Below are 57,671 nucleotides of genomic sequence, written 5' to 3' on the forward strand. Positions count from 1 at the left end.
TTTGTCCCATTACTTTAAAGTTTATAACTAATTTCGATAACTTAACCGAAACTGTCAACTTATTTTAGGACAAGACAAAAAACTAGTTCCTAATATTTTTTATGTTGACATTAATGACGGACTGACATTATTTGTTGACTGTTTAGGCTTTACTATAGGTTACAGTGAAATAAAATCCTTCAATCCTTTTTGTGTATTAGAAAAAGATGGTTTACGCATAAATCTCTTTCAAGATGCAGCACTTGCCAAGGAACATAACCCTGAATTTAGGTTAGTCACAAAGAATATTGAGGAAGTTTATGAGAAAGTCTCTAAGTCTCATCCTCAATTCCTTCATCCAAACCTGAAAGTAATTACGCTTCGCCCTTGGGGTGCAAAGGAATTCGCTTTGATGGATAAACAATTGGGGGTTATTATTCAGGAGTGGTAAACAAACTATAGCTAACAGCGGGAATAAGCAACGCACCAATAATCAAAACCAAATTTCTTTATAAAAACGGCACAAAACTTGGTGGACTAGGCGTCGCTAACTAGGTTTGCCCGACTGGTGTCCCCGTAAAACATCACCAAGGGCGAAAAGATAAAACTTCTTCAATGTCCCGTTAGGGATAATATATCGGTAGGAAATACCAAAATACCCTCCTAAACAAGTTCCGTAGGAACGCAATATAACGTTCCTACGGAACTTATTCTTGGTTTATTCACTATATTTCTACCGATATTATACTCGTACAGAGTAGGTTTTACTTTCAATGTCTGCTTTACCGATTCCTTCTTAATAAATTTAACATCAGGGTCAATTTCTATTTCTATAGGCTGTTCATCTAAAAGCATTTTGCCCAATATCTTATTGTTAATAACTGGGCACATCCACTTTTTCTCTTTCCCTTTTTTAGTATGAATGGATATTTCTATACTGTCATTCATAACTTTGGGAGATTGATGCCCCTTGCCATCTTCATAGTATTGCTGTGCATCGACATCGATTCTTAACTCATATTGCTTTCTAATTTTCTTTACTGATGCACTTTTAATCTTAAAATCATACAACGTAATTCTTTTAAATAAATCATCAATTTTATCATGTAATTTTCTATCAGTAACAGCATATAGTTCCTTGATAAAATCTGTTGAAACTGGCTTAAGGTTTGGATAAGCGTGCTTTTTTAGTAGTTGCTTCAAAGCCAAATTAATTTTTTCTTCCCCAATTAGCTCCGAAAGTTGATACATCACTACTAAACCTTTCGAATAACTTAAATGAACATTCTGAGCTTGCATCTTAAATAAAGGTTGTTCATCTGTAAAACCTCTTTCATTCAAATACATTCCTAAATGCATATTAACATTTTCCATCACCCTAGCTTTTCCATGCATTCGTTTCACCAACATCAGTTCTGTGTACATAGCTAAGGTTTCAGTAAGCATTACATCGCCTTCTCTAGTATCGGGTGCTATGGTATTATTACCCCACCACAAGTGGGATAATTCATGACCAGCCAATTCATTAATCACATCTTGTTTTTTTTCTGCTCCGATGTTGGCATTAAAAATCATATCTTCCGTCATATAAATTGTAGCTGGATACGCAGTTGCGGCAAAACCCTTTGTAAAAGCTGATACTTCTGCAAAGCGGATGGTCTTAAAAGGCAACTTGCTAAAATTTGTATTACAATAGTCCATCGTTAACTGAGCGTTCTTTAACAAGTGTTCAACATTTTGGTAATGCGTAGGATGATAGTATACTTCTATCTTTTGTCCCTTGTATAAAGATGTTTTTACTGCATACTCAGCAGAGGAAACTGCAAACCGAAAAGGAACTGGGCGAGAAGTCTGATAACGAAAATAGTTCCTGTCGTTATCTTTCCAATGTTTCACTAAATCTCCCACGCCAATTGCTGTTTGTTGTTTATTGGTAGATATCGTCATATCTAAATTTATAAAATCATCCGTCGAATCTATCGGAGCATCAACTAAGCGCAATTGGGTAACTTCTCCCAAATTAAATCTATCTCTGTCCTTTTTATGCTCTATTTCCTTCTCAGCAATATAACCTAGCGTTGGAAAATATCGACTAATGCGCATAAATGACCCATTAGTTTGGATAGCATTAAACGATTGATGCCCATTCACTGCCGACCAATGATACGAAAATTTCGCTTTCAATTGGGCTTTCTCGTTTGGTAATAATGCGGTATTCAACTCAACAACTGTGTATTGATTAGGAATTTTAAATACTTTATTCCCTTTAATTATATTCGCTTCTTGAATGGTTATACCTTCAGCAAAATTCACCAGAATCCTTTTAATAGGTTGCGAAGTTTTATTCTGTAGGGTGTACAAACAAGCAACTTGATAGCTGTTTTTTTCTGGGAATAAATCAACCGTTGTTTTAACTGCTGTAATTGTTGGCTGTGCTTGTTTCTGAAAGACCCGATACTTTTTTTCATAGTCTACTTGCGCTAATATATTAGCTTCTTCATTTTTAGGTTGATAGTCTTTTATTATTTTATCTGCTAACACATAGGCCGTTCCCATCAATATGAGCAAACAGAGTGATGGCACGACTTTTAGTTTAAACCCTTTCAGTTGTGTTATTAATATTGCAAAAATAAGGACTATGGATAATCCGAATAGGTGTTTCCAACAATACACAGTAAGATAAGTACCAAACCCATTCATATCGCTATACAAACCATTATAAGGCGTCTGAAACTTCAACAATGGATGTTTTAGAAGTTTACTGCTCAATGAGGTTGCTGAAAAAAATACAATGACTGATGATATCACTAAACCAACATGTTTGTATTTAATTAACTTCTGAACAATCAATATTATTCCAGCACTGACGATTAAGGGTAAGCTGTTAAAAATATATACTCCTGCATAAGCCTGCCAGTCGATAGATGGATAGTTATATGATATTTGAAAAACAATGCCCAACATAATCATTAACGTTGTAAAAAAAACGATAACGAGACTGAGTGTAACCCATTTTGAGAAAAACAAAGCAGTGTTGCTGGCTGGTGTAGCATTTTCAATCAATTGAAAGTTACTATTCCTACTGCGCCAAACAATTTCGTTGGCATAGTACAACAGAACGATTAAACACAAACCATGAAAATTATCGATAATGGTTTTTGCCATTAAACCAGATGTAGCATATTTCTGAGGTAATCGGATACCCTTTTCGATAGAACCATATATTTCCATCCCCAAAGCAAATAACAAAGCAACACATGTTAATACAAAGGGAATACCTCTACTGATATATTTTAAATCAAGTTTTGTAAATGACATCAAGGTTAACCAATGCCTCAACCAGCTTTGTGATGGTCGTACGGGTTTAAGAGTAGCATTCAAAAAAGAAGTTCTTTCTTCTTGATTATGTAATAATACTTTTCGCTTAACATTATCATTCATTGAAAATGTAAACGCTTTGAAAGTGACTATAAGTGAAAGTAAAGAGATAACTATTACGCCAAGTCGATTGAACAATAATGTACCAGAAAGTGGAATTAAAGCTGTATTTCGTTGAACAACTGACCATGTACTCGTCTGCATAAAATACGCCGAAAGTCCGAATGGATCTAACCTTGCTGAAAGCAAAATGGTTTCTGGCGACTGTGGCATCCCTTTAGCCATCAAGGGCGAACCCGAAAATATCAGCATCACCATATATAAGATATACAGCAACAGACCTGATACATATACCATTAATTTATTTTTACTCAACCAAGCGATACTACAAAGCATGGCTGAACAAAAAAAGCTATTTACCAAACCAAATACGAACAGAGGATTCAAATAAAACATTAACCTAAGATCAGTGTATTGTCCTCTATCACTAGGCATGGTTTGCCCAACAGCAAAGCCTAATACAAACAACGCAAAACAGAAAAAATTCATTGAAAAAACAGCAATAAACCTACTTAATAAGAAATCACGCTTTCGTATAGGAGTGGCATAGAGTATCAGCGTAAAATTGGCATCGGTTTCTTTAAATAGTACTTGGGTAGTAAGTATCGTCGAAAAAAATATGCACAGTAGACTCATCATTCCTGTCATATAAGCTACTGTATAGGATGAATTTTTGAATATCTCTGGACTAACCGATATTGAAAAATTGGCTCCAGAAAATACTCCAAACAAAACAGTAAGCAACAAGACACCGTAGAACCATGCTTTTCTGAAAAAATGGTTCCATTCAAATTGTAATAAAACTTTCATGGGATTATTGGTGGCGGTTTAAAATCGAAAAGTAGGCATCTTCCAAACTTGGCACTATTGCTTCAAAATCATTCATGGGATTGGTTTCTGATTGAATATGGATATTCAATTTGCCCATATTGAATTGTGTTGATATCAACTGATAGTTCTTTTCATATTCGGGAGTATCATTTTTACTAATGGCTTTTCGCCATAATTTGCCCTTCAATTCATTCATAAAATCAATGGGTTTGCCATAAGCTAAAACAGAGCCCTTGTCTATTACAGCCATTTCTGTACATAATGTTTTTACATCTTCGACCAAATGTGTAGAAAGAATTACGATAATATTTTCGCCTATTTCACTTAGTAAACTATTAAAACGATTGCGTTCTTCAGGGTCAAGACCCGCAGTGGGTTCATCAACAATTACAATTTGTGGATTCCCCAATAAAGCTTGGGCTATGCCAAATCGCTGTCGCATACCTCCCGAAAAAGTATGGACATCTTTCTTTCTAAATGAATATAGATTTACTTTATTTAATAAGGTTAATACCTGTTCTTCACGTTGTTTAGTATCAGTAAGTCCCTTTAAAACAGCCAAATGAGTCAGTAAATCATAGGCTGAAATTTTAGGGTATACGCCAAAATCTTGCGGTAAAAAGCCCAACTGCTTTTTTATAAATGTGGGGTCATTAAGTATATCTACCTCATTAAACAATATAGTGCCACTATCAGGATTTTGTAAACCTGCAATGGTTTTCATCAATGACGATTTACCTGCACCGTTTGGCCCAAGTAAACCAAACATTCCATTTTTTAATTCAAGACTGATATTATTGATGGCTTTAGTACCATTGCCATATGTTTTATTAAGATTTGTAATTTTTAGATGGTTCATGTTCGTATACTTAAAGTTTAGACAATATATTTCCAGGCTCTCTTTCGAGTGCTTTTTTTTGATTTTGTATATTGGGGATTTATCTTAGCTTATTCGGCTACATATTCTAATACATCACCTGGTTGGCAGTTTAATATTCTGCAAATGGCCTCAAGCGTATCAAAACGGATACCTTTGGCCTTTCCAGTTTTTAGAATAGATAAATTGGCTGGTGTTATCTCTAATTTTTCAGCCAATTCTTTGCTTTGCATCTTGCGTTTAGCAAGCATCACATCCACATTTACAATAATTGGCATGTTTATATAATTAAATCTTGTTCGTTCTGTAGGTTCAACCCTTGTTTAAAAATAGCAGCTAAAAAATAAGCAAACACCCCTATTATGGCATGTAATACTGTTACTACGATAGCATCATTTTCAGGGTCATCAATCATACTTACAACTAATACCATGATTCCCGGTACGAAAAGGTTGCCTAAATAAAATCTTTTTAAATGCATAATACCATTTTCGGTAAATAATTTAGGTTGAAAAAACACTTTAAAGACGTTGCTCAACCATAAAAAGAAAAGGCCATATAGACTCAAGGGCATTAAGAATTCAAAAATGATATAAGGTAAATTGTTAACGCCATTTAAAAATGGGGTTTGACTAAAGGGGAAGGTTACCTGAAAATATTTACCTCCCTCCCTTATTTTTAATGACCATCCACTTAGTAAAGCTATGGCAGCATGGCTGGTCATAGCAAAATAGCCAATGGCAATAAGTCTGGTAAACCAGAATAATATTTTAGAAACAATTTTTACATTATTCATTGTTAGAAGTTTAATTTATAGTGCAAACGTAATAATTAATTATTGTAAAACAATAATTAATTAAATTTATTTTGATTTAAATATATGATTGTCCAATACCATAAGTCTGTTCTTATTAGTTTAATCATCTATTGAAAGACTTACTTGACTATATTTTAGATATTATATACAATCTAATCTAGCAAGCTGAATTTTAAACTCTACCTTGCTTCTTAGCAACTACATAAAAGTTGAGTTTTTTATTGAAAAATAAAATAGTATTTTAGGAGCTGAGAGGAAGCTTGTATTTAAAAATATGATAAACTTTTTCTCATTTGAAAGTTATACATCACATATTTACCAACGCCAAAAGTATATGATAGCATTAATTCTAATAATCTCCTTAATTTCATTCGTTACATTTTTTCTTTGTTTTTATCTACTTTACCATCACATGGAAAATAGGACTATAAATCAAACAAAATCAAATCAAGATAATAAAAAGCCCCAACTTGGCTGGAAGGCTAATTTTTTACTAATCCTTGCTATTATTTCTATCGTTATAGCTTTTTTTATAGTGCCATTTATTTTTTCTATACTTTATGCAACTGAATTTTTTATCTTTAATAATAAAGGAGAAATTGGAGATACAATTGGAGGATTTATGAACCCTTTTATCGCCCTTAGCGGTGTTATTGTGACTGGTCTTGCATTTTATATGCAATATAAAGCTAACCTTCAACAAAGAGAGCTTTTTGAGAATGAACAAAAAGCTACTAAAGAGCAGTTTCAAAAACAAATAGGTTTTCAACAATTTGAATCTCAATTCTATGAAATGTTAAAACTTCATAGAGACAATGTTACTGAAATGAAAATAATTGGATATGATTTTGAAGAAAGTGGCGATACATTAAAAAGATTTGAAAAGATAACAGAAGGCAGAAAAGTGTTTATTGTAATGCAAACAGAATTTGAATGTATTTTACAATTATATAAAGATTTGAATAATACTCTTGATAAATCGGGTTTTGAGAGATGTTATAAACTATTTTTTGGAGGTATAAATGAGTATAAGAAAAAATATCCAAATGAAAAAGAATTCATTGAAACATTAAGCAAAGCAAGGGAAAAGCATCTATCTCTAACAGACCAATTTATAACTACGAATAAAGAAAGAAAGAAGTTTTCCTCTTCAGTAGAGCTCAAGTTTAATTATAAACCATTTTCTGGGCACTCGCAAAGACTGGGACATTATTTTAGGCATTTATATCTAACTGTAAAATCTATTGTGAACAGTGATACTATTGATAGTTATGAAGAGAAAATGAGATACTTAAATATACTAAGAGCACAATTATCCAACCACGAGCAAATTATATTATTTTACAATTGGCTTGGAGGTTATGGTAATGCGTGGGAAAATGGCTCCCAAACTTTTTTTACGGAATATTGTATGATTCGTAATTTAATACATGGCCATTTATTCGATGATAAACTTATCTCTGAGGCAGTAAATAATTTGCGTACCAAAGAAGCACCACTTAGAAAAGGAAGAATGATGTTTGAAATTGATGAGAACTCCTATTAGCATTTTCCAGCATTAATCATTTTAGAGAATAAAAGATTCTAACATACAGATAAAAAGCTTTGCAAATGAGGATGAATATAAGAGAATAATTCATCACCATTTACAAAGTAAATTTTCAACCTCTTTACTCCATCACCACCAAATCACCTTCCCTATTCTCAGGTGTCACTATCAGCTTCTCAAGCTTGCCATTTTTTACAATCCCTTCAACCGTTGTATTATAAGGAGCATGTAGTTTAAATTGCGCATTCCAATCCTTTGGCCAAGCAGGTAATAGGTATATTTTTTTACCATCTACTTGCATTAACATTTCTTGTAACCCAATCATTGCCGAACCGCCCCAATTATGGTCGGGTGTCCAGTCGAACCCTGGTCCCCAGAAAGTCGGGAAACGATGATTTGAGTCTTTGAATTTTTCTCTAGTAAGTTCCTGAGCTTCTTCTTTTAGCCCGAGGCGTGCGGCAAAAATGCTATACTGACGCCAACCTATATGGCTTCTATATTTTTGTACATGTGGGTCTAACTGATAGGTATTGACAGCAACATCTAAATCAGGTTTGCCAACACCATAAATTCCCCAAGGGAACACAGGATATAGTTGTGGGGCTTCTGAATTCTGTACCCTAGCCCAAGTTTGTGCAGGAGCAAGGGTTTTATGTCCTGCAATTTCCTGCAATGGAATACGTGGAATGCGTTTTAACATTACTGTCCACTTTTCTTTTCTGGTACTATCTAAATATTTTTCAGGTAACTCAACGACTCTTGTTAAAATCACTTTCAATGCCGAAATCACTGTTGTTGAATTGTATGTCATCTTAAAGGTTTCGGCAGCAGAACTTGGATAAAAAATATACTGACCTTGTTCATCGAATGCTTTTACACCTCGTTTTTTTGCCAAAAGTTGATAATGTTCATCATAAAATTTGAGGCAACTTTCTATAAAAGGCACATATTCCGAAATATCCCTTCCTTCATATCGCTCTGTTTCTAGCATCATCAAACAAAATTCCAACACCGTTTCCCATTCATATTCAAGCCAAGCATTGTATTCCATGCCTGCATCATATCCTTCGGGACGCTTTAGTCCATATTCAAAAATATTAGGTAACCCAAAGTTCTCAACTTGTTCCGTAAAACAAGCTCCCGCATGATTCCAATAGACTTTACTGCGCAATTCTGCATTTTTCAATGTATGTAAGTAAAAATCAAATTGGGGTTTCATCATATCAAAATCTCCACTTTTTATCATCGGAAAATAAACCAACCGTTGGTTTTGTGCCGTCATCGTTCCGCCACCCCAAAGCCTAAAGTCAGCAGAAAAAGGATAGGTTTTATCGACATGAGTAGGGTCAAAAGTAAATAGCCCACCATTGAATTTAGTAGGCCATTTCCCATATGCATTACAAGCTAATTGATATCGGAAAAGTTGATAATTGCGAGAAACTGTGCTGTCGTTACCTTCGATATAAATGTAGCTCCTGTTCCAAAAATCCTTCCACCAAGCATTCGTTTTTGGTAAAGCTGTTTTGCTATTAATTGTGGCATCTTTCAAAATATCATCTAAACCTTTTTGCCATTCCTCTAAGGTATTGGTCTGGGCAACATGCAAGGCAATATCTATTTGTTGTGAACGAGTAGCTTTGATACTTTCGAGCAACCAAGACTTGAAATCTGTATCTGCATATTTTCCTATGGAAGTATTTGAAGCTTTCAGGTTTTTTCCTGTTATTATTCCCCCAAAAGTATTATTTTTAATAGGGTCAAACAGTTGGTCTTTTACCATGTTCATTCCTTCCATCTTCACAGTATAATCGAAGACGTTTTCTATATCACTTCTATTTCTGTGGTAGAAAAGTATATTATTACCTTGAAAATCAATATTATCTTTAAAGGTGGTGACATCAAATTTTTGCTTGCTTTTATAAGAGTTGGCTCTTAATTCTTTGGCATCTGTAATAACATGGTCTTCATTTCGCCACGATTCAAAAGAGGCTTTTACTTTAATGGCTTTTTCGCTCTGTAAATCAAAGTGTACTACTGGGCGAAAAACATCTACCCATACTTTCAAAAACGTTTTGCCTGCACTAATACTGACAAAGCCTTCTTCTAAATGTAATTCTTGTTTAAAATCAGAGTCATTAAAAGGATTGGATGATAATTGTAGACGAACTCGACCTAGTTTTAAGAATGCATTATTTTCATCAAAAGTCCCACTTCTGGAAAGATACACCAATACATCTCCATTTTCCACCCACACATTTAGCCCGATGTCTCCACCACCACAAGGCATTGATTCAGAGGAGTTTTTACTCTGGCTATTCCAAACTACATTGTAGGCTTTTAGCTGTTTGTTTTGTGCTTTACTGCCAAAAAACAACCCTATCAAAACCAGAAAAAGGATACTTTTTATGATATAATACATTCCAATTTTTATTTTATACGCGAGTCAATTTTACGGGTGGCGTATGATTGGCATTCCATTGACAGATATAAAGATTCTTATCTTCGTCCACACACACATCATGTCCATGCTGAAAAATAGCGTTGGCTTGTTGAAGCGTAGGTTGCAAGATACTATTTTTATAAGTTGGACTCGTTCCTCCCGGACTAGAAACTACTTTATTATACTTATCCAGAATTGTTACGAAACCAGAATCCCCTCCTAATTTTTGTCCATTAGCGTCTTTCGACCAACATACACCTGCATAAATATTTTCTGCATCAAGTACGGGGCGACAAACATACATACCGGGCAAATCAACTCTTTTAATAAACTTACCATCTAACGTAAAGAATTTAAAAGCATTTTCTTCTCTGGAAGTACAAATCAACACCGGATTATTTTTATCTCGTAAGTCAATGGCAACACCATGCGCATTATACAAATTATGTTCTTTATTAATATTATGCTGTCCGCCAAAATGACGGATGTATTGCCCTTTGCTGTTGTATTGAATGATATAGTCAGAACCATAACCATCGGCTACATAAATATCACCGTTAGGTGCAACAGCCGTTTCAGTAGGCATAAAAGGTTCATTATCTTTATAAATACCTATCGTGCGCGGGTGACCAATCGTAAAAATTAGCCGACCATTTAAATCTGTTTTCAGCACTTGCCCTGCCTGAGGATTCCACTTACCAGTTTTGTCTTGATACCACCCACAGTCTACAATCAACAAAAAATCTTCTCCACCTTCTTTGGTCAACGTCAAACCATGTCCCCCAGGAAAAGCCGTTCCCCAGAAATCAAGGAGCTTACCCGATTTATCAAAAATCAAGATATTATTTCTAATATCATCGCCCAACATAATCAATCGCCCTTTGCTGTCTTGCACCATTTCATGGCAATTGAAAAGCGGATTGGAGTTGGTACTAATTTTCGCCCAACTTTTATCCACTTTATATTGGTAATCTCCATGACCAATGATTAATTCTTCGGCTTTTTTGTCATTATGAAGAATAGAAAAACCAAAACTTGAGTTTGATAGCGCTGTTGCTGAGAATAAAGCTGTATTTTTAAGGAAATGTCTTCTAGTTGTCATCGTATTTTAGGTACTGTATTATTCAAATTAAGCTAATATATCTTTTACAACTTTCCCATGAACATCAGTTAGGCGAAACCTTCTTCCTTGAAACTTATACGTCAGTCGCTCATGGTCAACACCCATCAAGTGCATCAATGTAGCTTGAAAATCATGCACATGCACTGGGTCTTTTATGATATTATAACTAAAATCATCTGTTTCTCCATAGCTCAATCCTGCTTTTACGCCTGCACCTGCCATCCACATGGTAAAACACCTTGGATGATGGTCTCTGCCATAATCATTGGCACTCAATTTCCCCTGAGAATATACTGTTCTACCAAACTCTCCTCCCCAAATAACGAGGGTATCTTCTAACATTCCTCGTCTTTTCAAGTCTTTAATTAAGCCCGCTGTCGCTTGGTCAGTGCTTTTACATTGCTGTGCTATTCCTTGCGGAAGACTACCGTGTTGATCCCATCCTTGGTGATATAATTGTACAAACTTTACATCTTTTTCCAATAGTTTTCTTGCCAAAAGGCAATTGGCGGCATACGTTCCTGCATCTCGGCTATCTGGTCCATACAAATCAAATACTTCATCGGGTTCATCAGCAGTACTCATTACTTCTGGCACAGAGGTTTGCATTCGATATGCCATTTCGTATTGTGCAATTCTCGCTTCAACTTCTGGGTCAGCATAGGTATCATTTTGTAACTTATTGAGTTTGGATAGATAATCCAACATCTGTTTTCTGTCTTTTCCATCATAACCTTCGGGGTCATTTAAAAATAAAACAGGGTCTTTACCCGACCTAAATTGTACTCCCTGATGTTTGGATGGCAAAAAACCATTTCCCCACAGACGAGCATAAAGTGGCTGGTCTTTTTGTCCATTTTTAGACACTAATACAATAAATGTTGGTAAATTCTGATTGTCAGAACCAAGTCCATAACTTACCCAGGATCCTATTGATGGTCTCCCAGGAAGTTGATTGCCTGTCTGAAAAAAAGTAATGGCAGGGTCATGGTTGATGGCTTCTGAATGAATAGATTTTATAATACATAACTCATCCACCACGGCGGCAGTATGTGGTAATAGTTCGCTCACCCAAGTTTGATTTTGTCCATGCTGATTAAATTTGAAGGCAGACGGCACCATTGGTAAAGCACTTTGGTTGGCACTCATACCTGTCAGACGCTGTCCTTTTCTAACGGAGTCGGGCAAATTTTGTCCTGCCAAACTAACCAGTTTGGGTTTATAATCAAAGGTTTCAAATTGCGAAGGCCCACCACTCATGAACAAATACACAACTCTCTTGGCTTTAGGAGCAATATGAGGCAAAGCCTTTAGAATTTCTTCTTCCAAATTGGAGGTAGTATTTTCTTTGACTACTTTCTTAGGAGAATCAAAAAAACCACTTACGCCAGTCAACAAAGAACCTACTGCCAGCGAACCTAAACCCAAAGATGTTTTAGTCAAAAAACTTCTTCTGTCTAATTTATCATGTAAATGATTGAATTCAGGCGTATGAAGCCTAAATTCTTCGTCGTGATGATGTGCCATTTTCTATCTTTTAGTTAAAGTAGCATCTGAATTTAAAATAGTATTTGCCACTACAGTATTAGCGGCTATCAGCGAAGTATCTAATTTCTTATCCACTACATACTGTCCCGCTTTCAATATTCCTTTTGCTTTTTGAGGATACTGTTGGAATTTAGCTCGCGACACTTGTTGCAACTGCGCTAATAAAGCTACCTCTTGGGGTTGTGGGGTTCTTCCTGTCAGTTTTCGATAAATGTAAACGATTCCCTTATTTACATCTCCTATTCTAGCCATTTGCTCACCCATTACTTTGCTTGCTTCCACAAAAGTTGGGTCATTGAGGGTAACTAACGCTTGCAATGGTGTATTGGTTTTTTGCCTTCTTACCACACATGAACTTCGTGAAGTGGCATCAAAAGTAGCCAAAGTTGGATTTGGAACAGCTCTTTTTACGACAACATACAAGCTCCTGCGATAAACAGATTTACCAGAATCCGCTTTATAAGTGGTGTTGTTAATTTCCCAAAGCCCTTCTGGTTGATAAGGTTTCACGCTCTTTCCGCCAATAATTGGATTCAGTAAGCCACTAGCCATCAGGGCATTGTCACGAATCATTTCGGCAGTCATTCTATTAACAGGACCATGTGCTAACAACCGATTCTCTGGGTCTTTTTCTCGTGTTGCTTTGTTAACACGAGAATCCTGTCTATACGTTGCCGACATTACAATTAGCTTATTGAGTTTCTTAACATCCCACCCCGACTCTCTGAAAGTAATGGCTAGCCAATCTAGTAGTTTTGGATGACTTGGCATTTCACCTTGGTTACCAAAATCTTCTGTCGTTTTCACTAAACCTACACCAAAGAAATTTTGCCAAAAACGATTCACCGCTACTCTTGCTGTCAGGGGATGGTCTTCATGCGTAAGCCACTGCGCCAAACCGTAGCGATTTTTAGGTAAATCATCAGGATAAGCCAATACTGATTCGGGAGTATTTGGAAAAACCTCTTCGCCAAAAGCATCATAATTCCCTCGTAGTAAAATATGGGCTTTTTTAGGTTTAGGCATCTCTTGCATTACCATTAATTCTTCAATATTCTCAGTAGAATCCGCCAAAGTAGTTCGCAACTGTTCGAGTACTTTTTTTGAATGCTGTAATGCTGGATAAACAGCCGATAAGTAATATGCTTTTAAAGACGATACTTCTGGAGCTGAAAGCTGATTGTTATTTTTAGTAGCAATATTAGTCCAACTAGCTTTTTGAGCAAGCACACTTATTTCATAAGGACTCAAGACGCGATTATAGACAGAAATATCATCTACCTTTCCATTTTTAAATCCTAATCCACGCCACCAACCCCCAATTTGCAAACCAGGTTGTATGGCAGTGCGAAACAGAATATCTTTTTTCAATTGGTCTGTTTTAGTCTCCATACTCATTTCTTGCCCATTTTGGTATAGCCTAAAACCATTGGCTTTTGATGACCCATCATAGGTAATCGTCAACTGAATCCATTGATTACGAAGCACAGGTTGTTTGCTAACTTTAGTGATAGCATCGGATGGTGCCGTATGAGCCATATTTAGCTCTAATCTGTTGTCTTTCAGATACAAATGATACCCTCTGAAATTATACAAACGTTCTGCTTGACTTTTGTGTAGAATTACTCCTTCTTTCAATTCCTTTGGAATATTGACCCAAATACCTACTGTAAAAGCTTGTGTTTTACGAAAAACACCAACTTCATTTAAGTCCAGAAAAACATCCCCATTCATTAGCATCGTTTTTCCTTTTGGTGTACTTTCAAAAACTGGTATATCTCCCGTCTGCCCCGACTCCCTTTTCATTACAGCTACTTGTTTTGGGTTAACAGTATTTTTCAATGTGCCGTCTTCAAAAGTGTAAAGTGCTTGCAAGCCTATTTTGGGAATATTTTCTTTGGCTAATGTTTGATAGCTCTTATCGGCTATCCATTTTTGAAAACTACCGTCAGCTTGCTTACTTTGCTTGTCAATGGTTTTTTCTTGCTGAGCAATTTTAGTATTGATATAATGCAGTATCTGTTCCTGTCGCTTCGTTGGCAACATCATGGTTGGGGTGGGTAGGGCATCATCCCACGAAATTTGTCCAGCTTCTTTTACATTATTAAAAAAGCTAAACAACTGATAATAGTTTTTCTGCGAAATAGGGTCATACTTATGGTCATGGCATTTGGCACACCCCACCGAAAGTCCTAAAAAAGCATCTCCAAAAGTATTCGTCCTATCAATTACATATTCAGTTTGAAATTCTTCTTCAACAATACCTCCTTCCATATTCTGTTGATGATTACGATTAAAGGCTGTAGCAATCATCATTTCTTTGGTTGGTTTAGGCATCAAATCACCTGCCAATTGCCAATGCACAAATTTGTCGTAAGACAGATTCTTATTAAATGCATTAATCACAAAATCCCGATAAGGTGACATATCTCTCAATCTATCTACCGTATAGCCGTGCGAGTCAGCAAAACGAGCTAAGTCTAACCAGTCAACCGCCATTTTTTCACCATAATGTGGCGAATTCAACAAACGATTCACTTGTTTTTCATAAGCATTCGGAGAATTATCTTTCAAAAAGGCATCCATCTCTTGCACTGATGGTGGCAAGCCCGTTAAGTCGAGAGACAAGCGACGTAGTAAAATTTCTTTGGAAGCTTCCTTTGAAGGGCTTAGTTGCTCTTCTGTCAGCTTTTCTTGGATAAAATTATCAATCGGATTTTTCACCAATTCCTCCTTTTCTACTGCTGGCACATCAGGCATGGCTGGTTTTACAAAAGCCCAATGAGGTTTATATTCAGCTCCCTCTTTAATCCATTTAATCAATACCGCTTTTTCTTTGGCTGTCAAACTTAAATGCGATAAAGGTGTGGGCATTACATAATTGGGGTCATCAGAAATAATTCGATGAAAGAATTCGCTTTTTGCTAAATTCCCTGGATTAATCGCTACTTTATTGGGGTTTTCTGGCAAATCGGCATAGGCAAATTCAGCTAAATCTAACCGTAAGCCTGCTTTTTGTTTGGCTTTGTCTGGTCCATGACAAGCAAAGCATTTATCTGAAAGAATGGGTTTTACATGAATATTATAATCTAATGCTGCTGGGACTTCACGCATAGCTACCTCAACCTCTTCAGGTAATGTTGGCGAACATGAAAACAGCGCTAAACTCGCTAAGAAAATCAACAATATAAATATCCGTGTCATTATCATAAAATTGGGCAAACAATCTTACAAATGTATAATACAATATATTATTAATATTATACAAAACTGACCAATATTTTCACAAAGCCGACTTTTATTAATAGCTTTATGGCTATTATCATTCTCTTAAAATACTAAATATGCTTAGGAAATCATTGAAAAACACATTTTCGCTATTGAATGCAGATTACGTACAATTGAACAAAACTTGGAATTTCAAACATGTAATTAGTCCATTTTACAGAATGTATTTGATAGACGAGGGAGAAGGCATACTTTTTAATGCGCATGAGTCGCAAGTATTGGAGCCTCATTATTTGTATTTAATACCAAGTTTTACAGTTTGTAATTATCAATGTGACCGTTTTCTGAGTCAATATTATATTCAATTTATTGAAGAATCTATCGATGGGAATGCTCTATTTTCAAACCATCAAAAAATCATCAAAGTACCTGCTCAAACGATAGATGTTGAGCATTTCAAAAGAATATTAGCGTTGAATAAAGGCAGAGGATTGACACAATCTAACGATCCGAAAGACTATGAAAAACATCCTATTCTACAATCCTTCAAACAAATGAACGAAGCCTTAGATGCCTCGGCATTGATGGAAACACAGGGAATTATTATGCAGTTACTTTCTCGGTTTATGACCAAAGAATATTTCGATATTGAAGAAAAAAATGTAATTCCCTCTAAAATATTAGAGTCCACCAATTACATACAAACGCATCTTGATAACAACTTAACCGTAGAACATTTGGCAGATAGAGCGAATTTAAGTGCCGATTATTTTTCAAGAATTTTTAATGAAAATATAGGAGAAAGACCTTTGAGTTATATTCAATACAAGCGAATAGAAAGAGCTCAGTTGCTGATGATTACAACTGAGCTCTCGATGAATGATATTGCTGTCAAAACAGGATTTGAAAGTCTTTCTTATTTTTCTAGGATATTCAAACAAGTTATCCAACAAACTCCTAGTGAGTACAAAAAGAACAATCGAATAGTGTAATTCCTTGTTAGACTTTAGTTAAGAATAGACTTTTCTAATACAGTACTGCCCTTTTTAATCTTTTCTACTTTAGCCGATCTCCCATAAATACTTATTGCAAGAAAGAAACTTATTGAGGCAATCAGTAACCAAAAAATATCTACAGCGGCTACATAAAATTGTTGATTAGCGAGTGACTTCCAAAGCCAGTCTCCTGTCGTAACCCCATTAGCAATAGGGACAATCAATGACAAAAATCCATTAATGTATAAATATCGCTTTGTTAAAATCGATTCATTTTTGCTAAATATGCCCAAAATCATCAGTATCAACCATGATACAAAGAAAACGGTATTCACTAATGAACTATGATTATTCAAAGCCATTGGTATTACTCTTTCAGAGATAAATAAAATAGCTGTGGCTGGAAACAATCCAAAGCAAATAGCCAAATACCACATTGTAATGCGGTGATGAAATCTTTTTTGTTTGTCGGTATATTCTTTCTTGTTCCTAGCTTCCTTCCATATTAATACGCCACTAATAATGATAAAACAAGTAATGAGTGCTAGTATAAAAAACATGACTTTTAGAGCAATTCCACCGAATTCTGCAAAGTGTATTGCCCCTATCGCTCCTAAAACAGCTTGTGTATAAGTTTTTTCTCTTGGCAATACTTCCATCACTCTTTTGCCATCTTTTAACGTAACGCCCAATACTCCATAGCCATTAAAAATAGTTTCGTCTTGTACATAAGCTGTTAAAATAGCATCTTCTCGGCCTAAATGCTTTACTGTTACCCTAGTCACTTCAATATCAGGAATAGTTTTATAGAACTCACTCACTACACTATTAACACTCTTTAGGTTTTTATTGATGAGTGATTTCTCATTCACTTCAATCACTCTATCAGGTCTGAATGCTGCAAATGCCGCTTTTTGATCACCATTAAAAAACACAATCGTAGCAGGAGCTAGTAGTAAAATAGACAAACAATAGAAGGCACCTGTAACGGCGTACATCATTTGGAAGGGTAATCCGATGAGTCCGAAAACTGTGTGTGCATTTGTCCAAATTTGTTTCCAAGCGCCTTTGATAGAAAATCCATAAAACTTTGTAATGATATTTCGCCAGTGGATTAATACCCCAGTGATACTGGCAAATAGAAAGAAAAAAGCAACGAAACCAGCTAGGTATATCCCTATGATGGGAATTTGACTGAAATAATGCAAGCGAAATAATGTCTCGCCGATGGTTGTTGGAGAGTTTTCGTGATTTTTCCCTTCATAAACTTGTAAGGTTTTATTCACAGGATGATATCCTAATTCTAAGAATTCGGCTCCTGTCTTTTTAACTTCCTTCTTTGAGTTTTTATTTTTTTCTACCTTCTCTTTCGTCGAAACCCAAACAGTCGTTAAAGGTTCTTTGGCTGTGCCAGGTTTGATAATAATGTCTTTTTCGGTATCTACATCAGGATATTGCTGCTTTACTTTTTGTATTATTTGGTCATATTCAAGACTATTTTCGGTCAATTGAATCCTTGCATTAGGGTTTTCCCACTGATAAAACTCACCTCTGAAAATGGTAAATGCACCAGCAAAGAAAATAATATACAAGGCAAAGCTAATCACGATACCAGCAACAGTATGTGTATGGAAAAATATATTAAATGCTCTATTTGATAATCCTTTTAACTTCATTTGTGCTTTAGCGAATTAGGTAAATGATTGATGAACAAATTAGAATGCCTGCCAGATAGATACCCCATATTTTCCAACCACTTTTAGCTAAAAAAGCAATTGAAAGCAAAGCAGCCCATAATAAAAATGCAGTAAAAGTACCCGTAAGCATTACTGCCACCTTGTTTTGAAGGAGTATTCCTAATAATAAATGGATAGCAACAGATAGTAATAAACCACCTAAGATTCCTGCCGATACCTTCAAAAATCTTTGTCCTGAAGTAGATAAATATTCTTTTTTAGCTGGCATGTGTAAATAGGTTTATAATAAGGGTTACATGTATTAAAATCAGAAAACTATAAAACCATTTTTTCCCCAACACTGCAAATAACTGCACAACACTAGCAGATAAAATAAGGCTTGTGAGGTACATCAAAGAACCCATTACTCCTCCCCATTGATATATAAAAACACCCAAGGAAACAATGAAAAGAAATAAGCCTATTGGCTTTTCATAAGAAAACGGAATTGTTAAGAGATCTTTTGGAAAGTATTTTTCCTTTGAATAGTACAATAAAATTCCGATTAAGTTAAAGTATATAGCAATCATAAAATATTTTTTTGCAAATATTATTTTTATTTAGACTATTTCCAAATTAAAGTCTAATTTTGTTGCACAATAATCCTAATCCAAAAAATGAGACTAATTTTCCTTTTTATGTTAATGAGCTTTCAACTATTTGCTCAACAGAGTGCGGTTGATGGTGTAGTAAAAGATGCTCAAGGGCAGGCATTACCCTTTGTTACAGTATCGTTGAAGAATACGAAAAATGCAATTATCACAAATGTCGATGGGTATTACAAACTAACCAAGATTCCACATGGTGAGCATATCTTAGTTTTTAGTGCTGTGGGTTTTCAGACCTTAGAACATAAGTTCACAGTAAGCACTTCTTCTAAAACGGTTAATATTCAATTAGAAGCATCATCTAAAGAATTAGACGAAGTCACTGTCAAAGCAGCTGCGCAAGCTAAAGTGCAAGAAACAAAACCGCTTAGTATTAAAAGCATTGAAATTAAAGATGTTGTTAATCAAACTGTATTGTTAACAGACGTACTTGACAAAATTTCGGGCGTGCGTATTCGTAGGTCAAGTTCATTAGGCGAAGCTTCTGATATTTCAATTAACGGCTTGAGAGGGAATGCTATTAGGGTATATATCGACGGCATTCCAATGGAGTTTATGTATCCTTCATTTGATATTTCAAACTTACCATTGGGCAATATCAAGCGTGTAGACGTTTATAAGGGTGTTTTACCAGTCGACGTTGGTTCAGATGCCCTTGGTGGTGGTATTAATATTATCACAGAACAAAAAGCTTACAACACCTTCAAAGCCTCCTATAACATTGCCTCTTTCAATACCCACTTGACGGACATCAACCTTGGTCTGGCCAATAAAAAGAATTATTTCTTGAATGCTTCTTTCGGCTATAATTATTCAGATAATAATTACAAAATGAGAGCATTGGTGTATGAAACCAATAAATATGAACAAGTAAAACGTTTTCATGATACTTATCGCTTTTTGTATGGTAGCATTACAGTGGGTACTCATAGCAAACCTTGGGCTGATGAATTCAGACTTTCACTTAATTTATCGGGCGGAGATAAGGAATTACAGAATGGTGCAAGAATTACGAATACTGCTATAGGCGAAGCAAAATATACGGCAAGAAATTTATCTGCTGTATTAAAATATGAAAAGTCGTTCTTGAATGAAAAAATATTGTTGCGTACGCTTGGCAATTATACTGACCAATCTTTAAAATTTGTAGATACAACAACCAACGTATATAGTTGGAGCGGTAGCATCGTTGGTAAAAACCAAGCAGGCGAATATTATCTTGGAAATACTATCAATTATACACAAGGGCTAACTAACAGAACTAGTGTTGAATATCGAATCAATGACAAGCATAAATTGTTATTGTCGAACTTATATGCTAACCAGAAGTTAACGGGTGTTGATTATTTGAAAGAAAGTGGTGAAAGAGACTATTTAACGATACCGCAGTATTTAACCAAAAATATCGCTGGTTTACAGTATGAAGGTCTTTTCGGCGAGAAAACTACGTTATCTGGAGCCATCAAAAAATATGATTATATGTTGGATGGAGCAGAGAACAATACCTTCGCATTGGTTAAAAAGAATGGAAATTTTTGGGGTTGGAACATGGGTGCAAAGTATAACTTTAATGAAAATACTTTCATAAGGGCTTCCTTTGAAAGAGGATATTTAATCCCACTTTTCACCCAATTTGTAGGAAATGGAGGCGATATTCTTAGAAACACTGATTTATTACCTGAAAGTAGTGATAACCTAAATGTGGGGCTTTCTAATAATCATAAAATAGGCGACAATATTCAGTTAAGTACCTCATTAAGTGGTTTCTATCGCCAACAATACAATATCATTTATTTAGGAAGTTCAGTATTTAGAAGATATGAAAATGCTGACCAAGTTAGAACCTTAGGTGGTGAAGGAGACGTATCTGTTTGGTATAAAAGAGCCGTTAATCTGAAAGCAAACCTTACTATACTAAGTAAAACCTTTACGGCTGTTTTAGATACACGCAATAATTATTTAATCGGAACGGCTTTTCCAAATTACCCAACCACCTTTGGTAATGTAGAATTATCGTGGCAAAAAGCTAATTTTCTATCGCAAAAAAACCTGATTCGCTTCTATACTTTTTATAACTATATCGGAGCCTTCAATCACATTCTAGTAGCAGCTAGTAATTCTCCTAAAACAACCCCAGATGCCTATGTACCCGTACAGCATCGTGTTGATTTGGGTTGTTCTTACAAATTAAGCAAACAGAATCTTACCCTATCATTCAATATTCAAAATCTATTGAATGCAGAACTTTATGATAATTTCTTGGTGCCTAAGGCAGGTATCAATTTTAATGGAAAACTAATTTACGAAATCAATAATTTTTAAATCCTTATGAAAACGAATAAACTATTACTTTCTGTTTTACTTTTTGCTTCAGCTATCGCTTGTAAAACTGATGAACCCGTAGTAACAGAGGAATCTAAATATTTGGAAGAAGGCTATGTCCTTAGTACATTATCACAATCTACTGCCAGCAATGCTTTTTATATTGGTCATTACACCACTATCCCTGGTGATAATATGGATATGACAGCAAAGTCTTCTTATGAATATTTTTATCCTAGAGCTACTTGGAAAAACTTTATGTTTGGACAATCACTTAAAAATGAACAAACTCTTTCAAAGCAAGCTGTTTTAAAGTCAACAGGTTTAATGACCGAAGTTGCTTCTATTCCACTTCTAAGCTATGTTTGGGATGTTGAAATCATTAATGAAAACTTGGGTGTTTATACAACTGGTGTAAACCATTCGGTACATTTATTTAACCCAACTACTATGGAAAAATTGGGTGATATAGATATGTCAAAAGCGATGGATATTCCAGCCAACGATCGTAATAACTATAATACCATTATTTACAGAAAACAGGATAATAAGCTATTCCTTCCATTATATACTGACAATTCTAAAACTGGCAATTTTTATGATTCTCAGAATGTTTATGTAGAAGTAATCAACCTGACAACTAAGCAATGGGAAAAAACATTGACAATAGAGCAAGCAATGTATCCGATTTCGAGAGGTTTGGAAAATAGCATGGTTGATGAATCTGGTAATATTTATATTCTTACGCAAGGTTCTTATGGGCTTGATAACCAATTAGGGCCAAATGCAGCAAAGCGTTCTCGTCCCCAAATTTTAAAAATCCCTGCCAATACTACAGAATTTGATGCTACTTACAAATTCAATCCAGTTGATGGTATTGGCTTAAATAACCTATTAGTTCAATTAGCAATGGGTACTATTTATCATGAAAATGGTATTGCGTTTGCTGCTATATCAGGTCAATCTAACTCTGCAAGGGTACTTGAATTGGTTGGAAAATTAGCGAATGGCACTATCACAGCAGTTGAATACCAAGAATTATCTAACAGCGTATTTAATGACCCAGATCAACGTTGGGTAAAACTGGATTTGAATGCTAAAACAGCTGCTATTATTCAGGATATACCGCTTACAGCCGCTTATGCATATCCTTTTTCTTATAAATATGATAGCAAATTTTACTTTAATGTAAACAATGCAAATTTAGGATTAAACGGATATTACGTATATGACCCTGTTACGGGTAAGGCATCAAAAGCTATCAATATTGCTAAAGGTGGCGTTGTAAATCATTTTATTAAACTGACCAAATAAACTAATGAACAACGTACAAAAAATAATTACTCTCTGGATACTATTCGTAGTATGTATGATTCTCCATTTTAACTACCATGTTGGCGAGCTTTTTTATGGAATAGAGATTAAAAGACCTAATGCTACAGGAGTTGTACCGCCTAGTGCTGCCATCATTAGATTTATCTTTGAAATTTTGCCAATGTCTTTGATAACTTTTATTCTATTTATCGAAAAGCCTATCATTCGTAAAATCAATTTTGGTATTGCTGTAATCTTTGCGTTGGCTAATTTGGTCCATTTAGTTGAAGAATTTATGAGTCCTAAGTTAGATTTATCTCAGTTGAACCTACTAAGCTTTGTATTTATTAGTAGTTTATTACTGACTCTAGCAAGCTGGAGATGGTTAAAAGAAGACGATTTGAACGCTTAACAATGACGTAAAAATCATTGGGTTTGTTTTTCAGAAAGCTGTTACTTAAAATAAGTCTAAATAATTTTTGTTGTTTATTTAGATTTAGTCTAATATTGCATAATAATTAAAAGACTTATTTTTATTAACAGTTTTTAAGCTGAATCATTCTTAAACCAACATTTATGAAAAAGTTAACTTTCCTACTTACCTCTATTAAAGACTTGATTTATGCATAAAATGCCCTTTAGATTTTAAAGGGCATTTTATGCATCCTTTTTGCTTTTTAGTCTAAATAAGGTTGTTTTACTACGAACACATATATTCATAATATGCTGATTGTCAATTTATAATTTCTTTAATGGATAGTCTATCAACCTGATTACATTCTTCCCCTATTTTCCAAAAACAAGCAAGCATAGAAAATCAACACGCAAACATTAATATGGCTCTCTCAAATTTAAATACAGTTAAAATCTTCTTTAAAGAATTTTTAGATGCTAAAGGCTATCGTAAAACACATGAAAGGTTTACGATTTTAGAACACATCTATGAAAGGAACGACCATTTTGAAGCCGAAGAACTTTATATTGCCATGAAAGCCTTAAATTATCATGTCAGTAGAGCAACGGTTTATAATACCTTGGAGATTTTGGTTGAGGCTGAGCTAATTATAAAACATCAGTTTGGCAATAAAATTTCATCAAAATATGAAAAAGCTTACGGCCGTCGACAACATGACCACGTAGTATGTACTGATTGCCAGAAAGTTACAGAGTTTTGCGACCCGAGAATACAAAATATTCAAAATATGGTTGGTGAATTTTTTAATTGTGAAATCCTTCATCATTCCCTTACTTTTTATAGCAAATGTAAACAACAAGATTGCAGTGAAAAGCTAAAAATGAACGTTAAAGAAGATAGAAAGAAAGGCTAATAATATAAATAATAGCATCTTTAAATCATTCAGTATTACTACTTTGATTCAAAGATGCTTGGCAAAATTTTAATAATTTAAGGCTGGTTTTAAATCAAGTTCATCTTGCAAAACCCCATAATTACTGTATAATTTTTCTATCTCTTTCGTAATAGTAGATGTAAATGTACCTACTTTTCTACGCGTAAAAGTAGAAATATCTAAACCTCTTTTTTGAAGGAAATATTTTGAAACTATAGGATATACGTTGTGCATTACATCCATGTTATCTATCAAGAATTTTTGCACTCGCGCTACTTCTTTTTGCTGTAATACATCGTCATAATTATCACACAACCATACTATCAATTCAGGAAAATAATTGCCTTGTATACACGAAAGCCCCGCCGAACCCGCCTTTAATGATTCTACTGCATGACCCATATAGGCATCATAAAGTCCGAATTTACGTCCCGCAGTCAGGCTTATTTTTTCATTTACTTGGTCAATATCCAGACAAGTATCTTTATGATAAATTACCCTACCAGTCGCCACAAAATCTTTTAATTGGCTTGGCGAAAGTACTCTTTTATACGGAACAGGACATTCATAAAAACCGACAGGAATTGAATCAGTTTTGGCCAATAAAGAAAATACCCTCTCGTCGAATACTTCATCAGTTTCGTTTTCATCCGCTAATAAGCTGGTTATCAGGATAACAGCTTCTGTACCTGTATCATTTACTTTTTTTACAAAATCTGCTTGCTTTTCAATAGCACCACCAAATGTTCCCGTGGCTACTACAGGTACAGCCCCATTCACAACTTTAATTACGTGTTCGATTGACTGTATTCTTTCTTGATCTGAAAGCTCAAACATTTCACTTGAAAGACAATTGGCAAACAAACCACTTGCACCAGCCTCAAGATAAACCTCTGTTAGTTTTGTTAAAGCATCAAAATCTATATACCCATTGTCATTAAAAGGCGTAAGCATGACTGGGATAAATCCTTTTTTCGATTTTTCCATTTTTATTAAATTAGATAACCTGCTTTACCGATTCTTTTCAACAATAACAATGCATATAAGGCACGAAATCTTTGAAAAAATGGCACAGAGATTCTGGGGGGTAAAACAGTATTGTTTACCCCAAAAGTTTAAAGTGAAAAAAAAATATATTGTTTTTAACCTTGTTTTCTGTACTTAGTAATAAGAACTCCTGTGAGGAAAATGCTCAGAGTACCTATTACAATAATCATATTTTTATGTAGCGAACTTCTTAAAAAAGCATATTCTTCTGGAATACTTGATGAAAAGGTCATCCAAACAATTACTAAAATGCCTACTATTGTAGCAATCAATGCTTCATGATTTTTGCTTTGGCGACTAATGATTCCTAACAAAAACAAGCCTAACATTCCTGCTGCAAAAATGCCTGACAACTGCCACCACACATCCAAAACACTCTTTACGCCAATCATCGCAATGCCCGTTCCCATCCCTAATAAACCAAATACTACTGTTGCGATATGCAATATTTTCATCTGTTGTTTTTCACTAACGTCTTTCTTGATATAACGTTGAAAAATATCAACAGAAAAAACCGTAGCCGATGAATTCATTCCTGAACTGATGGTACTCATCGCCGCAGACAAAATAGCTGAAATAATTAAGCCCATTAAGCCCACTGGTATTTTTGTTACCATAAAATGTGGCATTACTTTATCACCATAATCTGCTGGTTGTAAAGTTGCCATGATTGTTTTAATTTCCGTCACAGAACCATTAGGAAAGCGTTCTACTGCTACTTGATGCTTAACGGCTTCAATCAATTCAGGATGTACTTGATAATAAGCAAACAAACACGCCCCTATTATAAAAAAAATCAAAGACGCGGGTAAGTATAACCATACACAAAGCCAAAGCGATTTGGAAGCCTCTTTCTCTGACGACGTTGTATGATAACGTTGTATATAATTTTGATCCATCCCAAAATTATTGAGATTAATAAAAAACCCATACAACAAAACCACCCAAAACGACGACTGTACAAAATCAGGAGAAAAACTCCCTAAACTAAATTTATGATTTACTTCGCCTATTTCTACAATTTTACTGACACCACCAGGCATTTCATTCACAATCAGATAGAGTATTAATAATGCCCCAAATGTCTTGATAACTGCCTGAACTACTTCTGTCCAGATAACTGCCTCAATACCGCCTAACACGGTGTAAATAATAATACAAACACCCATTACTAGCATGATTAATTCCATAGAATAACCCGTTAGTGCTTGTAAGCTAAGGGCTATCCCAAAAAAGATAGAACCCATTCTAGCCAATTGTGTTAATAAAAAACACACTACCGCATAAGTTCGTGCCCAAGCACCAAAACGATGCTCAAAGTGTGTATATGCTGATACTTCGCCCGTTTTTCGGTAAAATGGCACAAAATATTTTGATGCTACCCACGCTGCTAAAGGCATGGATAAGCTAAACACAAAGGCATTCCAATTACTCCCAAACGCTTTGCCAGGTACGCCTAAAAAAGTATTGCTACTCAAAAAAGTAGCATAGATAGATGCCCCTATTGCCCAACCTGGAATTTTACCAGAGGCTGTTGTAAATTGCTCAGCGTTTTTATTCTTTCTTGAAAAATAAAACCCTACCAAAACCATTCCTATCAAGTAAATAATAATAATGGCTAAATCAAAAACTGGAAGGTTTTTCATGTATTCTTAATACGGGATTGTATGATTATAAAACTGTATTTGGTTCTATATTCAACAGGACAAATATACAGTAGTATTTCTCTGATTATTTATAGGATTTTTCTTTAGTATTATACGATATTATCTTGTTACAAGTTTTTGCAAAGATTTTTTCGACAAATCAGCAATTTATTGCACATCAAGTGCGTCAATCGACAGGTTTTCAGCATCTTCCGAGGTCAGTTTTAACTGATAAGTCCCCGCATTTATCATCGTTCCTGTACTAGTATTATAGTAACTCCATTTCCCTTTTTTGGAAGGAGGAAAAACAATCAAATCATCTTTTTTGATTATTGTCCCGTTGGTCGTCACCATATCAAGCCTAACTTTCAATGATTGTTCCGTAGGATTATAATACTTTATGGTTAAGGAATATGTATCTGCCACACCAACGCCAATGGTCCATTCCATTGCACCTGCAGAAGGCTTTTTGAAAGAAACTCTTTCTTTTTCCATCAAAAATTCTTTCTTTACGCCTGTCCCTGATAATTGAGCATTGGTAGCTTTATAACTCTTGATGGTTTTTAAGTCATAAGCTGGTTCTATCGTACTAGTTTGATTAATCATCACTAAATAATGTGGTGATTTTTCTGAATTAGCCCCAAGTACAACCTTCTCTCCTTTCAAAAAGCGTTTTCTCAATACTTTAAATGACACTCCATTTTGATACGTTGTTTGAATCAAAAGTCCTGTTTCTTCAAAGCTAGCAAGCCACGCTGGTTTTTGCATTACTGTTTCAGCTATCGCCACAAAAACATCAACATTTTCGTTGACTGTAAAAGTAAGCTTTTCTGATGAATCATTTTTCGTAAACTGTAAGGATTCTGACCCGAACAAATTGGCTGGTAATGATACTATTTTCGCTTCGTCATCGGCATATAGTTTGTCACCAGTATCTAGCCAATGCTGAATTTTGCTTAAAGGTATTTCTTCCGATTGAATTAAACTCGAATTAGTAGCAGTTGCTTTTAATTTTTTATCTAAACTGGCTATCGCTATCGCTGAAATCAATGCTTGACCAGATTTGATATTCGGGAATGAAATGATTAATTGACCACCTGATATTTTTACTTTTATGGTTTTCTTCAAGGCTCCGTCATGCCCAGCTTCTTTCCAAATATCTAGGTTTTTCAATACTGTTTTTTCATTCACTGCTACATCAAACAAACGCCAACCTGTACAATCCATCCCACCTCCAGCGCCAAACCAAGGTTCAATAAAATATAATTCTACTAGATATTCTCCATCAGGCACATCAAAATGGTATTTTAATTTATCACGACCATAACGAAAGGTCTGAAACAATTTCCAATCAGACGTGCCTTTAATTGGGTCAAATGTTCTTCGTTGACTTGCAAAAAAATTAGGGATTCCCTCAAAATCATCCGTCCATGAACTAGAGCCCCAAGTATTTTTATTCGTCTTGTGTTGATCCGCTAACCATTTATTACCTTGTTTATCCGTCACTTGGTTTCCCCCACAGTTTACTCTGTATAAATAATGATAATCTTTTTGAGAGCTTACTAAGTCTTGTTTTCCTTGATAAAGTACCTTAAAATGTGGTGCCTCTGGAAGATGATTTAATACGATATAATCTTTGGCGACGGCTTTCCCATCTACACAAGCAACGGCATACAAAACATTGTATTGTATATCAACACCATCCCATTGAAAATGGCTACCTATTCCATTCCGTTTCCTTTTTCCTAAGGAAACATGATTCACATCATTAAACAATTCTACTTCATCAGCATTAGAATATACGATGATGCTATCTTTTTTACCTGTAGTTGTCCAACGGTCTGGCCAAGTATGCGAGGCAATATAAACCATTGGTTCTGTTATTTTAGATGCATAATTTGCCCGAAACATATAAAAAACATCTAATGGTTCTTCCCAAGGCGTCAATAAGCCTTTGTAATTAACAGGTCCAACACGGTCTAATTCACGTAGACCTTCGCCTCCTTGCACTCTCCCAGGGTTTTCGTGCGAATTAAAAAGCCAAAAGAAGTGACCCGTGGTTTTATCTTTAGCAGCTTCTGCTAAACGCACCTTCAATTCCATCAAATTGGTCATTTTATCTTCACTAAAACCCTCGTTTTTATGCAAATCTAAGGTTCGCCAAGCACCGTATTCACCAATTAATACTTGCCTTTCTACATCCTGACCATATAAGTTAGGGTCACCTCCATAAGTACCTGTCCAGTTTTGTGGAACATCCCAATCAGTCCCTTTTCCTCCATTACAAGTTGTTATCTTGCGTTGTGAAGATGCTGTAGGGTCAAGTTGACGAATAATATCGCTACATTCTCTGGCAAAATCCTCAGGTAAAGTACTTTCATTTTCTAAACCCCAGAGTACTATAGATGGACTATTTCTTCGTTCTTTAATCCAGTCTTTTAAAAGTGTCTTAAAGTTTTCTCTGAAAGCAGGCGTATCGTACCAGACATGAGCCGCCATTTGTGGCCACCAAAGTATGCCCGATTTATCCCAATATTGCTGATAAGCTAAATTATGTGGTTGGTGAGCATCTCGAAAAGCATTAAACCCAGCCGACTTGATTTGCTGTACTCTCGCATAAATTTGTTCTTTGCCAAAGGCATGGCTATTCCCGATTAGGTGTTCATATTCTGCGATGCCATTGATAAACACAGGTTTTCCATTCAATAGAAACTGTTTTGAATCCTTTTTTCCAATGGGCCAACTGATGGTACGGATACCATAATCCGTTTTCATTTCATCTATTTTTTTCCCATTTTGAAAAATACTTGTACGTAGTTGATATAGATACGGGTCAGCTAAAGACCAAAGGTGTGGGTGATTGATGGGAAAAAACTGTTGGTTAATGGTGACAGTAGCATTCGAAGCAGCTTTCTCTTGCGTCTCTGCTTTTGTTATGGTTATACCTGTTTTATCGATTAGTTCATTCAGTATCGTAATCGTTGCCGATGTTTTTCCATAATTCTTAATCTCTGTTATTAATTTCAGCGTAGCCGATTTTTCTGAAGCCGTTGAATCATTCCAGATATGAATACCAAAAGGTGCTATTCGTACTTCGTTAGTTACGATTAAATGAACTGGTCGGAAAATACCCATTGGTTGTGAGCCTTCAGAAAAACCTCGTTCAGGCGAACATCCCCCACAAACCCAAGGTAAATCTTGGATATTAGCAGGGTGGTCGGCACGAACCGCTAATGTATTTTCCTGATTATCAAGCAAAATATATGCTGTAACATCTAATGTAAAAGTAGTTCTTCCACCCGCATGCGTACCCATTTTTTTTCCATTTAGCCAAACAGTTGCATACGAGCTCACACCTTCAAAATATAAGAAAAAACGTTTCCCTAGTTTCTGTTCTTTTATTTTAAAGCTTTTGCGATACCATGCATAACCGTGCTTATTGCCATGTAGGATTCGTCTATATCCTTCATACTGGTCCCAATTATGTGGAACATTTACATTTTTCCAAGTTGCGACTGAAAATGTATTTTGCTCAAAATGGGCAAAAGCTTTGGAAAGGGTATCGTTTGCTGTAGTAAACCAATTGTTATCTAATGAAATATCCTTGCGAAGAAGTGTTTGTGCTTCGGAATGAGGGGACAAAAAAAGTGTCAGAATTAAAAAACGATATATGAATATTCTCATTATTGCAACGCTCCATTAAATGTATAAATTTTACCCTTCGTGGTTTTAAAATCAAGCACTTTATCCCCATACCTCAAAACACATTTTTCTCCTGCTTTTGATAATATTTTCAGACTTACCAGCTTTCCTTCTTTCCACGTAAAATCTAATTCAAAGCCACCTCGGGCTTTGATTCCCTTTACAGTTCCTTCTTTTAAATCACTTGGTAAAGCAGGCAATAAATCAAGGTATTTTGTATGGCTTTGAATGAGCATTTCAGCAATACCTGCGGCACCACCAAAATTACCATCAATTTGAAATGGTGGATGCGCATCAAATAAATTTACATACGACCCTCCTGCTCCACTCGCTGGACGAATCAGCATTTTAATCATTTTCATGGTATGGTCGCCATCTTTGAACCTAGCCCAGAAATTGATTTTCCAAGCCAAACTCCATCCCGTTCCTTCGTCTCCCCGATAAATTAATGATTGTCTCGCAGCCTTCATCATATCTGGCGATGTTTCCCAAGTAATGTCATTGCCAGGGTGAACTCCCCATAAATGCGATACATGACGATGTTTGCTAGTGGTATCATCTTTGTCTTCTAGCCACTCTTGCAACTGTCCGTATTTCCCAATTTGGTTAGGCGCTATCTGCTTATATTTCGTTATTAAAGTATCTCTAAAAGCTTTGTCAATTTTCAATACTTCACTGGCTTCAATACAGTTTTTGAATAAATTTCGAATGATTTGATGGTCCATTGTAGGACCTGCTACCAATCCCCCATTTTCAGGAGAATTAGAAGGTGTACTGATTAACCAACCCGTTTTAGGGTCTTTTACCAAGAAATCTACGAAAAACGCTGCCGCTCCTTTCATGATAGGATAAGCACGGTTTTTCAAGAAAGCTTTGTCTTGGGTAAATAAGTAATGTTCCCACAGGTGCTGACTCAACCATCCGCCCCCACTCACCCAAATACCATGATTCGAAGCATTGATAGGGGCCGTTCCACGCCAAATATCAGTATTGTGATGCACCAACCAACCTCGAGCATTATAATGCATTTTAGCAGTTTCAGCACCTTTTTTAGCTACTTCATCAATCATCTTGAAAAGAGATTCGTGCATAGGCGATAGGTTCAGGACTTCGGCTGGCCAATAATTCATTTCTGCATTAATGTTGGTGGTATATTTACTTCCCCAAGGTGGTGTTAGCAAGTCGTTCCAAATGCCTTGTAAATTAGCAGGATTCGTTCCTAATCTGGATGAAGAAATTAGCAAATACCGCCCATATTGAACATAGAGGGCTGCGAAAGATGGGTCTGAATGATGTTGAAATTGTTGTATCCTTTCATCTGTCGGCAACTTGTCCATATTATTTTTTCCAAAGTCAATTGAAAAAGTATTATAATATTGTTGGTATTCTTTCAGGTGGTTTTGTTTGACCGTAAGAAAAGCCTTTGGATTGGTAGTGGTAAGTTGTTGGATACTTTCAATCCTCTTTTTACAAATTTCTATTGGATTGGCAGATATATTTTCATAATCAATAAAATTGGTTGCTGCCACTAAATAAAGCGTTACATCATCTGATTGTTCAACTGAAATTTTATTGTCATTGACACTAATTTTCCCATTTTTAGCAACAATCAAGAGATTACTTTCTCCTTTCAAAACACCATTTCGAACTTTCACAGATAAGGATAAGGTATGAGTATCTATGTTGTGAACTTCAAAATATTTATGCGGGCTTGTCAAACTAGCTTCAAAACTAATACTTTTCAGTTGACTAGCTGAAAGATGTACCACTATTGCCTGATTGGGTTCACTGGCAAAATATTCTCGAGTAAAATCTATCCCTTTTGAGGTATAGCTTGTTTTAACAATAGCTTCTGAAAGTGATAATTCTCTTTTATAGTTAGTATAGTTTTCAGTCCCTTTAAAATCAAGGAATAAATCTCCAAAAGGCTGATAATCAGCCTGATATTTACCTACTGCTGGTGGTTCATCATCTTGAATAAAATATTTCCAATCTTTCACTAAAGATATTCTTTGTACGCCATTCTCTCCTACTGGATAAATCCCGATATGTCTGGTAGTGTCTTTATACCCTGCTATTCCACCTTTATCAAAGTAATTAATTATCTGAATAGCGATGCAATTTTTTCCTACTTTTAATACTTCAGCAGGAATCTCATATTTTCTAATATCTATGCTATTGGTTGTACCGATTAATTTTCCATTTACATAAGTAAAATCATGGTCACGGACTCTGTTTAAATCTAATATCAAGTTTTTACCTTGCCAATTCGCTGGTAAATCAAAAGTAGTCCTGAACCAAAGTGCCCCATCTAGCCCTTCCAGCCCTACCGTTTCCCAACCTTCATAAGTTGGCACTTTGATAGTCTTCCAAGCAGTATCATCAAATTTTTCGTCCGCAGGATTTCCAGAAAATTCTCTTAATAACTTTAATCCCTTTAACCAGTCTTCCCGTTGCCCTTCATTGCTTTTGGTTCCCATGAATTTTTCTTGAGCCAACAGTTCAGCCTCTTTTTGCTTTCCTTCTTGTAATAATCGTCGGATTTCGACTAAGTGCTGGGCAGCATTTGGACGATTATAATTCCTTGGTTCACCTGTCCACAACGTTTCTTCATTAAATTGTATTCTATCTTTCTCTACTCCTCCAAAAACCATTGCACCCAATCTACCATTTCCGATTGGTAAAGCGTCCGTCCATTTTTCCGCAGGCTTTTTGTACCAAAGTTTATAAGCTTGGGCATTGGTAAGCAATGGTAAAAAAATAAAAAGAAGGCTTTTGAGTAAAGAAGTGGATTTCATGATGAATAGTCTATGGATTTGTCAGTTAAGGGATTTAAGTATAACATTATGTATAAAAATATTACTCAACTCTTACTATTAGGAGGCGACTTAAGTCGCCTCCTAATAGTAAGAGTTGACACTGATAACTTATAAACTCACCTTTAAATGTTTTAATTTTTTAGCTTTGACTATTTGTTTTCCTTCAACAAATACCACAAAGCCTTTGCCTTTTCCGTATTTTTCCCCTGTTTTATCCCAAAGAATTGTTAGGTTTTTCCCGTGATAAAAAACGTTGTCTAAACAAAACCAATCCCATTGTTTTTCAGGAATTAATGGATTGATTTCTAATATATTATCGGCCCTAGGTTTTAGTCCTACCAAGTCATTAATAATCAAATCTGCAAAACTAGAATGATTGTAAAACTTACTTCTAGGATTATCTCCTTTTAGCCATTCTCCATTTTTTTCATCCTGATACTCACCCAAATACAACTTGCCATTCATTTGATGTGAATTGGCATATTTGAATAACTCATCATAAAAAACCTGTGAACTCATCGTTCCATGATTTTTGTAATTAGTAAGCAAATTAGATAACCCTTTCAACGTTTGCGTCGTGGCATAAGGCCAAAGTGGTCCGTCCCATTCACAACCATGACCAGAACCGTGAGTTCTAAATAATGGATGACGACGCTCGGCAGTCGTTAATCCCCAAGGAGCTTTAAAGCCCGAAGTGTCCGTCAATTGATTCCACGCAAGGGCAACATTGTATTTGTCTTCTGGTAAATTAAAATACCAAGGAATAAAACCTATTGCTTCACGAGCATCCGAAAAGCCATTTGTTTTTTCAAGTTTTACTTTGAAAAAAGAAGCCTTTTCATCCCACAAATTATCGAGTACCAATTTTCTAAGTACTATTGCTTTTTCCTCATATTTTTTTGCAATCGTATCATTATGAACGAGGTTTGCCATAGCAGTTAAGGCTTTGGCATTTCCGTACATATAGCTATTAATGGTAGGACGAATATTCTTCTCTTTTCTTCCGCCACTGATAGATTCTTCCATGGCATCTTTTACGTCAAATTGGTAGAAAAGCTGATTAGGTAATTGTTTTTCTACTTCCCATTTGCGATAATCAGCTTCCATTGTCAGAAGATTTTTTTCGATAAAAGCCTTATCTAAATTCACTAAATAACGATTGTATACTGCATTATCTATCCAACTACTAAATCCATGAAATCGTTGGACGGTATGCTTAGGGTCGACATCCAACCAAAAAGTAATATAATCGTTAATATATTGTTGGTTTCTGAGCCAACGTCCTTCATAGATATGATGCCCTAAAGCACTACTGACAGCATTGTGTTTACCTGCATGGTTTACTTTGGTAATAAATTCTGTAAAGATAAATCCATCAGCAGTTTGTTTAAGATGCTTCCGCAATGCCCACCAACGATAATAATATACTTTCTGAATGACCGAATCTGGACATTCAAACAATGGAATATTCTGAGAAAGCCATTCAAAAGATTGGGCATTTGGCACATAATTTACCACAGCTTCATCATCTGATGCATTAAATTCTGTTACAACCCTTTTTAGCTTATCTGTTGATAATATGGTTGCTTTTTGAGCAGAAGTATGATACCCTTGCCAAAGCAAAATCATTAATAAAAAAGAAAATTTTAATTTCATCATTCAAATCTATGTTTAAACCAATAAGGTTTTTGGATTAAAAACTCAAAGCTTTTAGCTAGAAGCTGAAAGCTATTTACTCAAATAGCCAATCTATATTTTTCTTGTTGCCAGCCAAACCTGCATCTGAGATTGGTATTTCTTGATTCCCTTTCATGAAACCTAATACTAAGCAAGCTCCTTTGCCAAGATTCAAGGTATGAGTTCCTGCTTTGAACGAATAAGCATGAATATTAACAGCAGGAAATCCAGCGATAAGTAAAGCATTAGAAATCTTAATTTCCGACTGTCCGTAATCATTAGCACTCGCATCTGTTTCTAATTCAGGTGCTTGCAAGAATTTACGGTTTTTATCATTAAAAAATCCTACTAATAACTTTACAGGATCAGTAGTTGTAAAAGTTATGCTTGTGCCTACTGTTTGTTGCTTGTCTTTGCTAAACTTTATTCCTTTTAGTTTTTTTAATTCAACAGCCAAATCACCAATGGCTGATAAAGTATCTGAAAATACTTGTTGCGCTTTTTCATTCTGATAAAATCCTTCAATGTTTGAGGTGATTTTTACTTCAACATCTTCAAAAAGTACTGGCTGTTTTATGACAACATTTTTCTGAGACTTAAGCGAATCAATCGAAAACTTAAATCGTGTCAATTCTTTTTGATAAACAGGCAACATTTCTTTCCAATGGATAAAAGTTGCATCTACGCCACGCATTGGGATTTTACGCTGTTTGGTTTGCATACTATTCGCATATAAATACGCATTTTGGGTGTATTTTACTAAGTCCCCAAAATGTTTTACGCTACTTTCTAAATAAGGCAATGCCTTTTCTAAATCTTTTATGTCGTTGGAATTTTTATAGCGAAGTACTGCTAATGACGCTCTTACTTTTTCTGCATAGAAATTTGCCATGGCATCATAACAATAAGTATCATTTTTCAAACGAGCAAATTCTGCTTTATCCTTTGTTACAAATTTTGAAGCTTTATTGATGGCTACAACGGCTTTTCTACCATGTTCTACTACTTCGTCGGCAACTCTTACAGGTGTTTCTCCTATGTGTTTTTCATTTTTCCACTCCTTTTCGGCATATTCAATAATCATTTCGCCTTCGGGTGCTTCCGATTCATACAACATCGTGAATAATCCATAACGGAAAGGATTTATCAACTGTGTCATCAACATTCCCAAAGTAAGTGTTTGACGATTACCATCGGTAATACCATAACGTCTAAGCAATTTTGGTGAAATTTCTCCAACTTCTTCCATTGCTTCCAACACATTTTTTGCCTTTTCTTGTGGCAAACCATATTTATTGGCTAGTTCTTTTCCCCAATAATTTATTTCAGTATCACGTTTCCTGTGGGAATCCCATGCATACCTTGCCCAAGTTTTATACCACATCCAGTCTCTGTCAATTTGCATCAAACGCTTATCACCCACTTTATCCGCCGCAAATGGCCAATCCCAATACGATGCTTGTGGGTACAAATGCAGCCCATTAGCCTCATAAGTATTGTGCATTGCCAACACTGATTTTTGGATAAAGTCTGGTGAGCTATAACGAAAAGGCTCAAGATTCGCTAGAATATGGACATTCTCTACATGAACCGTTCCGATTCTACTTAAACTTCTGTGCAATTCAGCCCATGAACCTCGTGGTGTATAAGTAGTCAGTGCTTCTCCGTTGAACTTTGCCATGGTGTATAGGTTTTTATATAACGGCAAAGCTACTTTCATTACTCTTGGTGCATCAGTATCATGCGCACGTAAAACGATAGGCGGTTCGGTGGTTTGTCCTAATGCCTTTAAACCATCTTGCACCCCAGGAATGATTGTCTTGGTAAACCAATCAACATCATCTTGCCCTACTCCTTCCATCGCTTCTCCTAACGTAATTAATAAACCCACATTGGGATATTTCTCCACAAAGGCTGCTATTGATTTACGTGTATAATCGGCAATAATAGGAATGATAGGACGATTTCGGTCTTGTGTTTCCAAATGATGTTTTTCAGCAAAAGGTTTAGGAATAATAATGTTATAAAACATCTGTATTATCCAAATACCTCTTTTATCAGCTTCCTGTGTTAGAAAACGAAAAATCTCTTCATTCTTTTTAAAAGTTTCATCGTCAACTTCTACCGCATAAGGATATTCTTTTAGCTTCACTAAAGACGAAAAAGGGTGTCCATTCCATAAATACAAAGAATTATAACGGTTTTCGACCATCATATCTAAATACTGAATCCACATGGCTTTATCATAAAACCAAGGAAAACTCTCAGGCGTATACGGATATTCATAAGTTCCTCTTCCTGGCAACAAAGTTGGCTTTTGTAAGCCTATGCAAGTACCACGCAAAACCATTTCTGGTTGTTCGGTGATGTTAATTTCTTCTGATACTTTTCCTTTTTCTTTGATTTCCTCTGCTAATGCTAAACATCCATACAATACTCCTGATGCATCTTTCCCAACAATTGAGATTGGTTTATTAAGTGCTTTAGCAATTGAAAAGCCTTCTTTCTTAAGCTCTTTATTATTGTCAAGATTGTATAAAGAAAATGCCTTTTGAAGCTTTTCATCTGATAAAGTACCTATCAAGATGATTGTTCCTTGTTCTTTTGTTTCAGAAACAAGCTTTACCGCTACTTGATAGCCTATTGCTGACAAACTTGTTTTGAGCTTATCAACACCAAATTTGACACGTACTTGACTAGTGTCAGCCAATAAAATAGTAGCTAACCGTTTTTTTTGTGGACTTTGCGAAGCTAATATTTGTAAAGAAAAGCCACAGAAAATCAGCAGGTTAAGGATAATATATTTCAAAAAATTATTCATACGATGATATAATATATTGATAAAGCGATTGGACAACTTTTCTATTTTCAAGAAAAATCTAATAAAGTATTAATAAAATTCAACTTGCCTAAAATAATGATACAAATTTATTGTTAAAGCCAGACATTTTTTTCTATCATTTTTCCTAACTATTATACAATTTTATCTTATCTAAATAATGTTCAGATGATGTGAAAAATTACGGCAAAACTATCATTCGCATTTCTTAAAGAGGATTCTTTATTTAAGATACTCTTCTTTATGGTTTTTATAGGGATAAATAAAAAAACGGACGATATTCGTCCGTTTTTAATCAATACTCCTAAATATTATAATCCATAAGTCACTTCGTATGATTTACCTTTTTCCAAGGTTAACTCATACATATCTTTTGCTAACGCTTTGATAGTTCCTTCTTGGCAAGTTGGTTTTATTTGGCTTTTAAAACGTAAAGTACCTATTCCACCAGCTCCTTTTATTTTGATTTGTTTTGTACTACAATACACCTTTACATCCCCATCAGGTGTCGGCACAGCACCTTCCATCCACTGCAAACCTCCTAATTGTGGTTCAACCAAATAAGTTTTGTAACCCGCAGAGGTAGGTTTTACGCCTAAGAAATATTTGCCTAATAAATAAATGGGGCTTGCTCCCCATGCATGACAAAGGCTTTTTCCAAAAGGGCGACCATACATCGCATAATGTTCATCACCTTTTTTGTTAGGATTATATTCTTCCCAGAAAGAAGTCGCTCCTAAATTCAACATCCCACCCCAATAGTCTTTCATTTCTTTCAACACATAGCTTTGTTCACCCAAGGCACAGAGTGCTTCAAGTTCATAAAAACGCATATATGGTGTTGTAATTTTTTGAATTTTATCATTCAACAACACATTTTTTTTGACGTCTTGCTTTTTGGCTTCATCTAAATAATTAAAGAAAATCGCAAACATATTGGCATAACGAGTTACGTTGTCAGTCTGTTTTCCTTCTATTCGGCTATGTACTAAAGCGTGCTTTTCATCATTCCAATAATTTGAAAAAAGTTTCGCTTTCAAATCCACTGCTAATTGATTGTACTTTTTGGCTCCTTCAGTATCATTTACAATATTCGCACATGTTGCCATTGTTTCAAGACTTCTCGCTAAAAGCAATTGCTCAAAACTCACTTCTCCTTTTTTACTTAAACCATCCGCCCAGTCAATAAAAACCCAATCGCCCGTTAACCCTTCCATCATGCCATTTTTATTTCGGCGTGATAAACAGTAATCCATCAAACTTTGCATTCTTGGATAAAACTGCTGAATAAATGTTTTATCGCCCGTATATTGATAATAGTCGTTGATGCCGATAAACCAATAAAAGGTATAATCCATGATGGTATTTACGTGGCTAGTCACTGGATCTTTTCCTCTAAGAGCCAACAAGGTACGTGTTACTGATGGAGAATCGAACAACAAATAATAGTTCATCAAATAACTCTGATAAGCATCTCCCGACCAAATCCAGCGGTCACGCTTGATACCGTCAATAAAGAACTCACGGGTATTCAAATGAAAAGTATAGTTTGAAACATCATAGATTTTATTAATCTGTTCATCAGAACAACGGAATCCACCACGGTCGGCTACGGGTAAATATTCATATAACATCGAAACAGAATCGAGCGAAACTGTGGCATCAAATTTTATATTGACAAACCGAAAAGCCTTTGAAAGTTCCATGGTCATATTGCTTTTCTTAGTCTGATTTACATCAATATCATCTAAGGTTTCGCAGGTTTCTGTAGCTAAGGCTTCCTCTTTCGATTCTCCATAATAAATCTTGATTTTACCTTTTCCTTTTAAACCATGTAATTTGATAAAACCAAAAGTTTCTTTGCCAAAATCAGCCAATAGGCTTTGTGATTTCTTCTCAACTTTTACGGCATGCTGAACCTTCGTTTCTAATTTAAATTTAGAGGGAGGTACTTGTGGTGAATTAAAATTCCAAAATCCTGCATTGAGCCATTTTGTACCCGATTGGTCAGACGCCTTTCCTGTTTCATCAATCCATTCTTTATCTTCAAAGGTTACTAACCAAGAAGCATCTGAGACTACTCTTTTTCCTTGCACAAAAATGGCAGGCACACGGTCTTGGCAAAACACTTTTAAACTTACCTTATGCTTTCCTGCGGGTACTATGATTTTTTTAGGGAAACCGCTGATTGCTTTTCCATCTATCTTCACATTAAACTGACCTTCTACAAAAAGGGATACTTCTTCAGAGGCAGGCAAATCAAAATCTTTATGAAAATCAACTAAGTTATAGTGACTATCCAATTTCCAAAATGGAGGAAAAAAAGAACCACGTTCTGTCCTTCTATTTTGCATTTTGTTGCTCAACCAGACCTCAAAATCGCCTGGATACCAAATCCAAGTAGCTTGGTTTTGTGCCAACACAGGCGAACAAAAAGACAAAAAAGTCAGGATAGCCAGTAACTTCGTTTTCAAAGAGATTTTTGTGGAAAGCATATCAATATGATTAGATTAAAAGTTCATTAGTTAAAAAAGAGGTAAAGGGCAATCATTACAATTGTTAGCAAAGTCCATGAAATCCATACTTTTCTTGTTGGCTTTTCTATGTTATTTTTTTCTTCAAAGGTTGCCAAGTAAACTGTGGGCTCATTATCTAACAATGATATAATGATGGCTAACACAAAAAGAAAAGCAAAAATCAAAAATGAAAGCAAAAGATAATGTGGCCAAATAGGGTATTTATCGGGAGTGAAAACCCATAAATACATGACTCCTATCCCTAAACTCACGACCGAACCTGCAGAAAGCGTAAAGTTTACCGCTTTTTTGGTAGTTCTTTTCCAGAAAACAGTCAGTAAAAATACAACAGCCAAAGGTGGTGCTATAAAACCTAAGACTGATTGAAAAACATCAAATAAATTCAAGCCTTTGATGCTATCAATTGCCAACGCCATCATAATGGCAAAAATACAACCTGCAATAACCGTGTATCGTCCTACTTTAATAATTTCCTGATTGGTCGCATGTGGATTTATTTTCTTTAAATAAACGTCCATTGTAAAAACTGTACTCAAGGAATTTAAAGAAGAACCTATTGTACCAACAAGCACAGCGATTAAAACAACAATTACTAAACCGTTCATTCCAGGAGGAAAAAGGTTTGTTACCATCGTCATATATGCTTCAGATGGGTCTTTTAAATTGGGGAAAAGGATATAACATAAAATTCCCGTTAGAATAAATAAAGGCAGAGACAGTATTTTTAACCAAGCAATAAAGTTTACACCTAACTGACCTTGCTCTAAATTTTTAGCCCCTAATACCGACTGTACCATTGCTTGGTCTGTACAGAAAAAAGCTACAGCCGCTACGGGATAGCCCAATAAAATAGCGTACCAAGGATATTTTGTATCGCTAGCAGGATGAATCAACGTCCAATAATGAGCTGGGACTTTATGATAAACTTCTGAAATACCACCCACTTTAATGACCCCTAATATGGTAAGTGTTAAAGATACAGCAATCAGTAAAATCATCTGAAATACATTTACTTTCGCAATTGCCTTTAGCCCTCCTGCAAAGGCAAATAAGCCTGCAAACAAAACCAAGACGATCACAGATTGCCACATGGGTATTCCTAGAATTTGCCTGACTAAAAAGCCTCCTGCAAACAAACCAAGCGATAACCAAGAGATTAATATTTTGATTAAGGCATACCAAGCCAAAATAGTTTGAGTAGAATCGCCATAACGTTTACCCATAAATTCAGGCATGGTACTTACATTGGCTGCAAGGTATTTAGGGGCAAAAACGATAGCAAGCAAAAACAAAAAGACAAATGCGTACCAATCAAAATTAACGGCTACAATACCCGTGCTATAACCTATGCTCGCAAAAGCTAGTAGCATAGAAGGCCCCACGTTAGTACCCCACATATTAAAACCAATACTCGACCAGCCTAACGATTTATTAGCCAGAAATAGGGTTTCATCCTTGTTAGTTTTGTCTGAAAAACTTGCTCTGTAACCAATCACTATCAAGATAATCAGATAGGCTACCACAATACTATAATCTAAAAAAGTTAGGCGTTCTACGATGTTTCCCATCATCTAAAGTTATTTAAAATGTCTGCACTAAGATGATGTGTTGTCAAAACGTCCGCAATTTTTACAGGTGCTCCCGTCTGTAAAGACTTATCCATTGCCTGCAATAATGCCACCGTTCCGATACCTTCTTTGATATTTGGATAAGCCGTTTCACCACTTTCTAAGCAATCAGCAAAATATTCTAAATAGTTTTGGTATTCGCCAGCATGATGGCTTTTGCCCTCAAAACGGAAATAATGTTTAAGTTTGTGCTCCCATGTTTGTACTCTTTCTTCTCCTGTATTGGTAGTAACGGCATAGCGTAAATCCATGTAATCAGCTTGGCTACAACCCTCTGTACCTCTTAGGATACAACTCATTTCACTATCGCGAACTACTGGTTGAACAGGCCCTGTATAAGCTCCACTTACTCTCGCAATTCGTCCATCAGTCGCTTTAAAAATAAAGTGCATAGTATCGGCATTTTTCAAGCCTCCTTTTAAGCCATTCGAGCTTAACATGCCGTAACCCATTACTTCTTCAATATTGGGCAAATACCATCTAATAAAATCTACTGGGTGACTCAAGCCCCCATAAAGCCATTTGAAAGCATTCTCTAACGACCATCCTTTATCCAGAAACCATCTGTGGTCAGCGTGGTAATAACCTTCAATAGTGATTAATTCTCCGATAAGTCCTGCCTCAAAGTCTGCTCTTTGTTTTTTCATTGGTTCAAAAAAACGAGAACTTTGTCCGACAAAAACCTTTTTGCCTGTCCTTTCTGAAAGCTCAATTAATTCTTTAGCTTTTGATAAATCGTCAATAAAAGGTTTAGTACACACTACGTGTTTGCCATGCAATAATGCTTGTTTAGTATGTTCTGCATGGAATTTATCAGGCGTATAAATCGCAATGATGTCAATATTTTTATCATCCAATAAATCTTGATATTCGGTAGTATAATGATGAAAGTCGAACTCCTTCGCTCTTTGCTTACATAAATCAATATTGCGGTCGCATACTTTAACTAATTCTAATTTTTTGCTAGCCAATGCAGCCGACATGGTACTTCGACCTTCTCCTAAACCTAAAATTGCTATTTTCAACATTTTTATTGCTATTTATTAACCCTTGAATTCTCTATTATTAATTTCCAGCAGGTTTCAGAAAAACCCATGTTTCGTCCTTTTTTGTACCTGTAATTCCTTCTTGATATTTTTTCATCAACGTATTCCATTCTATTACTCTAGGATTGTTCTCAATGGTTTTTGGATTGAGTTTATCTAAATTTTCACCTTTGGGAATACTAATAACTAACATCAATTGTCTGCCATTTTTATACAGGAGTAATTGTTGAAAGTCGGCATTACAAAAGCCTTGGGCTACTTCTGGCCATTTGGTAAATTGTGTAGCATGATAAGCCAAATATTCTTTTTGTAAAGTAGTGTCTGCTACTAGATTGGCTGTTAGGATAGTATGCGACCACTCTTTAGCCACCTTTCCATTCTTACATCTTTCTTGGTTAAACTCATAAAACAAATCGTCATAAGTCTTGATTTGTACTTCTGGAAAAGCATTTTTCAGTCTTTCTCGAAGCAAATACACATCTTGTACTTTATCAAAAATAACTAAGTGATTTTCCCATTGAAATAATGCTTCTTGTGATACTTTACTTTTTACAAGAATCTCATCTAATTTTTTCCTGTCTATCGTCTTTCCTTTTTCAATAATCAATTCTACAATAACAGGCTTTTCAATATTGATTGTCCAAAACTTATCTACCTGATTTTTATCATTTAGCAGATAGCTGTATTCCGACTGAATACCAACTTTAACCTTAATACTATCTGCGACTTGTGGCCCATTATTTTGCCAAGTATTCCCTGGTCCATTAGCATTTTGTAGGAATTTTTCAGAGGGAGTCCAATTATCTTTAATCGTAAAATAAGAAGAACCTTCATCTGTATATAAATAAAACCAATGATTAGGAATATGTGCGTAAGGGGCTTTGTAAATGCTATCGACATAGTTTTCAGAAATGACAGAACCCGGTTGAGCCGACAATGTATAAATTGCCGCTACATCGTACATGTGTTTGGCATAATGATGTATTTTGTTAGCCGTAATTTTATTATTCTTCATCACATTGATGGTCTTCGTCCAACCCCAACCCATGCTAATGCCTGAATAAGACACATCCGAAATTTCGTTGTGCTCTATGTTGATGCCCTTTACATACCCTGTTCCGATACCTACACAACCCCAATCTTCATTCGTAACATCCGTAATTAAATTATTGCTAATCAACAAATTGGTGCATACTTCTCTTTCATCAGAAGGATTATAAGGCAAGTGTATTTCTGTGGCTTCATCTGCATATACACCTGCTTGGATGCCTGTTCCGCCTATATCTTTAAAAAGATTACCTTTAATAGTATTGTCGTGGACACCTTTGTAATAATCAAGTCCTGTAGAGGCTAAATGTTCAAAACGACAACCTTCAAAGCCCGTATGATGAGCATAAGAAACCTCGATAGCCGCTTTTGGTCGACCAACCCAAGCTTGATTTTCTAACGTTTTTTTATCGGGTGTCCCTGGTATTTTTAGTTTATAGGCATCTAACATATATAAACCCGCTTGATGCGGAACGTGCCCTTGTTGAAAAGGGCGCAACCATGCACTATGGTTGAAAGCGATGTTTTTAAAGAAAACATAAGCCACAGGATTATCAATTGTTCCTTCTATTTTAAGTAAGGTTTCCAATGACGAAGCTATGATTGTTGCCTTATCCATCACCTCATTGGCACGTGGGATATAATAAACTTTCTCAGCCTTGCTATCCAAAAACCATTCACCTTCTTGGTTCAAAAACTGGAGGGCATTACTTAGATAGAATGCAGAGTTTCCTGTTTCTTTTGAAATCCAAGGCGCTGGCCAAGGGTGCTCTGACTGTATGCGACTTTCTGGCTGAAAAAATGAAAGCTTAGCACTATCACCTTGTACTTCCATTTTTTTGATACGCAAACTAGCAATAGCCCACCATTGATGAATGAACATTTCCATGCCATTCACTTTGGATAAATCCCCAAATTTTGGTGCAGGAATCCAACAGGTTTCTTCTTTCTTATTCCAAGATAAAATACGATTCATGGTTGGATATGGCGTATCTTTAGCTCGAACAGCTTTTTGGTTATTCACCCATAATTGTCTGAATTTCAACAAATCTCCTCCTACTTTTGGCGCATCCGCTACCCAAACTTTCCCGATAGCTTCTTTGGGTAAACCTGCAAGGTTACCCTTTAATTTTGTCCAACCTGTTATGCTTATACCACCACTAATAATGGGTTTTTCGTTAGGTGCTGCTTCGATAATAGTCGGACTAACAGCCGTTCCAGCATCTTCTGGACGAATTACAATTGGCTCATACAATTGATAATTCCCTTTACGTACATAAATATGTATGGCTTTCGTCAAGTTACCATCCGATAGCCTACGCATCTCGCGTACTTTCCGAATAGCCATCGCTACTGATTGCAAGGGCTTATCTTGGCTACCAATATTTACATCAAGTCCATCAGGAGATACCCAAATATCCGTTTGTGCCTGACTATTTGATGAAAAAGCAATGATTAAAAAAGAGAAAATTATAAAAAAATATTTCATCATTTAGTTTTGAAAAACTGTTTTCAAGAAAGTTGTATTAGCACCAAAATTTCCTTTTACATCTCTGGGCTTATTAGCATCTCTCGAACGTTCTATTACTAGCCAGCCACTCCATTTCATTTTATCAAGCGTAGCTTTTACTTTCTTCATGTCTATTTCAGGGTCATTCTGTAGCCATACACCATCTTTATTGGTACAATGAATCATACAGATGTTATTTTTACCCAATATTTTTAATTCTTTATATAAATCACGTCCTTCTTTTAGAGGGTTAGAGAAATTGAAATATATTTTAATACCGTCAGAACCAATCTCTTTCAATAGCTTTACTTCTTCGGTAGCATCCAAAGCCGTTTCTATTCCAATCACGACGCCTGCTTTTTTAGCCATTTGTCCTGCTACTTTTAGTCTGGCAACAACTGAGTCTCTGACAGCAGGGTCTTTTTTCAAATCACATTGAACACCTAATGGCAAAAATGCTACTTTGATGTTCATCAATTTCATTGTAGTAATACAATCCTCAATTGATTTTTTGTATTCTTCTCGTCCACAAAAGGATTGAGCATAATAGCCAGTCATCGCCAACGAGAACATTTCAATATTCAACTCTCTGGCTTTTGTCAGAAAAACATTTCTGATAGAATCGTTAGCTAACTGATTATCAAATGTCGGACGTTTGCCTAAACCACCCATGTCTATTTCTACACCGTCTGCTCCAATTTCTTTCGTAAGGGTTAAAGCACCCAGTTTTTGTCTCTTCAAAAGCATCAAATCAATTAGTCCAATTTTATATTGATGATTTGTTTGGGCAATACTCTTCAATGGCAACGAGCATAAAATTGTCATACTCGTTACAAAAATTGCTATATTTAGCTTTTTCATTTATCTAATTTTTAGGGGCTTCTTCAAACATTTTTTCTAATGTTTCAAAACTTTTCTCTGCATTACTAGGAAGATTTTCACCCTTTTCTCCGAAAACATACATGGCTGGGAATGGCTCAATTGTCACCTTTGATTCATCGATATTTCCAGCTTTATCTTTCAATTTTTTTAAATCCAATTGGAAATTTTTCGCTAAGAAATCATACAATGCCATGCGTTTACTTTTTCCATAGTCATGTCCTTCTGTTGGAAAATGCACATTTTTTACGGCATCTTTTTCGCCATAAAAGCCATATATTTTTTGTAGAAAAGGAAATTCTGTTTCAGGCACATGTTGTGTCCAATCTTTGCCATCCGATAAAATTAACTGTGGTCTTGGTGCGGCCATTGAGGCTATTTCAACATTATTTGTGCCATTACCACATACATGTACGCCCATACCACTTTCGCAAGGACACCCCCCACTATGATAAGACGATAACATCACCACAGGCACGCTTAGCGTAATTCTATCATCTAAAGCGGTTATCAACATCGTCTGACTACCCCCACCAGAACCACCCGTAATGGCTACGCGACTGGCATCTGCATTACTAAAAGAAAGTAACCAGTCTAAAATTCTAATGCTATTTAAAGCCTGAACAGACATGGCTATGCTTTTTCTGTGAAACTCTGATTTGAATTGTAATGTAGATTCTCCCCAAGCAAAAAGGTCGTAACTGAAAGCCATAGCTCCCATTTTAGCCTGCATCGCACAACGATACTGGCAATCTGCCCGATAACGTCCATCTCCAAAATGTCCATCTGGATTTAAAATCACAGGGATTTTACCTTTACTTTCTAAAGGCATATACAAAGAACCGCATACATATACCCCAGGGAGCGTCTCGATTGCTACATTTTCTATGGTATAGCCGTCCATTTTACGCTTATTACTGGTGATTACCTTACTCTGTGGTTTAGCTGGCAGTGGCGAAAGCTTCAAGGCGTCCCACATACAAGCTTTTAATTCTTCTTTGCGTTTTTCCCAACTTGCTTCATCATTATACAAAGTAGATAAATAGGCTAATTGTTGTTCACCTTCCTCAGGTGTTTTCAGATGATACTGATAGCTTTGAAGTTTATATTTTTTTTCACCTTCTTTGGCAAACGTAATATCTTGCGACGACAATACATTGTTCATCGTTTTCTCAAAATCTGGTCTGAAACGCCAATCTGCATACGTCACCCATTTATCTTTTACCAACTCTTCGGGATAACGAATTTTTACTTTGAAACGAATTTCAATCTGAGCAATCACTTCTTTCAATGGTTTTTTGAAAGAATTATCTGCTGTTTGCGCCAAAGAAAAGTAAGTCAAACAGAGTAAACAGAGTGTTTTTAGATATTTCATGAGATTAGTCTTTAGTAATTTCTCCTCCTTTTGGTGCTTCGTATCCTTTTAGTTGTGGCCATTCTCCATTGCTGATTTTCTTCAATTTCAATTTTGAAGGGTCAATAACAGTATGTTTTATTTTCTTGCGTCGCCAAGTATAAATTACATGCACTAAGCCATCAGACGTTTGAATAATAGAAGGATATGAATATTGACTAATAGGTGAATCTTCTATAATCAAAGCTGCGTACCATTGCTTGCCATCTTTGGTTAATGATACATTCAGTGGTGTTCTCGGACCTTTGGCTAAATCTCCTGGAGGTAACACATGATTATATACCAATAAATGACGACCATCTTTCAAGGTCACAGCATCTGTTCCTGAATTATTATTAGGCAAATTTGCTTTCGCCAATGGTGTCCATGTTTCGCCATTATCATATGACCACGATTCAATAATTGCTCTGTCTCTGCTTCTTGCTAAAATTTGTAATTTGCCTTTGCCATAGTCTAAAATACTTGGCTGGATAGCATTGAAGGTTTTTCCATCACTGATGGGGCCAACGATTCTCCATGTTTTTCCAAAATCTGGTGTTACTTCAAAATGGAGTTTCCATCCTGAGCCTTCTGTACTAGTTGGACAAAACAAATTGCCATTACTTAACAACACTGGTTTATTTTTTACGGGACCGATATAATCTTCTGGTAAAGCCTTTGCTTCCGACCACGTAATGCCACCATCAGCCGAGGTTTTCAACCACCCTTTCCATTTTGATGGACTAGGACCTATTTTATAAAAAAGCATTAAATCTCCCTTCGGGATTTGGTATAATACTGGATTCCAACAAGCATAGCGGAGTGTATCATTCACAATACCATTAGCCACATTTTGAGGAGCTAACCATTTGCCATTTACATTTCTACTTACCCAAATGCATACATCAGGATTGCGTTCTTTGGTACCTCCAAACCATGCTGACACTAGCCCTTTGGGTGTTTCGGCAATGGTGGCTGCATGGCTTTCAGGGAACGGAGGATTTTCTACGACAAACTCATCTAATAATATTCCCGATTTCCATTTTTGAGCATTCGTTTGCATGGTGAAAAACACACAAACTGCCATTAATACCGTAAATAAGCTTTTTCTTAACATGATAATGCGTATTGAATTTTAATATTTTTAATGCCTGCTGTCAAAACAATTAATTAACATTGAAGGAATAATTACCAGAACTTACTTCCAATATCAACTTATTGCCTTCTGCTTTTATAAACTTCACTCCTTCTAATGATGCAATTGCTTTCCCACTTTCTGTGACTTGATTAAGTGAATTAGTAGGCAGATAAACTAAAGATTTAGTATTTACTGGGACACTGATATTCCATTGAAATTTATTCCCCTCTTTTTTCCAATCAGATTTGATGATGCCATACATACAGTGATATGAAGCCTTAGCAGATGTTAACCCTGCAATCATTTCAGGTTTCATTACGATTCTCTTAAAAGCAACTGATTCTTTGGAAGATTTGATTCCCGCTACATTTTCATAGTACCAGATAATCAAATCCCCTAATAACATTACATGGTTTCCAGAATTCATTTCTGGGTTTGCCTTATCACCATTCCAAAGCTCCCAAATAGTAGTAGCACCATTTTCTGCCATATATCCCCAACTTGGATAATCTCGATTAGAAGCAATCGTATAGGCTATATCTGGACGTCCGTTGTCACTTAATCCACGCATTAGCCATTGTGTACCAATCACGCCTGTACTGATATGTCCTTTGTTTTCGATTAAAACTTTATCAACAATACTCTTCCAAACTTTTGCTTTTTCATTGGCAGGAATCATATTATACATCAAAGGCAGCAGGTTTGCAGTAACTGTTCCATTACTATATTGTCCATTTTTACTATCTAAAAACTTTTTGTTAAATGCCTTGATAATTGCTTGCTTGCTTTGCTCAAATGCTTTGATATCATCAGATTTGTGGAGTAAGCGAGCAAAATTTTGCATCACATCCAACAACTTCACATAAGTTGCTGAAGCCAATAATTCTCCATCTGTTTGACGAGCAGGGTCTTTAGCATGAATCAATTCTAAAGACTCAGGTGGCACACACCAATCACCATATTTATCTTTTGTAATTAATCCATTTACTAAGTACTTATCTTGCATATAATCTATCCATTTTTTCATAGATGGATAGTGGCTTCTGATACTTTCTTGGTCACCATACTGACGATACAGCATATCTGCAATAGTAATGTAAGTACCAGGCCAAGTAACATTATCGCCATAATATCGCCAAAAAGCAGGGGCTACATCAGGGATACTTCCATCAGGTTTTTGTGCTTGCTCAATATCATTCAGCCACTTTGAATACAGACGAACGTTATCAAAAATAAAGCTTTCGCCATAAGCTCCCGTTGTTCTATCTCCTAACCAAGGTTGGCGTTCATTTCTTTGTGGACAGTCAACTGGCATTCCTTTATAATTACTTCTGATACCCCAATAGGCATTTTTATAAATTTGGTTAATGGTTTTATCTGACGTTTCGAAATCTCCAATCGTTGCCATGTCATCATAAACAACTCTTCCATCAAAGTTTTCGACAGTTGGCACAGTCGGGAAACCCGTTATTTCTACATACCTAAAGCCATGATATACAAACGAAGGCTCCCACGTTTCTTGTCCTTCTCCTTTTAACGTATATGCATCCGTTACCTTGGCATCTCTTAAATTCCTCACAAACAATTCTCCATTACTTTGTAACGTTTCAGCAAAACGAAGACCTATTTTATCTCCTTTCTTACCAGTAACACGCATTCTTAACCAACCTGCCATATTTTGTCCCATGTCCAAAATATAAGTATTGGCATTCAAGCTTTTGATAGATACAGGTTTGATGGTTTCCATTACTTTCATGTTCTCCGTCATCTGCGCTTCAAACATTCCTCCTGCTTCCTGTACTAATTGGACTTTCAGCCAACTTTTATCTTCAAATCCTACCATATTCCAATTAGGCATTTCTTTGGTAGCATCGTATTCTTCGCCATCATACTCATTATTTGTTCTGATAGGGCCATCGGCAGTTACTTTCCAGCTTTCATCGGTTGATATTATCTCCTTTGTGCCATCTGTATATTCAATGTCCAGATTCAATAGCATTTTAGGATACCCAAATGTCTTGATTTTATATGGTTTATAATCTTGACGCATGGTATAAAAACGCCCATTCCCCAAGACTGTTCCAATAACATTTTTATCTGCTTTCAAGAGTTTGGTTACATCAAAAGTATTGTACTTTATCCCTTTGGTATAGTCCGTAGGAACAGGTGCTAACACTTGGTCACCCACTTTTTGTCCATTTAGATATAATTCATAAAGCCCCAAGCCCACGATATAAATAGTAGCCTGTTTGATACTTTTTTGGGCTACAAATTCCTTTCTAAAATACCTTGCTGAAAGTCTAGCAAATTGGCTTTCATTATCCCATTCAAAAGAACGGTCGAGACCAATCCATCGTCCTTTCCAGTCTACATAATTCAATAAGCCTATGCTCCAAAATGCTGTTTCAGACCAAGCTGATTCCCCCTTATTTGTCCAAGTTTTTATTTTCCAAAAACATCTTTTCTTGCTCTTTAATGCTATTCCTGCGTATTTTACATGGATAGATTCATCAGATAATACCTTCCCTGAATTCCATAAATCGCCTTCGTTAGCAGCTAGTTTTTCAGGTGTAGAAGCTACCAAAACTTGATAGGCAACTTGCTGTACATTTCTTTGGGAAGCCGTAATTTCCCAGCTTAATCTAGGCTTTACAACATCTATTCCTTCAGGATTTACTAGCATTTCGCAACGTAAATTTTGCACTTGGATGCCTGCATCTTGTTTACTAAAAGAAGCAAACAATACGATAGCGACAAAAAGGAAGATGTGTTTTGTAATTTTCATTCTTTTATAATCAAGTGATATAAATCTTGTGGTTTTATTGACTGATTAAACTTCCTCCCCAAACAAAATCTTTGAAATCATTAGGAGATTGATGCCGTCCAACTAAATAATAAGTGTCCAATCCCAAGCTTTTAGCTCTGTTTTTTAATATTTGTTCGTCGTGTGGCGTCGGTGTTTCTTTTACTTCTATTGCTTTTTTACCCTCTAAAATAAAATCTATCTCTAACCCTGTTTTCTTCTGATAATACTGAATTGAACCTAGATGACTTAACTGTAAAGCAATTGCATTTTCAAAAACTTGTCCGCTACTTACTTGTGCCAATGCTTGTAACAAGCCCGTATCTGCTAAGTATATTTTCTCTTGCTTAGAAAACTCTTTATCTAAACTTTGCGTAAATGCCCCTACTGATTTTATAAAATATGTATGTTCCAACAAACTTATATACTCTTTTACTTTCGCACGGTTTATACCCAGCACAGCACCTAATTTGCTAAAATCTAACCTACTCCCTGTTCTTACAGCCAATAACCTTACTAATCTGTAAAGGTCATCTGATGCCGAAAAATCTGACAATAACCTTATGTCTAACTCAATGTAGGCATTAATTACATCTCTTAAATAAGCCTTTTTATCCTCTTCGGTTTCAGCTAAAACAACTTCAGGAAATCCTCCAAAACTTAGAAAATTTTCATATAATGCCTTCCATTTAAGGTAAATACTAAGATGGAAGGGAGCTTCAGCAAACTGTTTTAAAAGTGTTGGACTTTCTCCTTGGAAAGCGACAAATTCCGCAAAATCCAAAGGATACATCTCAAAAATTCTCTTTCTGCCAGCCAAACTTTCTGAAAAATGGTTCTTCAAATAGAATGAACTAGATCCCGTAACAATGAATTTTGTACCATAAGTGTCATATAGGAATTTTATCACACTTGTACTTTGGTTTACCAACTGAATTTCATCTAGTGCAATTACAGCTGGTTTTGAAAGGTCAATCCCTTCTATTGCCAAGCCAATTTCAATATCTTTCGTATTTGTTTGATTGAGCAAATAACGGTTTTCAACCCTTTCCAAATCCAAATAAACCTTATTATTATGTGGTACTTGTGTCAATAGATATTTCAAAGCGGTTGACTTTCCAACCCTTCTCATTCCAGTTATTACTGTGGCTTGAGGCTTTGACAAATGCTCTAATAATGATGGAAATATATTTCTGTGTATCATAAATGTAACTTTTTGCTTCTAAAATTTACAAATAATCATACTTTTTGTCGAATTTCCAATCAAATTTGCACATTTAATGGTTTATTTTACAATAGACAATGCTATTATTCTACTTATTTCCCGAAAAGTCAAAGTATAAAATCAATTCTTTGGCTCTAGCTGGTTCTTTTTCGTAATCGTAATAAATATTTTTCATGCCCATCGGACCAGAATTTTCGGTTTTGTTGGTTTTTGAACCAATCCCTGCAATACCCTGTAAAAATGAAATATCCCCGTTTGGAAAATTGATTTGATAGTTTTTATAAGGGTCTTGTTTAAAAGCTGGGGTAAACAAACGGAAGAAAATATCTTCATTTTCGGTAACAACAGTAAAATTTTGTTCTTTGCCTATAAATTTACACCAATACATATTTGAGTGATATCCCTTAAATTCTGGATAGATAAAAGGAATTTCTCCTGTTTCGGTAGTATTATATTCTTTTTGCCAAACCCCAAATTGATTTCCCTTCATCCTATTTTTCCACACCCTGAAAGGGCCATTTCCCATGTATTCTACTCCTTTAATGGCTGTTTCAGGAAAGGAGAAATTCACACCAAAAAAGTTAGTAAAGTAATCCCCTGGAAAATAATTGACTTTCATTTTTATCCAGCCAGATGGATAAATTGTCCACTGCAAAGTATTATAGCTATTCTTTCTATCGAAAGTGGATGTAATGATTAAATTATTGTTTTCAAATTGGTAAGCGAAGTTTCTAAAATTAGTAGCCCCTTCTTGCACAATGGGACCATTATTAAAAGGAATAATGCCTTGTTTATTCTGTACTTTCTGTAAAATTCCTGTAAACTTATTAATCGATACTGCTAAATCTTTTACTGAAATGGTGTAAAGAGAATCTATTTCTACAATCTTTGCTTTTTCATTTCCATCAGTCTTTATTATAGTTTTGGCTATTTTTTCTGGCAAAGAAATCTTGAAACTCCAAGTAAAAATTTCTTGGTTATTAAAATCCTTGGCTGTTACATACAATACATCATAAGCTTGCCAATCATTCGGAAGGGATAATTTAATACTTCCCTTTTCGGATGGCTTAATATTAGGTGGAACAATAGACCCCGATTTTTCTATTAGATTTTTATTATCAAATTGTTTTAACTTCCAAGAGAAAGTGCATTCATTGATATTAGAAAACGAATAGCGATTTTCGATATTCAATACGCCATCAAAAGCAGGTGTAATTTCCTTGGCTTCAAACTTTATAGGACTCCATACCTCTTTAATGGTAAAATAGCTTCCTTCCTTTTCACGATAAGGACCTACTATTCCATCAGCTGCATGATTTCCGTCGGTATCCAATATGCCATTTTTGTCAGTTCTTACAATACCTTGGTCTACAAAATCCCAAAGAAAACCACCTGCTGACAAAGGACTTACCCACATTTTTTCCCAGTAATCTTCTAAGCCTGCTCCATGACCACCATCGTACATTCCATGCAAAAATTCTGTTGGCATTACAATGTTATGCCCATTATCGTAATTCCCAATGCCATAATTATATTCACGATAATGCTGGGTATCAAACCCTGCAAAAGCTTCCCAAGCGTGAATCACAGGGCGCTTTTGAATATCTTCTTGCGGAAAAATTGCATCTAATTCATAATTATGTCCGCCTTCATTACCATTAATCCAAAAAATAACAGCAGGGTGATTTTCATCATGCACCATTAATTCTTTCAATAATTTGGTTCCTGTTGGCGTATCATAATTGCCATGCCAACCTGCCAATTCATCCATCACATATAACCCTAAGGAATCACAAACATCTAAAAAATGGTCATCTGGTGGATAATGTGACATCCTAACAGCATTCATATTCATGTCTTTCATCAGCTTCACATCCAGTACACTGATATCTTTGCTAGTAGTCCTACCAGAAGTAGGCCAAAAAGAGTGACGATTTACTCCTTTAAACTTAATTTTTTTTCCATTTACGTATACACCGTCTCTTTGCTTTACTAAAACTGAACGAAATCCAAACTTCTTTTCTACTGTATGAACAACTTTGTTCTGGTCTAACAGGCTTACAATTATCTTGTAACGATTCGGTTTTTCAGATGACCATACAAGAGGATTATTTACAAACGTTTTTAAGACTACTGTACCATCTCCCTTCGTTACTTTCGCTGTTATTGGCAAGCTTACTTTCTTACCGTCAAGCGTATAAATTTGAGCTGAAACGGTTTGATTGAGCTGACTATTTTTCAAGTAAACATTTGCCTTAAAATTCCCTTGTGCATCAGCATCTAAAGCTATTCTTTCGATGTGTTGTACAGGCAAAGCTTCTAAATAGACTGGTCGAAAAATACCTCCGAAAATCCAAAAGTCACCTTTTCTTTCCGCTTCATTGACAGAAGAATTGTTTGAGTGTTTTGATACTGTTACTTCTAAAAGATTTTCTGTTCCAACGTTTACCAACGTACTAATATCGTAGCGAAAAGCATAGTAAGAACCCTCATGAACAGCACTTGCTGATTTGCCATTGATTTTCACTTCGGTATCCGTCATTGCTCCTTCAAAAACAATGTTGATACTTTTTCCCTTCCAAGTAGTAGGAACAGTAAAAGTATGTTTATAAAGCCCTTTTTCTTTCCCTCTTGAACTGTCTTTAGCAAAACCATAGTTGTATTTTCCAAAACCTTGCAATTCCCAGTTAGAAGGTACAGGAATAGTCGTCCATTTTCCTGAATTTCTCCCTGCCGTGCAGAAAAAATCCCAATTAACAGTTTTATCATTTCCTGTTCCAGATAAATACAATTTCTGTGTTTCTTGTGCTTGAACAAGCCAAGAAGTCAAGCAAAAAAATATGGTTAAAAAGGTAATCTTCATTATTACTTTGTTCTAAAAGGACGGGCAGGTAAGCCTTCTTGATTAAATAAATTGGGTTGAGCAGCTTCATCCCAAGCAAAACGCACAGCTACTGGCTTTGAAATACTTGATGAGGAAACCAATACTTTATTATCCTTGATGATAGCTTGTGCATCTACAAAATTTCCATCTTCACCAGCAATTTGAAAATTAGTTAAAGCTTTTCCATCTTTACTGATTAAACCACTCCCTATTTCGTCAAAATCTAACCGAATTACGTCGTCGTTAATTTTCATTTTCTTAAATACTGGACCTGAGGCTACTATGCTTTTCATGCCATAGTCGTTATGCAAAGCGACAAGGGCTAAACGTCTTCCAATTTCCCATTTATAAGGAGGATGAATGTCTTTGATACTATCGACCAAATCTGTGGTAATAATCATTCCAGTATTGGGAACTTTCAACACATTGGTCTGAGCCTCTCTGAAGGCTGGCAAAGTTTCTCTGGTTAACATCAATTTCCCTTTAGATTCCGAATAAGTATGAGGGGCAATTTGAACATAGTTAAAAGGCATTTTTTTGTCTCCCCAAGCTTCCCTCCAACTATTGATTAATGTTGTTAATTTTTGGGTATATTCTGTCGTTTCTGTCAAAAAACAGTTCGTTTCGCCTTGATACCACAAAAAGCCTTTTAAAGCAAAAGGAATTAACGGGCGAATCATGGGTTCAAAAAATTTAGCAGGTTCGCCTTCTACTTTCTGCCCTTTAAAATACTCAGATTCAGCAAATGCTTCTTCGGAAATCCAAGGTTCTATCCTACTGCCAGGAATAGCCGAAGAAATCATACCGATTGGAACATTTAGATTTTTATGCAATTCTTTGGCAAAAAAATAAGCTGCCGCCGAAAATGAACGTAAGGCAGAATCTTTAGCAATACTCCAGCCACGGTGTAAAGGATCGGGTTTAATTAATTCTTTACGATTGACTAAAAAAATACGAATGAGAGAGTTTTTAGCAAATTCTAGTTCATCTACAGGATTCTCAATTGCTATGTTTGGCCTTTTTACTTTGCTATTTTTTCGCATAGTATATTCCATGTTCGATTGCCCTGAACATAGCCAAACTTCGCCTACCAAAATATTTTGAAGTTTGATAGTATTCTTTCCAGTGATAATGAGTTCAGCAGGAGTACTTGATGCCTTCAAGGGTTTCAATACCACTGCCCACTTTCCATTTTCATCTGCAAAAGCTGTTTTATCTTGCCCTGCAAACTGAACATTTACTCTTTCTCCTACAGAAGCCTTCCCCCAGATTGTCAAGGGTTTATTTTGTTGCAAAACCATGTTATGTCCCAAAATACGGGGTAACACAATTTGTGCCTGAGCTTTGATAGTTAGCAGACAAAAAATAAAATATATAAGAATGTTTTTGGACATAACTAATAAGCACTTGTTTTGAATGATTTGATGATGAAAACTGCTTCTTTGTCTAATTCTCCTGCATTTTTCAAATCATAACTTTGGTCTGTTGGAGTATCTGAATCAGGGAAACGACGAATTTCACCCGTTCTGAATATGACTCTTTTAAATGATGCTACTGGCGCAAAAAAGAGTTTTGTTCCTTTGCTTTGTCCGTTTACAAAAACGTTAAACATTCGTTTGTGTCTGTCTAACTCTATTCTGATGGCATACTCTTGTCCAGCTTCGTACTTCATAATACCCGAATTTCGGTAACCCACT

General features: G+C 35.7%; 34 protein-coding genes (1 of these 34 running past the window's edge). 6 read left to right on the forward strand and 28 right to left on the reverse strand.

The window, feature by feature from the left end:
- Window positions 1–642: 642 nt before the first annotated feature.
- The 4 genes from AC07N0_RS17260 to AC07N0_RS17275 all read right to left on the reverse strand — a co-directional run bounded on the left by AC07N0_RS17260 (window position 643) and on the right by AC07N0_RS17275 (window position 5,921).
- Window positions 643–4,227 (reverse strand): ABC transporter permease/M1 family aminopeptidase, encoded by a 3,585-nt coding sequence (locus AC07N0_RS17260; RefSeq protein ID WP_494590170.1) that lies wholly within the window; start codon window positions 4,225–4,227, stop codon window positions 643–645.
- A gap of 4 nt (window positions 4,228–4,231) precedes the next feature.
- Window positions 4,232–5,107: an ABC transporter ATP-binding protein gene (locus AC07N0_RS17265; protein ID WP_494590171.1), complete on the reverse strand. Its 876-nt coding sequence runs from the start codon at window positions 5,105–5,107 to the stop codon at window positions 4,232–4,234.
- A gap of 89 nt (window positions 5,108–5,196) precedes the next feature.
- The gene (locus tag AC07N0_RS17270; RefSeq protein WP_492803867.1) at window positions 5,197–5,403 is read right to left on the reverse strand and encodes a helix-turn-helix domain-containing protein; all 207 of its coding nucleotides are present in this window, start codon (window positions 5,401–5,403) and stop codon (window positions 5,197–5,199) included.
- 2 nt (window positions 5,404–5,405) lie between these two features.
- Window positions 5,406–5,921 carry a hypothetical protein gene (locus AC07N0_RS17275; RefSeq protein WP_492803866.1) on the reverse strand — a complete coding sequence of 172 codons (516 nt, stop codon included), beginning with the start codon at window positions 5,919–5,921 and terminating at the stop codon, window positions 5,406–5,408.
- A gap of 433 nt (window positions 5,922–6,354) precedes the next feature.
- Between AC07N0_RS17275 and AC07N0_RS17280 the strand changes: the two genes are divergently transcribed.
- Window positions 6,355–7,488: a putative phage abortive infection protein gene (locus AC07N0_RS17280; RefSeq protein ID WP_494590172.1), complete on the forward strand. Its 1,134-nt coding sequence runs from the start codon at window positions 6,355–6,357 to the stop codon at window positions 7,486–7,488.
- Window positions 7,489–7,612: 124 nt separating this feature from the next.
- Here the strand turns inward: AC07N0_RS17280 and AC07N0_RS17285 are convergent, their stop codons facing one another.
- Genes AC07N0_RS17285 through AC07N0_RS17300 form a run of 4 tightly spaced genes read right to left on the reverse strand, consistent with a single transcriptional unit; the run spans window position 7,613 to window position 15,806 of the window.
- Entirely contained in the window at window positions 7,613–9,910 is a 2,298-nt protein-coding gene (locus AC07N0_RS17285; RefSeq protein ID WP_494590173.1) for a DUF5703 domain-containing protein, read from the reverse strand.
- 13 nt (window positions 9,911–9,923) lie between these two features.
- Complete coding sequence (locus AC07N0_RS17290; protein WP_494590174.1) at window positions 9,924–11,033, reverse strand: NHL repeat-containing protein; 1,110 nt, start codon at window positions 11,031–11,033, stop codon at window positions 9,924–9,926.
- Window positions 11,034–11,060: 27 nt separating this feature from the next.
- Window positions 11,061–12,581 (reverse strand): DUF1501 domain-containing protein, encoded by a 1,521-nt coding sequence (locus tag AC07N0_RS17295; protein ID WP_494590175.1) that lies wholly within the window; start codon window positions 12,579–12,581, stop codon window positions 11,061–11,063.
- 3 nt (window positions 12,582–12,584) lie between these two features.
- Window positions 12,585–15,806, reverse strand: coding sequence for a DUF1553 domain-containing protein (locus AC07N0_RS17300; RefSeq protein ID WP_494590176.1), 3,222 nt, complete (start codon window positions 15,804–15,806; stop codon window positions 12,585–12,587).
- Window positions 15,807–15,946: 140 nt separating this feature from the next.
- Between AC07N0_RS17300 and AC07N0_RS17305 the strand changes: the two genes are divergently transcribed.
- Entirely contained in the window at window positions 15,947–16,822 is an 876-nt protein-coding gene (locus AC07N0_RS17305) for a helix-turn-helix domain-containing protein (RefSeq protein ID WP_494590177.1), read from the forward strand.
- Window positions 16,823–16,836: 14 nt separating this feature from the next.
- Here AC07N0_RS17305 and AC07N0_RS17310 read toward each other — a convergent pair whose 3' ends face one another.
- Together AC07N0_RS17310 and AC07N0_RS17315 are read right to left on the reverse strand one after the other, a co-directional pair.
- Window positions 16,837–18,501 (reverse strand): PepSY-associated TM helix domain-containing protein, encoded by a 1,665-nt coding sequence (locus AC07N0_RS17310; protein WP_494590178.1) that lies wholly within the window; start codon window positions 18,499–18,501, stop codon window positions 16,837–16,839.
- A 7-nt stretch (window positions 18,502–18,508) separates the two neighbouring features.
- Window positions 18,509–18,790: a hypothetical protein gene (locus AC07N0_RS17315; RefSeq protein WP_494590179.1), complete on the reverse strand. Its 282-nt coding sequence runs from the start codon at window positions 18,788–18,790 to the stop codon at window positions 18,509–18,511.
- Between the two features lie 388 nt (window positions 18,791–19,178).
- Between AC07N0_RS17315 and AC07N0_RS17320 the strand changes: the two genes are divergently transcribed.
- From AC07N0_RS17320 to AC07N0_RS17335, 4 genes are all read left to right on the forward strand, one after another.
- Window positions 19,179–21,491 carry a TonB-dependent receptor gene (locus tag AC07N0_RS17320; protein ID WP_494590180.1) on the forward strand — a complete coding sequence of 771 codons (2,313 nt, stop codon included), beginning with the start codon at window positions 19,179–19,181 and terminating at the stop codon, window positions 21,489–21,491.
- Between the two features lie 6 nt (window positions 21,492–21,497).
- Window positions 21,498–22,805: a DUF4374 domain-containing protein gene (locus tag AC07N0_RS17325; protein ID WP_492803850.1), complete on the forward strand. Its 1,308-nt coding sequence runs from the start codon at window positions 21,498–21,500 to the stop codon at window positions 22,803–22,805.
- Between the two features lie 4 nt (window positions 22,806–22,809).
- Window positions 22,810–23,217 carry a hypothetical protein gene (locus tag AC07N0_RS17330; RefSeq protein ID WP_494590181.1) on the forward strand — a complete coding sequence of 136 codons (408 nt, stop codon included), beginning with the start codon at window positions 22,810–22,812 and terminating at the stop codon, window positions 23,215–23,217.
- A 424-nt stretch (window positions 23,218–23,641) separates the two neighbouring features.
- Window positions 23,642–24,133 carry a Fur family transcriptional regulator gene (locus AC07N0_RS17335; RefSeq protein ID WP_494590182.1) on the forward strand — a complete coding sequence of 164 codons (492 nt, stop codon included), beginning with the start codon at window positions 23,642–23,644 and terminating at the stop codon, window positions 24,131–24,133.
- Window positions 24,134–24,202: 69 nt separating this feature from the next.
- On the opposite strand, the gene AC07N0_RS17340 is transcribed toward AC07N0_RS17335, so the two are convergent.
- The 18 genes from AC07N0_RS17340 to AC07N0_RS17425 form a co-directional block, all read right to left on the reverse strand.
- On the reverse strand, window positions 24,203–25,141 hold the full coding sequence (locus tag AC07N0_RS17340; protein ID WP_494590183.1) for a dihydrodipicolinate synthase family protein: 939 nt from the start codon (window positions 25,139–25,141) through the stop codon (window positions 24,203–24,205).
- 155 nt (window positions 25,142–25,296) lie between these two features.
- Window positions 25,297–26,847, reverse strand: a complete 1,551-nt coding sequence (locus tag AC07N0_RS17345; RefSeq protein WP_494590184.1) for a sodium:solute symporter family protein — start codon at window positions 26,845–26,847, stop codon at window positions 25,297–25,299.
- 168 nt (window positions 26,848–27,015) lie between these two features.
- A complete protein-coding gene (locus tag AC07N0_RS17350) occupies window positions 27,016–30,531 on the reverse strand; it encodes a malectin domain-containing carbohydrate-binding protein (RefSeq protein WP_494590185.1) in 3,516 nt (1,171 codons plus the stop codon).
- Window positions 30,531–33,347 carry a glycoside hydrolase family 95 protein gene (locus AC07N0_RS17355; protein WP_494590186.1) on the reverse strand — a complete coding sequence of 939 codons (2,817 nt, stop codon included), beginning with the start codon at window positions 33,345–33,347 and terminating at the stop codon, window positions 30,531–30,533. Before AC07N0_RS17355 ends, AC07N0_RS17350 begins: the two co-directional genes overlap by 1 nt.
- 129 nt (window positions 33,348–33,476) lie before the next feature.
- Window positions 33,477–35,027, reverse strand: a complete 1,551-nt coding sequence (locus AC07N0_RS17360) for an MGH1-like glycoside hydrolase domain-containing protein (protein ID WP_494590187.1) — start codon at window positions 35,025–35,027, stop codon at window positions 33,477–33,479.
- A gap of 73 nt (window positions 35,028–35,100) precedes the next feature.
- Entirely contained in the window at window positions 35,101–37,854 is a 2,754-nt protein-coding gene (locus AC07N0_RS17365; RefSeq protein WP_494590188.1) for an alpha-d-galacturonidase, read from the reverse strand.
- Between the two features lie 341 nt (window positions 37,855–38,195).
- Window positions 38,196–40,379 carry an alpha-L-rhamnosidase-related protein gene (locus AC07N0_RS17370; RefSeq protein WP_494590189.1) on the reverse strand — a complete coding sequence of 728 codons (2,184 nt, stop codon included), beginning with the start codon at window positions 40,377–40,379 and terminating at the stop codon, window positions 38,196–38,198.
- A gap of 26 nt (window positions 40,380–40,405) precedes the next feature.
- The gene (locus AC07N0_RS17375; RefSeq protein WP_494590190.1) at window positions 40,406–41,992 is read right to left on the reverse strand and encodes a sodium:solute symporter family transporter; all 1,587 of its coding nucleotides are present in this window, start codon (window positions 41,990–41,992) and stop codon (window positions 40,406–40,408) included.
- Window positions 41,989–43,077: a Gfo/Idh/MocA family protein gene (locus tag AC07N0_RS17380; RefSeq protein WP_494590191.1), complete on the reverse strand. Its 1,089-nt coding sequence runs from the start codon at window positions 43,075–43,077 to the stop codon at window positions 41,989–41,991. The genes AC07N0_RS17375 and AC07N0_RS17380 overlap by 4 nt, the downstream gene beginning before the upstream one ends.
- Before the next feature lie 37 nt (window positions 43,078–43,114).
- Window positions 43,115–45,634: an L-rhamnose mutarotase gene (locus tag AC07N0_RS17385; RefSeq protein ID WP_494590192.1), complete on the reverse strand. Its 2,520-nt coding sequence runs from the start codon at window positions 45,632–45,634 to the stop codon at window positions 43,115–43,117.
- Complete coding sequence (locus AC07N0_RS17390; RefSeq protein ID WP_494590193.1) at window positions 45,635–46,513, reverse strand: sugar phosphate isomerase/epimerase family protein; 879 nt, start codon at window positions 46,511–46,513, stop codon at window positions 45,635–45,637. It abuts the gene before it with no gap.
- Window positions 46,514–46,517: 4 nt separating this feature from the next.
- Window positions 46,518–47,906 (reverse strand): alpha/beta hydrolase, encoded by a 1,389-nt coding sequence (locus AC07N0_RS17395; protein WP_494590194.1) that lies wholly within the window; start codon window positions 47,904–47,906, stop codon window positions 46,518–46,520.
- 4 nt (window positions 47,907–47,910) lie between these two features.
- Window positions 47,911–49,041, reverse strand: a complete 1,131-nt coding sequence (locus AC07N0_RS17400; protein WP_494590195.1) for a sialidase family protein — start codon at window positions 49,039–49,041, stop codon at window positions 47,911–47,913.
- A 49-nt stretch (window positions 49,042–49,090) separates the two neighbouring features.
- Window positions 49,091–51,847 carry an alpha-L-rhamnosidase gene (locus AC07N0_RS17405; RefSeq protein WP_494590196.1) on the reverse strand — a complete coding sequence of 919 codons (2,757 nt, stop codon included), beginning with the start codon at window positions 51,845–51,847 and terminating at the stop codon, window positions 49,091–49,093.
- Window positions 51,848–51,881: 34 nt separating this feature from the next.
- Complete coding sequence (locus tag AC07N0_RS17410) at window positions 51,882–53,069, reverse strand: ATP-binding protein (protein WP_309917140.1); 1,188 nt, start codon at window positions 53,067–53,069, stop codon at window positions 51,882–51,884.
- A gap of 109 nt (window positions 53,070–53,178) precedes the next feature.
- Window positions 53,179–55,953 (reverse strand): glycoside hydrolase family 2 protein, encoded by a 2,775-nt coding sequence (locus tag AC07N0_RS17415; RefSeq protein WP_494590197.1) that lies wholly within the window; start codon window positions 55,951–55,953, stop codon window positions 53,179–53,181.
- Window positions 55,954–55,955: 2 nt separating this feature from the next.
- Window positions 55,956–57,275, reverse strand: a complete 1,320-nt coding sequence (locus AC07N0_RS17420) for a sialate O-acetylesterase (RefSeq protein WP_494590198.1) — start codon at window positions 57,273–57,275, stop codon at window positions 55,956–55,958.
- Between the two features lie 95 nt (window positions 57,276–57,370).
- Window positions 57,371–57,671, reverse strand: the 3' end of a protein-coding gene (locus AC07N0_RS17425; protein WP_494590199.1) for an exo-alpha-sialidase. 1,544 nt of this gene lie beyond the right edge of the window; the window shows 301 of its 1,845 coding nt (coding positions 1,545–1,845); its start codon lies beyond the right edge, outside the window; the stop codon is at window positions 57,371–57,373.

The organism is Arcicella sp. GW821-FHT09D11, from assembly GCF_059416265.1.

What these genes read in the sequence shown, in the direction of transcription:
- AC07N0_RS17380 (WP_494590191.1), bottom strand. Translation starts at nt 43,077, where the DNA reads ATGTTGAAAATAGCAATTTTAGGTTTAGGAGAAGGTCGAAGTACCATG.
- AC07N0_RS17420 (WP_494590198.1), bottom strand. Translation starts at nt 57,275, where the DNA reads ATGGTTTTGCAACAAAATAAACCCTTGACAATCTGGGGGAAGGCTTCT.
- AC07N0_RS17370 (WP_494590189.1), bottom strand. Translation starts at nt 40,379, where the DNA reads ATGCTTTCCACAAAAATCTCTTTGAAAACGAAGTTACTGGCTATCCTG.
- AC07N0_RS17285 (WP_494590173.1), bottom strand. Translation starts at nt 9,910, where the DNA reads ATGTATTATATCATAAAAAGTATCCTTTTTCTGGTTTTGATAGGGTTG.
- AC07N0_RS17385 (WP_494590192.1), bottom strand. Translation starts at nt 45,634, where the DNA reads ATGATGAAATATTTTTTTATAATTTTCTCTTTTTTAATCATTGCTTTT.
- AC07N0_RS17315 (WP_494590179.1), bottom strand. Translation starts at nt 18,790, where the DNA reads ATGCCAGCTAAAAAAGAATATTTATCTACTTCAGGACAAAGATTTTTG.
- AC07N0_RS17335 (WP_494590182.1), top strand. Translation starts at nt 23,642, where the DNA reads ATGGCTCTCTCAAATTTAAATACAGTTAAAATCTTCTTTAAAGAATTT.
- AC07N0_RS17350 (WP_494590185.1), bottom strand. Translation starts at nt 30,531, where the DNA reads ATGAGAATATTCATATATCGTTTTTTAATTCTGACACTTTTTTTGTCC.
- AC07N0_RS17415 (WP_494590197.1), bottom strand. Translation starts at nt 55,953, where the DNA reads ATGAAGATTACCTTTTTAACCATATTTTTTTGCTTGACTTCTTGGCTT.
- AC07N0_RS17295 (WP_494590175.1), bottom strand. Translation starts at nt 12,581, where the DNA reads ATGGCACATCATCACGACGAAGAATTTAGGCTTCATACGCCTGAATTC.
- AC07N0_RS17405 (WP_494590196.1), bottom strand. Translation starts at nt 51,847, where the DNA reads ATGAAAATTACAAAACACATCTTCCTTTTTGTCGCTATCGTATTGTTT.
- AC07N0_RS17280 (WP_494590172.1), top strand. Translation starts at nt 6,355, where the DNA reads ATGGAAAATAGGACTATAAATCAAACAAAATCAAATCAAGATAATAAA.
- AC07N0_RS17275 (WP_492803866.1), bottom strand. Translation starts at nt 5,921, where the DNA reads ATGAATAATGTAAAAATTGTTTCTAAAATATTATTCTGGTTTACCAGA.
- AC07N0_RS17340 (WP_494590183.1), bottom strand. Translation starts at nt 25,141, where the DNA reads ATGGAAAAATCGAAAAAAGGATTTATCCCAGTCATGCTTACGCCTTTT.
- AC07N0_RS17330 (WP_494590181.1), top strand. Translation starts at nt 22,810, where the DNA reads ATGAACAACGTACAAAAAATAATTACTCTCTGGATACTATTCGTAGTA.
- AC07N0_RS17395 (WP_494590194.1), bottom strand. Translation starts at nt 47,906, where the DNA reads ATGAAATATCTAAAAACACTCTGTTTACTCTGTTTGACTTACTTTTCT.
- AC07N0_RS17265 (WP_494590171.1), bottom strand. Translation starts at nt 5,107, where the DNA reads ATGAACCATCTAAAAATTACAAATCTTAATAAAACATATGGCAATGGT.
- AC07N0_RS17320 (WP_494590180.1), top strand. Translation starts at nt 19,179, where the DNA reads ATGAGACTAATTTTCCTTTTTATGTTAATGAGCTTTCAACTATTTGCT.
- AC07N0_RS17360 (WP_494590187.1), bottom strand. Translation starts at nt 35,027, where the DNA reads ATGATGAAATTAAAATTTTCTTTTTTATTAATGATTTTGCTTTGGCAA.
- AC07N0_RS17355 (WP_494590186.1), bottom strand. Translation starts at nt 33,347, where the DNA reads ATGAAATCCACTTCTTTACTCAAAAGCCTTCTTTTTATTTTTTTACCA.
- AC07N0_RS17375 (WP_494590190.1), bottom strand. Translation starts at nt 41,992, where the DNA reads ATGATGGGAAACATCGTAGAACGCCTAACTTTTTTAGATTATAGTATT.
- AC07N0_RS17290 (WP_494590174.1), bottom strand. Translation starts at nt 11,033, where the DNA reads ATGACAACTAGAAGACATTTCCTTAAAAATACAGCTTTATTCTCAGCA.
- AC07N0_RS17410 (WP_309917140.1), bottom strand. Translation starts at nt 53,069, where the DNA reads ATGATACACAGAAATATATTTCCATCATTATTAGAGCATTTGTCAAAG.
- AC07N0_RS17400 (WP_494590195.1), bottom strand. Translation starts at nt 49,041, where the DNA reads ATGTTAAGAAAAAGCTTATTTACGGTATTAATGGCAGTTTGTGTGTTT.
- AC07N0_RS17260 (WP_494590170.1), bottom strand. Translation starts at nt 4,227, where the DNA reads ATGAAAGTTTTATTACAATTTGAATGGAACCATTTTTTCAGAAAAGCA.
- AC07N0_RS17305 (WP_494590177.1), top strand. Translation starts at nt 15,947, where the DNA reads ATGCTTAGGAAATCATTGAAAAACACATTTTCGCTATTGAATGCAGAT.
- AC07N0_RS17300 (WP_494590176.1), bottom strand. Translation starts at nt 15,806, where the DNA reads ATGACACGGATATTTATATTGTTGATTTTCTTAGCGAGTTTAGCGCTG.
- AC07N0_RS17390 (WP_494590193.1), bottom strand. Translation starts at nt 46,513, where the DNA reads ATGAAAAAGCTAAATATAGCAATTTTTGTAACGAGTATGACAATTTTA.
- AC07N0_RS17310 (WP_494590178.1), bottom strand. Translation starts at nt 18,501, where the DNA reads ATGAAGTTAAAAGGATTATCAAATAGAGCATTTAATATATTTTTCCAT.
- AC07N0_RS17270 (WP_492803867.1), bottom strand. Translation starts at nt 5,403, where the DNA reads ATGCCAATTATTGTAAATGTGGATGTGATGCTTGCTAAACGCAAGATG.
- AC07N0_RS17345 (WP_494590184.1), bottom strand. Translation starts at nt 26,847, where the DNA reads ATGAAAAACCTTCCAGTTTTTGATTTAGCCATTATTATTATTTACTTG.
- AC07N0_RS17325 (WP_492803850.1), top strand. Translation starts at nt 21,498, where the DNA reads ATGAAAACGAATAAACTATTACTTTCTGTTTTACTTTTTGCTTCAGCT.